General features: G+C 73.1%; 47 protein-coding genes and 1 pseudogene (2 of these 48 cut by a window edge). 32 read left to right on the plus strand and 16 right to left on the minus strand.

All coding sequences use genetic code 11. The features are described 5' to 3' along the window. Positions 1–843, plus strand: partial view of an alpha/beta hydrolase gene (locus tag AB0I16_RS22315; RefSeq protein WP_363251214.1) — the 3' portion only. Its footprint begins 3 nt before the window's first position; the window shows 843 of its 846 coding nt (coding positions 4–846); its start codon lies beyond the left edge, outside the window; it ends in the stop codon at positions 841–843. Here the strand turns inward: AB0I16_RS22315 and AB0I16_RS22320 are convergent. From AB0I16_RS22320 to AB0I16_RS22335, 4 genes are all read right to left on the minus strand, one after another. Next, complete coding sequence (locus AB0I16_RS22320; protein ID WP_363251273.1) at positions 840–1,994, minus strand: hypothetical protein; 1,155 nt, start codon at positions 1,992–1,994, stop codon at positions 840–842. The two genes, AB0I16_RS22315 and AB0I16_RS22320, sit on opposite strands and share 4 nt — an antisense overlap. Positions 1,995–2,049: 55 nt before the next feature. Further along, the gene (locus tag AB0I16_RS22325; protein WP_363251215.1) at positions 2,050–2,808 is read right to left on the minus strand and encodes an LPXTG cell wall anchor domain-containing protein; all 759 of its coding nucleotides are present in this window, start codon (positions 2,806–2,808) and stop codon (positions 2,050–2,052) included. A 208-nt stretch (positions 2,809–3,016) separates the two neighbouring features. Then, on the minus strand, positions 3,017–3,526 hold the full coding sequence (locus AB0I16_RS22330) for an ATP-binding protein (RefSeq protein WP_062778584.1): 510 nt from the start codon (positions 3,524–3,526) through the stop codon (positions 3,017–3,019). Positions 3,527–3,756: 230 nt separating this feature from the next. Beyond that, complete coding sequence (locus AB0I16_RS22335; RefSeq protein ID WP_363251216.1) at positions 3,757–4,125, minus strand: STAS domain-containing protein; 369 nt, start codon at positions 4,123–4,125, stop codon at positions 3,757–3,759. A 239-nt stretch (positions 4,126–4,364) separates the two neighbouring features. On the opposite strand from AB0I16_RS22335, the gene AB0I16_RS22340 reads away from it, so the two are divergent. Next, positions 4,365–5,306, plus strand: a complete 942-nt coding sequence (locus AB0I16_RS22340; RefSeq protein WP_363251217.1) for an RNA polymerase sigma factor SigF — start codon at positions 4,365–4,367, stop codon at positions 5,304–5,306. Between the two features lie 124 nt (positions 5,307–5,430). On the opposite strand, the gene AB0I16_RS22345 is transcribed toward AB0I16_RS22340, so the two are convergent. Continuing rightward, complete coding sequence (locus AB0I16_RS22345) at positions 5,431–6,270, minus strand: helix-turn-helix transcriptional regulator (RefSeq protein ID WP_363251218.1); 840 nt, start codon at positions 6,268–6,270, stop codon at positions 5,431–5,433. A gap of 86 nt (positions 6,271–6,356) precedes the next feature. On the opposite strand from AB0I16_RS22345, the gene AB0I16_RS22350 reads away from it, so the two are divergent. After that, positions 6,357–7,217, plus strand: coding sequence for a glucose 1-dehydrogenase (locus tag AB0I16_RS22350; protein ID WP_363251220.1), 861 nt, complete (start codon positions 6,357–6,359; stop codon positions 7,215–7,217). 19 nt (positions 7,218–7,236) lie between these two features. On the opposite strand, the gene hutI is transcribed toward AB0I16_RS22350, so the two are convergent. Genes hutI through hutU form a run of 4 tightly spaced genes read right to left on the minus strand, consistent with a single transcriptional unit; the run spans position 7,237 to position 12,701 of the window. Then, complete coding sequence (gene hutI, locus AB0I16_RS22355) at positions 7,237–8,409, minus strand: imidazolonepropionase (protein WP_363251221.1); 1,173 nt, start codon at positions 8,407–8,409, stop codon at positions 7,237–7,239. 49 nt (positions 8,410–8,458) lie between these two features. Continuing rightward, a complete protein-coding gene (locus AB0I16_RS22360) occupies positions 8,459–9,811 on the minus strand; it encodes a formimidoylglutamate deiminase (protein WP_363251274.1) in 1,353 nt (450 codons plus the stop codon). Further along, positions 9,808–11,013, minus strand: coding sequence for an allantoate amidohydrolase (locus tag AB0I16_RS22365; protein ID WP_363251275.1), 1,206 nt, complete (start codon positions 11,011–11,013; stop codon positions 9,808–9,810). Before AB0I16_RS22365 ends, AB0I16_RS22360 begins: the two co-directional genes overlap by 4 nt. Positions 11,014–11,024: 11 nt before the next feature. Continuing rightward, positions 11,025–12,701: a urocanate hydratase gene (hutU, locus tag AB0I16_RS22370; protein WP_363251222.1), complete on the minus strand. Its 1,677-nt coding sequence runs from the start codon at positions 12,699–12,701 to the stop codon at positions 11,025–11,027. A 134-nt stretch (positions 12,702–12,835) separates the two neighbouring features. On the opposite strand from hutU, the gene AB0I16_RS22375 reads away from it, so the two are divergent. The 3 genes and pseudogenes from AB0I16_RS22375 to AB0I16_RS22385 form a co-directional block, all read left to right on the plus strand. Continuing rightward, on the plus strand, positions 12,836–14,263 hold the full coding sequence (locus AB0I16_RS22375) for a diaminopimelate decarboxylase (RefSeq protein WP_363251223.1): 1,428 nt from the start codon (positions 12,836–12,838) through the stop codon (positions 14,261–14,263). Between the two features lie 173 nt (positions 14,264–14,436). After that, positions 14,437–15,750: an APC family permease gene (locus AB0I16_RS22380; RefSeq protein WP_363251276.1), complete on the plus strand. Its 1,314-nt coding sequence runs from the start codon at positions 14,437–14,439 to the stop codon at positions 15,748–15,750. Positions 15,751–15,967: 217 nt separating this feature from the next. Continuing rightward, positions 15,968–16,416 (plus strand): annotated as a pseudogene (locus AB0I16_RS22385) (hypothetical protein); the annotation flags it as partial. A 129-nt stretch (positions 16,417–16,545) separates the two neighbouring features. Here the strand turns inward: AB0I16_RS22385 and AB0I16_RS22390 are convergent. Both AB0I16_RS22390 and AB0I16_RS22395 read right to left on the minus strand, forming a co-directional pair. Beyond that, positions 16,546–17,379: a MurR/RpiR family transcriptional regulator gene (locus AB0I16_RS22390; RefSeq protein ID WP_363251224.1), complete on the minus strand. Its 834-nt coding sequence runs from the start codon at positions 17,377–17,379 to the stop codon at positions 16,546–16,548. After that, entirely contained in the window at positions 17,376–18,857 is a 1,482-nt protein-coding gene (locus AB0I16_RS22395; RefSeq protein WP_363251277.1) for an aromatic amino acid ammonia-lyase, read from the minus strand. The genes AB0I16_RS22390 and AB0I16_RS22395 overlap by 4 nt, the downstream gene beginning before the upstream one ends. Positions 18,858–19,066: 209 nt before the next feature. Here AB0I16_RS22395 and AB0I16_RS22400 point away from each other — a divergent pair, with 209 nt between their 5' ends. The 6 genes from AB0I16_RS22400 (at position 19,067) to AB0I16_RS22425 (ending at position 24,504) form a co-directional block, all read left to right on the plus strand. Beyond that, complete coding sequence (locus tag AB0I16_RS22400; protein WP_363251226.1) at positions 19,067–20,248, plus strand: ABC transporter ATP-binding protein; 1,182 nt, start codon at positions 19,067–19,069, stop codon at positions 20,246–20,248. Next, positions 20,245–20,892 (plus strand): ABC transporter permease, encoded by a 648-nt coding sequence (locus AB0I16_RS22405; protein ID WP_363251227.1) that lies wholly within the window; start codon positions 20,245–20,247, stop codon positions 20,890–20,892. The genes AB0I16_RS22400 and AB0I16_RS22405 overlap by 4 nt, the downstream gene beginning before the upstream one ends. A 1-nt stretch (position 20,893) precedes the next feature. Further along, a complete protein-coding gene (locus AB0I16_RS22410; RefSeq protein ID WP_363251228.1) occupies positions 20,894–21,565 on the plus strand; it encodes an ABC transporter permease in 672 nt (223 codons plus the stop codon). 11 nt (positions 21,566–21,576) lie between these two features. After that, positions 21,577–22,512 (plus strand): ABC transporter substrate-binding protein, encoded by a 936-nt coding sequence (locus AB0I16_RS22415; protein WP_363251229.1) that lies wholly within the window; start codon positions 21,577–21,579, stop codon positions 22,510–22,512. Between the two features lie 133 nt (positions 22,513–22,645). Then, positions 22,646–24,073 carry a cytosine permease gene (locus tag AB0I16_RS22420; protein WP_363251231.1) on the plus strand — a complete coding sequence of 476 codons (1,428 nt, stop codon included), beginning with the start codon at positions 22,646–22,648 and terminating at the stop codon, positions 24,071–24,073. Positions 24,074–24,084: 11 nt separating this feature from the next. Then, entirely contained in the window at positions 24,085–24,504 is a 420-nt protein-coding gene (locus tag AB0I16_RS22425) for a hypothetical protein (protein ID WP_363251232.1), read from the plus strand. Positions 24,505–24,552: 48 nt separating this feature from the next. Here the strand turns inward: AB0I16_RS22425 and AB0I16_RS22430 are convergent, their stop codons facing one another. After that, entirely contained in the window at positions 24,553–26,850 is a 2,298-nt protein-coding gene (locus AB0I16_RS22430) for an MMPL family transporter (protein ID WP_363251234.1), read from the minus strand. A 359-nt stretch (positions 26,851–27,209) separates the two neighbouring features. On the opposite strand from AB0I16_RS22430, the gene AB0I16_RS22435 reads away from it, so the two are divergent. From AB0I16_RS22435 to AB0I16_RS22475, 9 genes are all read left to right on the plus strand, one after another. Beyond that, a complete protein-coding gene (locus AB0I16_RS22435) occupies positions 27,210–27,818 on the plus strand; it encodes a TetR/AcrR family transcriptional regulator (RefSeq protein WP_363251236.1) in 609 nt (202 codons plus the stop codon). Positions 27,819–27,904: 86 nt separating this feature from the next. After that, positions 27,905–28,525: a hypothetical protein gene (locus AB0I16_RS22440; RefSeq protein WP_363251237.1), complete on the plus strand. Its 621-nt coding sequence runs from the start codon at positions 27,905–27,907 to the stop codon at positions 28,523–28,525. A 519-nt stretch (positions 28,526–29,044) separates the two neighbouring features. After that, positions 29,045–29,797 carry a BTAD domain-containing putative transcriptional regulator gene (locus AB0I16_RS22445; RefSeq protein WP_363251238.1) on the plus strand — a complete coding sequence of 251 codons (753 nt, stop codon included), beginning with the start codon at positions 29,045–29,047 and terminating at the stop codon, positions 29,795–29,797. Between the two features lie 284 nt (positions 29,798–30,081). Beyond that, positions 30,082–31,734 carry an aldehyde dehydrogenase family protein gene (locus tag AB0I16_RS22450; protein WP_363251240.1) on the plus strand — a complete coding sequence of 551 codons (1,653 nt, stop codon included), beginning with the start codon at positions 30,082–30,084 and terminating at the stop codon, positions 31,732–31,734. Positions 31,735–31,837: 103 nt separating this feature from the next. Then, positions 31,838–33,130, plus strand: coding sequence for an aminotransferase class III-fold pyridoxal phosphate-dependent enzyme (locus AB0I16_RS22455; protein WP_363251278.1), 1,293 nt, complete (start codon positions 31,838–31,840; stop codon positions 33,128–33,130). Positions 33,131–33,142: 12 nt separating this feature from the next. Continuing rightward, positions 33,143–33,631, plus strand: a complete 489-nt coding sequence (locus AB0I16_RS22460) for an SRPBCC family protein (RefSeq protein ID WP_363251241.1) — start codon at positions 33,143–33,145, stop codon at positions 33,629–33,631. Between the two features lie 17 nt (positions 33,632–33,648). Then, the gene (locus tag AB0I16_RS22465) at positions 33,649–34,650 is read left to right on the plus strand and encodes a beta-ketoacyl-ACP synthase III (protein WP_363251242.1); all 1,002 of its coding nucleotides are present in this window, start codon (positions 33,649–33,651) and stop codon (positions 34,648–34,650) included. A 32-nt stretch (positions 34,651–34,682) separates the two neighbouring features. Beyond that, a complete protein-coding gene (locus AB0I16_RS22470) occupies positions 34,683–34,922 on the plus strand; it encodes an acyl carrier protein (RefSeq protein ID WP_363251243.1) in 240 nt (79 codons plus the stop codon). Then, positions 34,922–36,160: a beta-ketoacyl-[acyl-carrier-protein] synthase family protein gene (locus AB0I16_RS22475; RefSeq protein ID WP_363251244.1), complete on the plus strand. Its 1,239-nt coding sequence runs from the start codon at positions 34,922–34,924 to the stop codon at positions 36,158–36,160. Before AB0I16_RS22470 ends, AB0I16_RS22475 begins: the two co-directional genes overlap by 1 nt. A 74-nt stretch (positions 36,161–36,234) precedes the next feature. On the opposite strand, the gene AB0I16_RS22480 is transcribed toward AB0I16_RS22475, so the two are convergent. The 3 genes from AB0I16_RS22480 to AB0I16_RS22490 are packed head-to-tail and all read right to left on the minus strand — an operon-like array spanning position 36,235 to position 40,539. Next, entirely contained in the window at positions 36,235–36,561 is a 327-nt protein-coding gene (locus tag AB0I16_RS22480; RefSeq protein ID WP_363251245.1) for a RedY protein, read from the minus strand. Between the two features lie 55 nt (positions 36,562–36,616). Further along, complete coding sequence (gene redW, locus AB0I16_RS22485; protein WP_363251246.1) at positions 36,617–37,795, minus strand: L-prolyl-[peptidyl-carrier protein] dehydrogenase; 1,179 nt, start codon at positions 37,793–37,795, stop codon at positions 36,617–36,619. Continuing rightward, positions 37,792–40,539, minus strand: coding sequence for a polyketide synthase (locus AB0I16_RS22490; RefSeq protein ID WP_363251247.1), 2,748 nt, complete (start codon positions 40,537–40,539; stop codon positions 37,792–37,794). The genes redW and AB0I16_RS22490 overlap by 4 nt, the downstream gene beginning before the upstream one ends. Here AB0I16_RS22490 and AB0I16_RS22495 point away from each other — a divergent pair. From AB0I16_RS22495 to AB0I16_RS22530, 8 genes are read left to right on the plus strand one after another with little or no spacing between them, the layout of a single operon-like run. Further along, on the plus strand, positions 40,538–41,062 hold the full coding sequence (locus AB0I16_RS22495; RefSeq protein WP_363251248.1) for an acyl carrier protein: 525 nt from the start codon (positions 40,538–40,540) through the stop codon (positions 41,060–41,062). The genes AB0I16_RS22490 and AB0I16_RS22495 overlap by 2 nt on opposite strands. Next, on the plus strand, positions 41,059–42,903 hold the full coding sequence (locus AB0I16_RS22500; protein WP_363251249.1) for an aminotransferase class I/II-fold pyridoxal phosphate-dependent enzyme: 1,845 nt from the start codon (positions 41,059–41,061) through the stop codon (positions 42,901–42,903). Before AB0I16_RS22495 ends, AB0I16_RS22500 begins: the two co-directional genes overlap by 4 nt. 10 nt (positions 42,904–42,913) lie before the next feature. After that, positions 42,914–44,500 (plus strand): amino acid adenylation domain-containing protein, encoded by a 1,587-nt coding sequence (locus AB0I16_RS22505; protein ID WP_363251250.1) that lies wholly within the window; start codon positions 42,914–42,916, stop codon positions 44,498–44,500. Between the two features lie 53 nt (positions 44,501–44,553). After that, positions 44,554–45,405, plus strand: coding sequence for an alpha/beta fold hydrolase (locus AB0I16_RS22510; RefSeq protein ID WP_363251251.1), 852 nt, complete (start codon positions 44,554–44,556; stop codon positions 45,403–45,405). Then, positions 45,402–46,457, plus strand: coding sequence for a class I SAM-dependent methyltransferase (locus AB0I16_RS22515; RefSeq protein WP_363251252.1), 1,056 nt, complete (start codon positions 45,402–45,404; stop codon positions 46,455–46,457). The genes AB0I16_RS22510 and AB0I16_RS22515 overlap by 4 nt, the downstream gene beginning before the upstream one ends. A 37-nt stretch (positions 46,458–46,494) precedes the next feature. Beyond that, on the plus strand, positions 46,495–49,224 hold the full coding sequence (locus AB0I16_RS22520; protein WP_363251253.1) for a PEP/pyruvate-binding domain-containing protein: 2,730 nt from the start codon (positions 46,495–46,497) through the stop codon (positions 49,222–49,224). A gap of 3 nt (positions 49,225–49,227) precedes the next feature. Next, the gene (locus tag AB0I16_RS22525; RefSeq protein ID WP_363251254.1) at positions 49,228–50,103 is read left to right on the plus strand and encodes a hypothetical protein; all 876 of its coding nucleotides are present in this window, start codon (positions 49,228–49,230) and stop codon (positions 50,101–50,103) included. Between the two features lie 8 nt (positions 50,104–50,111). Next, positions 50,112–51,329, plus strand: a complete 1,218-nt coding sequence (locus tag AB0I16_RS22530) for a RedV protein (RefSeq protein WP_363251255.1) — start codon at positions 50,112–50,114, stop codon at positions 51,327–51,329. 249 nt (positions 51,330–51,578) lie between these two features. Here AB0I16_RS22530 and AB0I16_RS22535 read toward each other — a convergent pair whose 3' ends face one another. Next, complete coding sequence (locus AB0I16_RS22535; RefSeq protein ID WP_363251256.1) at positions 51,579–52,967, minus strand: cystathionine beta-synthase; 1,389 nt, start codon at positions 52,965–52,967, stop codon at positions 51,579–51,581. 157 nt (positions 52,968–53,124) lie between these two features. On the opposite strand from AB0I16_RS22535, the gene AB0I16_RS22540 reads away from it, so the two are divergent. From AB0I16_RS22540 to AB0I16_RS22550, 3 genes are all read left to right on the plus strand, one after another. Next, positions 53,125–54,144, plus strand: coding sequence for an SGNH/GDSL hydrolase family protein (locus AB0I16_RS22540; RefSeq protein ID WP_363251257.1), 1,020 nt, complete (start codon positions 53,125–53,127; stop codon positions 54,142–54,144). Positions 54,145–54,294: 150 nt separating this feature from the next. Continuing rightward, positions 54,295–56,334, plus strand: a complete 2,040-nt coding sequence (locus AB0I16_RS22545; protein ID WP_363251258.1) for a serine/threonine-protein kinase — start codon at positions 54,295–54,297, stop codon at positions 56,332–56,334. A 440-nt stretch (positions 56,335–56,774) separates the two neighbouring features. Then, positions 56,775–57,671 carry the 5' portion of an acetyl-CoA C-acetyltransferase gene (locus AB0I16_RS22550; RefSeq protein ID WP_363251260.1) on the plus strand. The gene runs 324 nt beyond the window's last position, so only the first 897 of its 1,221 coding nucleotides appear in the window; the start codon lies at positions 56,775–56,777; the stop codon falls past the right edge of the window.

Genomic DNA, 57,671 nt, shown 5'->3' on the forward strand with positions numbered 1-57,671 from the left:
CGCCGCACCCTGCCCGTCGTCGCCCTCTGCGCGGCCCTGCTGTCCCCCGGTGTCGCCGCCGAGGCGGCCCCCGCTCCCGCCCCCGGACCGCCGTCGGGGCGCGTCTTCTCGTACGGCCCGCACGCCCGCCAGACCATCACCGTGTACGGCGGCGGGCCCGCGCGGCGCCCCGCCCTGGTGATCCTGCACGGCGGCTCGTGGGCGCGGGACACCGACTGGAGCGGCCGGGCGCGCTGGTTCGCCGCCCGGGGCTTCGCCGTCTACGACACCGACTACCGGCTGGCCTCGGACGCGGCCTGGCCCGCGCAGCGCCAGGACGTCCTCGCCGCCCTGCGGTGGGTCCGCGACAGGGAGGGCGGCGAGCGCCCCCTCGTGCTCGGCTCGTCGGCGGGCGGCCACCTGGCCGTGCAGGCGGCCACGTACGGCGCGGGCGGCTCGCGGGTCCGCGCGGTCGCCGCGCTCTCCCCCGTGGCCTCCCCGTACCGCGCGTGGCGGGACGGCGGCGCCCCCGGGGCCCCCGCGGACCGCCGGGCGCTCCGCGGGGCCGCACAGCGCCTCGCGGGCTGCCGTCCCGACCGGGCCGTCCGCCGCTGCTGGGCACGCTGGACGGACCTCGCGGCGGCGTCCCACGCCTCGCGCGGCGACGCCCCGCAGCTCCTGGTCCACTCGCGCGGTGACTTCGTGCCGCGGGCCCACTCCACCGACCTGGCCGCGGCCCTGCGCGAGGCGGGGCAACGGGACGTGCTCGTCCGCACGGTCCCTGGCTCCGCCCACGGAGGGCATCTCCTCAAGGCCCCGGGCGTGGCCAGGAACGTCCTTGAGTGGCTCCGGGGACGGGTCTAGCCCTCCCGCTCGGTCTTCCGCGGGCCGAGGAGGCCCGTCGCGCGCTCCTCCGGGTCCCTCACGGGGATCTCGGCATCCCCCGCGGAGTCCTCCGCGTCCCGTGCGGGGCCCCGCGGACCCGCGTCCGGCGTGAACCAGGGCAGGCCGGCTCGCGGGCCCCTGCCGCCGGCGCCGTGCCTGCCCCTGCTCGGCCGTGCGGCGGGCCTGCGCCGCCGCCCGGGGGAAGCCCCCCGCCGCAGGGGCCGCAGCCGGTCGACGGTCACCATGCCGACCCGGAAGACGGCCGCCGGTACGACCACGCACAGCAGCAGCCAGAAGACGGTGACGCCCCAGGGCCGGCCCACGTCCCACGGCTGCTCGGCGAGGACCTCGCCGCCGAACCGCAGCGAGACCAGGTAGTCGCCGTGCGCGCCCCCCGGGAGCTCCACCGGCAGCTCGATCCGCGCCTTCTCGCCGGGCGCCAGCGTGCCGCGCCACCGCTGCTCCTCCCACCGCGGGGCGTAGACGCCGTGGGAGGCGCCGACCCGGAAGACGGGGTCCTGGACGGGCGCCGGGCCGACGTTGCCGACCGTGAGCACGAGCGTGCGCTGCGGCGGGGCCCCGAACCAGGTCAGGAGCCCGCTCGCCCCTTCGAGGCGGGTGCCGGAGAGGACCGAGAGCCGGTCGCCCGTGGCCCCCTTCGCCAGCGGCTTCACCGGGTGGCCCGCCACCGTGAACGCGGCGTCGGCCCGCGCCTTCGCCCCCGTCACCGTGGCGACGTGGACGACGCAGGGGCAGGGCACGGGCGGCTCGGCCACCGGGAGCCTCTTGCGGAAGGCGCCGTCCTCGCCGGTGGTGACGGCGCGCCCTTCCTCGTTGGCGCAGGAGTCGGTGCCGCCGACCACGCCCCTGCCGGGCTCCGACTGCCCGCAGACCAGCATCGTCAGGAGGGCGCCGGGCCGCCACCCGGTGCCCTTGACGGTGATCGAGCCGCCCTTGCCCGCCTGCGCCGCCGAGAGCCGCACGGTCGGCCCGTCGGCCGCCGCGGCGGCGGAGCCCGGCAGCAGCGCGCAGCCGAGGCCGAGCAGCGCGAGGACGACGAGGGGCGCCACGGTGCGCGACGCGGCCCGCGCGAGGGACGGCGTGGACGGCTTCGGCGGCATCGGCGGCATCGGCGGCATCGGCGGCTCCTGGTCGGCTCGCGCGGTCCTTGCGGTGTGCGCCGGGCTACCGCGAGCGCGCCGCCTGGTTCCTGCGGGTCAGCCAGAGCGCGCCGGCCGCGCCCGCGAGCAGCACGGTGCCGCCGAGGGTGCCGAGCGCGACGGCGGAGTCCGCGGGCCCGGTCCGCGGCAGCTCCGCGTCGCCGGAGGGGGCGCTCCCGGAGCCGCTGGAGGCGTCGCTGCCGCCGGTCGCACCGGTGTCGGAGCCCGTGCCGGAGCCCGTGTCGGAGCCGGGGTCGGCGCCGTCGGAGCCGCCGCCGGCCTTCACGGTGAGTTCGAGGGACGGCTTCGGGCTGTTGGACGGCGTGCACGTGGTCGTCGTACCGAGGGCCTTGATCGTGAGGACCCCGGCCGTGAAGGTGACCTTGCCGCTCTTCTTCGGCGTGTAGGTGCCCGACAGGTCGCTGATCTTGATCGGTGTGTTCGCGGGGACCGCCTCGGCGTTCGTCGGCCCCGACACCTTCACCGTGCCGCTCTCCGCGCCGCCGAGCTCGATCACCGCACTCGGCCGCATCGCGCCCTTGCCCAGCTCGACGGGGCTGGAGGAGACGCCCTTCCGGAAGGTCATCGTGAGCTTGTAGCCGCTGCCGCTCCTGACGCTCCTGATGTCGATCGGCGACACGGCGCTCTTGTCGCCGATCGGCGTCTTGCACTGGTAGTCGACGTCCCTCACGGTGGCCTGCGCGGCGGGGGCGGCCACCAGCACCGCTGAGCCGCCGGCCAGGGCGGTGGCGAGCGCGAGCGCGGCCGTTTTCTTGTACGACACCTCGAATACCCCTCATGCCGGTCGTCGGGCGTGCCGCGGTGCGGAGTGACGCCGCATTGCTGACGGCACATCAGATTGGGCGCTCAAGGTACGCCGGTGACCTTGCCGAGGGAAGACGAAGGACGCGCCGGATCCGTGTGATCCGGCGCGCGAACGAACCGTGGGTAACAGCCGTGGCCCCGGGGCCACGGCCTCTCCGGGCGCGGGCTCAGGCGGGGGCGCCCATCTCCGCCCAGACCTTCTTGCCCGACGCCCCGGGCGTACGGACCACGCCCCAGTCGAGGCAGAGCCGCTGGACGATGAACATGCCGTGTCCGCCGGGCCGCCCCGCGCGGTGCGGGGTGCGGGGCGCGGGCTGCCCCGTGCCGCGGTCGGAGACCTCGATGCGCAGCACTTTGCCGTCGGTGGAGAGCCAGAGCTCGTCGGGCCCCTCGGCGTGCAGGCAGGCGTTGGTGACCAGCTCGGAGACGACGAGGAGCACGTCCTCCGCCGCGGCGCGCCGCTCGGCGCTCTCCGCGGGCAGCCAGCCCCAGGCGTGCAGCGCCTCGCGGGTGTAGTCACGGGCCAGCGGGACGATGCCGCTCGCCCCGTTCAGACTCAAACTGCGGACCTGGCGAGCGCCGGGCTCCCCGGAGGCACGGTCCGCGGAAGCGTCCGCGACAGCGGCCTCGGACTCCGGGCCACGGTCGCCCGGCGAGTAAGGCCGGGTGGTGCTCATCAGCGCTTCACCTCACCGACAAGAGGACTGAGGACTCTGGCCACGCAGAGGACTCGGAACGAGTAGGGACATCGGCTGCTCGCCGTTCTTACAGATGACGGATTCAGGTCTCTCCTGCCCGGCCGGACCGTGAGAACACCCACTTATTCCAGACGGTCCGTGTGACACCTATAACGCGTTGATCACACAGGGGCAACTGGTGCGTAACTTTCACGCGGGACCCGGCGGACTCAGTCCGCCAGCGCCTCGTCGAGCGTTTCGTGGACCGTGAAGACGGCCTCCGCTCCGGTGATCTCGAAGACCCGCGCCACCACCGGCAGCATCCCCGCCAGGTGGATTCCACCGCCCGCGGCCTCGGCCTTGAGGCGGGCCCCGAGCAGGACGTTGAGCCCGGTGGAGTCGCAGAACTCCAGACGCGAGCAGTCCACCACGAGCTTGGTGACGCCGTCGTCGAGGCAGCTCTCCAGAGGCTCCCGCAGGACATCGGCGGTGTGGTGATCCAGTTCGCCCGCCGGCGTCACGACGGCACTCGTCCCCGTCTTCTTCACTTCGACCAGAAGCCGGCCCATGTGCGCACTGCCGACCGTGCCGCGGTCCATCCGAAACTCTCTTCCGCCCCGTCGTACCTGGTTGATGACGTCCCCGAACATTACGCCCTCGCCGCGCTTTGGGGTACCCGAACATCCTCCAGAATTCCGACATTTCACCTCAGAACGCACTTGCGACCGGAGAGTGGATGCGGGTAGGGGTAGAAGAGACATCAATCGACACGGACGGCTTTGGAGGCGCCGCACACCGCAGTGCACGTATTGGCATCGGCAGCCATATGCCGAGAACGATGGAGGACACCATGTCACCCCGGCTCGACGAATCGCATACTGACCAAGCGACGTCGACAACCCTGCCGCACCACTCCGCCACCGTGATCCCGGGCCCCGCCCCCGAGTCCGCCCAGGCTCAGGACGCCCTCGGAGGTCTGCGCGACCTCCCCGAGATCCCGCCGTACGACGAAGTGGCGCCGCTGGACGCGAGGGCCCTGTCCAAGACCCTCTTCGAGCGTCTGGAGACGCTTGAGGAAGGCACGCACGAACACGCTTATGTCCGCAACACCCTGGTCGAACTCAACCTCGCCCTGGTGAAGTTCGCGGCCTCCCGGTTCCGCTCCCGCAGCGAGCCGATGGAGGACATCATCCAGGTCGGCACGATCGGCCTCATCAAGGCCATCGACCGCTTCGAGCTCAGCCGTGGTGTGGAGTTCCCCACGTTCGCGATGCCGACGATCGTCGGTGAGGTCAAGCGCTTCTTCCGTGACACCAGCTGGTCGGTACGCGTCCCGCGCCGCCTGCAGGAGCTCCGGCTCGACCTGGCCAAGGCGGGCGACGAACTCGCCCAGCAGCTCGACCGCGCCCCCACGGTGAGCGAACTCGCCACCCGCCTCGGCATCACCAATGACGAGGTCATCGAGGGCATGGCCGCGTCCAACGCCTACACGGCGAGCTCCCTGGACGCCCAGCCGGAGGAGGACGACTCCGAGGGCGCGCTCACGGACCGCATCGGCTACGAGGACCACGGCCTCGAAGGCATCGAGTACATCGAGTCGCTGAAGCCGCTGATCGCCGAGCTGCCGCCGCGCGAGCGCAAGATCCTCTCCCTCCGCTTCGTCGCCAACATGACGCAGTCGGAGATCGGCGAGGAGCTCGGCATATCGCAGATGCACGTCTCGCGCCTGCTCTCGCGCACGCTCGTCAAGCTCCGCAAGGGCCTGACGGTGGAGGAGTAGGCCGCACTCCCCTCGGCTCCGCTCCGAAGGGCCCGCCCGTGATCGACCACTGACACGGGCGGGCCCTTCGACGACGGCAGCCACGGCTGACGGCTCCCCCTCTCGGAGCCCTCCCCTCAGCCCCTCAGCCAGGGACGTCCATCCGTTGGGTGCCGATCACCGACAGGAGGCGCAGCGCCTCCGCCGCGGGGGTGCCGGGGGTGGCCGTGTAGAGGAAGACCCGCTGGTCGCTGTCCTTGATGTCCAGGACGTCGCAGTGGACCGCTATCGGGCCCACCTGCGGGTGGTCGAACGTGCGGCAGAGGACGGGGCGGGCGGCCACCTCGTGGGCGGCCCAGAGGCAGGCGAACTCCTCGCTGCCGGCCAGCAGGTCGGCCACCAGCGAGGTCACCTCCGGATCGGCGGGGTAGCGGGCCGCCACGGCGCGCAGGTGCTGGGCCGCGTTGCGGGCGAACGTGTCCGCGTCCGACGCCCCGTACAGCGGGGAGCCGGCCAGGAAGTGGCGCCGGACGAGGTTCCTGTCGCGGCGCGGGAGGGCGGAGAAGTCCTCCAGGAGGGCGGCGGCCAGCGGATTCCAGGCGATGACCTCGTACGTCGCCGACACCACCACCGCCGCCGCGTCGGGCAGGCGGTTCAGGAGGTCGACGATGCTCTGCCTGACCTCGCGCGACGGTCCGGGCGGCGGCGCGGGCGGCGTACCGGCGAGGTGGTGCAGGTGGTCGCGCTCGGCGTCCGACAGGCGCAGGGCGCGCGCCAGCTGGGCCAGCACCTCGCGGGAGGGGTGCGGCGCGCGGGCCTGTTCGAGGCGCGTGTAGTACTCCGTCGAGATGAAGGCCAGCTGCGCCACCTCCTCGCGGCGCAGGCCCGGCGTGCGGCGGCGCGGGCCCGCGGGCAGGCCCACGTCGGCGGGGCGGATGCGCTCGCGTCTGCCGCGGAGGAAGCCGGCCAGCTCTTGTCGGTTCACCCGTCCAGTGTGCGGGGCGGTCCTGCGCCCAGCCAGGTACCGGTGGTGCCTGGCTGGGCCTGCGGGGCGGGCGCAGGCTCTTCGGCATGGATCTCAGCAACGCCGACAACACCGACAACGACGGCAACGACAGCCACAACAGCCATGACAGGAATGGCAGCAACGACGGCAGCGCCGGTGGCACCGGCCCCGGCCTCCTCGCCGGCAAGGTCGCCTTCGTCTCCGGGGCCGGGCGCGGCATCGGGGCCGCGGCGGCACGGCTGTTCGCCCGGGAGGGGGCCCGCGTCCTGCTCGCGGCGCGGACGGAGGAGCAGTTGAAGGCCGTGGCCGAGGGGATTCGCGCGGACGGGGGCGTCGCGGAGTACGCCGTGTGCGACCTCGGTGACGGCGACAGCGTCCGGCGGGCCGTCGGGCGGGCCGTGGAGACGTACGGGCGGCTCGACGTCGCCTTCAACAACGGCGCTACGGGGCAGCCGCCGGGGCCGATGGACGAGCTGTCCGAGGCCGACTTCGAACGCCTCTGCGCCGTGAACCTCAAGGGGCCGTGGCTGGCCATGAACGCCCAGGTCGCCGCGTTCCGCGCCACGGCGGGGCGGGGCGCCATCGTCAACACCTCCAGCGTCGGCGGCCTCGTCGCCAACCCCGCGCTGCCCGTCTACGGGGCCACGAAGCGGGCGGTCGACAGCCTCACCGCGTCCGCCGCCGCCACGTACGGCCCCGAGGGCATCCGCGTCAACGCCGTCGCGCCCGGCACCACGCTCACCGAGATGCTGAAGGAGTGGGACGCCGAGTCGCCCGGGACCATCGACCACCTCAACTCCCAGACGCCGCTGGGGCGCGCCGCCGACCCGGACGAGATCGCGCAGGCCGCCGCGTGGCTGCTGAGTGACCGTGCCTCGTACGTCACGGGCACGGTCCTCCGCGTCGACGGCGGCATGTGGGCCTGAGAGCCCGTGTGGCCGCCCGTCAGTTCACGCGTGCGCCCCGGCGCCAGACCTCGGCGATCAGCGGGACGCCCGGGCGGTAGGCCAGGTGGACGTGGCTGGGGGCGTCGAGGAGTGCCAGGTCGGCGCGGGCGCCCTCGCGCAGGACGCCGATGTCCGTGCGGCGCAGCGCCGACGCGCCGCCCGCCGTGGCCGACCAGACCGCCTCGTCGGGGGTCATGCCCATGTCCCGTACGGCGAGCGCGATGCAGAAGGGGACGGACGACGTGAACGACGAGCCCGGGTTGCAGTCCGTGGAGAGCGCCACCGTGGCGCCCGCGTCGAGGAGGCGGCGGGCGTCCGGCCACTCCGCCCGCGTCGAGAACTCCGCGCCGGGGAGCAGCGTCGCCACCGTGCCGCCCTGGGCCAGGGCGTCCACGTCCGCGTCCGTCAGGTGCGTGCAGTGGTCGGCACTCGCCGCGTCCAGCTCGACGGCGAGCTGGACCCCGGGACCGTACGAGAGCTGGTTCGCGTGGATGCGGGGGTGCAGTCCCTTCGCCCTGCCCGCCGTCAGGATGGCGCGGGCCTGGTCGCCGTCGAAGGCGCCCTTCTCGCAGAAGACGTCGATCCAGCGGGCGTGCGGGGCGCAGGCGTCCAGCATCTCGCCGGTGACCAGGTCCACGTAGGCGGCGGGGTCGTCGGCGCAGTCGGGCGGGACGATGTGGGCGCCGAGGAACGTGACCTCGTCCGTGTGCCGCGCCGCGATGCGGAGAGCCCTGGCCTCGTCCTCCGTCGTCAGGCCGTAGCCCGACTTCGTCTCGAACGTGGTGGTGCCCTGGCGGAGGGCTTCGGCGAGGTAGTGCGCGACGTTCGCCTCCAGCTCGGCGTCCGTGGCCGCGCGGGTCGCCGCCACCGTGGTGCGGATGCCGCCCGCCGAGTACGGGCGGCCCGACATGCGGGCGTTGAACTCCTGGGTGCGGTCGCCCGCGAAGACCAGGTGCGAGTGGGAGTCCACGAAGCCGGGGATGGCGGCGCGGTTCTCCGCGTCGTGCCTCGTGTCCGCCGCCGGGGCCTCGGCCGCCGGGCCCACCCAGGCGACGGTCTCGCCGTCGAGGACGACGGCGGCGTCCGTCAGGAGGCCCAGGGGGCCTCCGTCGCCCTGGGCGGGGTCGTTGGTGACGAGGCCGGCGATGTTCGTGATCAGTGTGGTCGTCATGGTTGCTCCGGGTGGGGGCGAGGGGGCGGGCGGCGCCGGGCGGGTGCGGTCAGTCTCGTAGCGCCGCGATCGCCTCCGCCAGGGCCGACGCGACGTCCGGGACCAGGGTGTGGACGCCGTCCCGTACGATCTGGCGGCCGCCGGTGACGACGTGCCTGACGTCCGCCGCCGTGGCCGCGAAGACCGCCGTCTCGGCCGCCAGGCGGGGGACGGGGCCCGCCGTGCGGACCGAGTCGAGGGCGATCGTGGTGAGGTCGGCCCGGGCGCCCGGCTCGATGGCGCCCGCGTCCGGCCAGCCCAGCGCCGCGTGGCCGTCGGCCGTCGCCGCGCGCAGCAGCGCCGCCGCCGTCCAGTGGCCCCGCGTATGCGAGCGGAGGCGTTCGTTCAGCTCCATGGCCCGCGCCTCCTCCAGGAGGTCGATGACCGCGTGGCTGTCGCTGCCCAGGGAGAGCGGGCTGCCCTCGCGCTGGAGGGCGAGGGCGGGGCCGATGCCGTCCGCCAGGTCGCGTTCCGTCGTCGGGCACATGCACGTGCCCGTCGTGGAGCCGCCGAGCAGGCCGATGTCCTCCGGCGTGAGGTGGGTGTTGTGGACGCCCGTCGTGCGCGGACCGAGGACGCCGTGGTCGGCGAGCAGCTGTGTCGGCGTGCAGCCGTGCACCGCGAGGCACGCCTCGTTCTCGGCCTTCTGCTCCGAGAGGTGGACGTGGAGCGGGGCCCCGCGGTCCGCGGCCCAGCGCGCCACCGTGGCCAGCTGGGCCGCGGGGACCGCGCGGACCGAGTGGACGGCCGCGCCGATCCGGGCGTGGTCGCGGTCCTTCAGCGCCGACACCCGCTCCGCCCACGCCTGGGCCGTACCGTCGGAGAAGCGGAGCTGGTGGCGGTCGGGTGCCTTGCCCCGTTCCGCGCTGAGCAGGCCCGACGCCACGTACGCCGTGTCCAGGAGCGTGATGCGCACGCCCGCGTCGGCCGCGGCCTGGATCAGGGCCTCGCCCATCGCGTTCGGGTCGGCGTACGGGGTGCCGCCGGGGGCGTGGTGGAGGTAGTGGAACTCGCCCACCGCCGTGACGCCGGCCAGCGCCATCTCCGCGTACACCGCGCGGGCCAGCGCGTGGTAGGTCTCCGGGGTCAGGCGGTCCGCCACCCCGTACATGACCTCCCGCCAGGTCCAGAACGTGCCCGAACCGACCTGGACGGTGCCGCGCAGGGCGCGGTGGAACGCGTGGCTGTGCGCGTTCGCGAGGCCGGGCAGGGTCAGGCCGCGCAGGACCGTCACGCCGGGCGGGGGCGCGCCGGTGTCCGCGCGGACCGCCGTGATCCTGCCGTCCGCCACGTCCACCGCCACGCCCGGCTCCACATGCGTGCCGAGCCAGGCGTGTTCCAGCCAGTACGTGTCCGTCGTCACCTGCACGCCAGCCCTTCCAGTACGTCGGCGAGTGCGGTCACCCCGGCCACGCAGTCGTCCTCGGCGGCGAACTCCGCCGGGGAGTGCGAGACGCCCGTGGGGTTCCGTACGAACAGCATGGCGGTGGGGATGGAGGCGGACAAAATGCCCGCGTCGTGTCCCGCGCCCGTGCCGAGGACCGGGACCGGCCGGTCGTGGCGGTCCCCGCCGAGGATCGCGGCCAGCTCGCCGCGCAGCGCGTGGCCGAACTCCACGACCGGCGTGAAGGACTCGCGCACGACGTCCAGGTCGACGCCGTGGCGGTCCGCGTACTCGCGTGCCGCCTTCTCGATGCCGGTGATCACCGCGTCCAGCGTCTCCTGGTCGGCCGCGCGGGAGTCCAGCCAGCCGCGCACGAGCGACGGGATGGCGTTGACGCCGTTCGGTTCGACGGACACCTTGCCGAAGGTGGCCAGCGCGCCCGTCAGCTCGGCCTCGCGGCGGGCGGCGACGACCGTCTCCGCGTACGTCAGCATCGGGTCCCTGCGGTCGGCCAGACGGGTCGTGCCCGCGTGGTTGGCCTCGCCCCGGAAGTCGTAGCGCCAGCGGCCGTGGGGCCAGATGGCGGAGGCGATGCCGACCGGGTCGCCGGTCAGGTCGAGGGCCCTGCCCTGCTCGACGTGGAGTTCCACGAAGGCGCCGATGCGGGAGAGGCGCTCCGGGTCGGGGCCGATGCCGTCCGGGTCGTGGCCCGCCGCCTCCATGGCCCGCGGGAGCGTGACGCCCTCGCCGTCCGTCAGCTTGTGCGCGGCCTCGACGGTGAGCTGTCCGGCCGTCAGCCGTGAGCCGACGCAGGCGAGGCCGAAGCGGGCGCCCTCCTCGTCGGCGAAGTTGACGATCGCGAGGGGCCTGGTGGGCTCCGCCCCGCGGGCGCGCAGCTCGTCCAGGGCCGCGAAGGAGGAGACGACGCCGAGGGGCCCGTCGTACGCGCCGCCGTCGGGGACGGAGTCCAGGTGGGAGCCGGTGACCACCGCGTCGCCCGCCGCCGGGTCGCCGAGCCAGGCCCACTGGTTGCCGTTGCGGTCGAGTTCGTGGGTCAGGCCGCGGGACTCGGCCTGCTGCTCGAACCAGGCCCGGCAGTCGGTGTCCGCCGGGGTCCAGGCGTAGCGGCGGTAGCCGCCCGAGGCGGCGTCCCTGCCCAGCGGGGCGAGGTCCCGCCACATCTGGTGGAACGTCACGCGTCGCCCTCCCGCATGGGGACGCGTACGCCGCGCTCGTCGGCGACCGTCTCCGCGATGTCGTACCCCGCGTCGACGTGCCGGATCACGCCCATGCCGGGGTCGTTGGTCAGGACCCGGCGGATCTTCTCGCCCGCGAGCTTCGTGCCGTCGGCCACGGAGACCTGGCCCGCGTGGATCGAGCGGCCCATGCCGACGCCGCCGCCGTGGTGCAGGGAGACCCAGCTCGCGCCGGACGCGACGTTCACCATGGCGTTCAGGAGGGGCCAGTCGGCGATGGCGTCGGAGCCGTCGAGCATGGCCTCCGTCTCGCGGTACGGGGAGGCCACCGAGCCGCAGTCCAGGTGGTCGCGGCCGATCGCGAGGGGGGCCTGGAGCTCGCCGGAGGCCACCATGTCGTTGAAGCGCTCGCCGGCGCGCTCGCGCTCGCCGTAGCCGAGCCAGCAGATGCGGGCGGGCAGGCCCTGGAAGTGGACCCGCTCCCCGGCCATCTTGATCCAGCGGTGGAGGGACGCGTTGTGGGCGGAGTCGGCCTCCGGGAAGAGGTCGAGGATCGCCTTGTCGGTCTTGTGGATGTCCGAGGCCTCGCCGGACAGCGCCGCCCAGCGGAAGGGGCCCTTGCCCTCGCAGAAGAGCGGGCGGATGTAGGCGGGGACGAAGCCGGGGAAGTCGAAGGCGCGGCCGTAGCCCGCCAGTTGTGCCTCGCCGCGGATCGAGTTGCCGTAGTCGAAGACCTCGGCGCCCGCGTCCATGAAGCCGACCATGGCCTCCACGTGCTGGGCCATGGACGCGCGGGCGCGGGCCGTGAACCCTGCCGGGTCCTTCGCCGCGTACGCCGCCATGTCGTCGAAGTCGACGCCCGTCGGCAGGTACGCGAGGGGGTCGTGGGCGGAGGTCTGGTCCGTCACGATGTCGATCGGCGCGCCCTCGGCGAGCATCCGCGGGAGCAGGTCCGCCGCGTTGCCGAGGAGGCCGATGGAGAGGGGGCGGCGGGCGTCGCGGGCCTCGGTGGCGAGCTGGAGCGCGTGCTCCGGGGAGTCCGCCCGCACGTCCAGGTACTTGTGCTCGATGCGGCGCTCGATGGCGCGCGGGTCGCAGTCGACGCAGATCGCCACGCCGTCGTTCATGGTGACGGCGAGCGGCTGGGCGCCGCCCATGCCGCCGAGCCCCGCGGTGAGGGTGATGGTGCCGGCCAGCGTGCCGCCGAACTTCTTCGCGGCGACCGCGGCGAACGTCTCGTAGGTGCCCTGGAGGATGCCCTGCGTGCCGATGTAGATCCAGGAGCCCGCGGTCATCTGGCCGTACATCGTGAGGCCGAGCTGTTCGAGGCGGCGGAACTCCTCCCAGTTCGCCCAGTCGCCGACCAGGTTGGAGTTGGCGATCAGGACGCGCGGCGCCCACTCGTGGGTCTGCATGACGCCGACGGGGCGGCCCGACTGGACGAGCATCGTCTCGTCCTGCTTCAGGGTCCTCAGCGTGCGCACCATCGCGTCGAAGGAGCGCCAGTCGCGGGCCGCCTTGCCGGTGCCGCCGTAGACGACGAGCTTGTCGGGGTGTTCGGCGACCTCGGGGTCGAGGTTGTTCTGCAGCATCCGGAGGGCGGCTTCCTGCTGCCATCCCAGGGCGCTCAGTTCCGTGCCGCGCGGTGCCCGTACGGGGCGGGGTCCTGACATGGGCGGTGCCTCCTCGCGTCATCCCTCTGCAATCTTGTTATTCACATCCTGATGTGCTGAATAGAGCTAGTCAATAGCGAACGAATGCACGAGTACGGCAGCGGGGCCGCGGCCCGGGTGATTGGCTGGATCGCATGGATCGCAGGGATCACGTGGAACAGCGGGAGCGGGAGCACGGGGCCGGCGAGGGGCGGGACCGGGCCGACGACGAGACGCGGGACCTCCGTTCGGGAGCCGCCGCCGCGGCCCGGCGCGACCTCGCCGTCCGCGCCGCCGTCGACCGGGGCATCGTCTCGCCCGCCGCCCCCGTCGCGGGCCTCCTCGACATCGCCGGCATCCGCGCGAGCGCCGCGGCCCTGCGCTCCGCCTTCGAGGCGGTCACCCCGCGCGGGACGCCCGTCCTGCACGCCTTCGCCGTCAAGGCCACGCCGCTCGTGCCGGTCCTGCGGCTGCTGCGCGCGGCGGGGATCGGCGCCGAGGTGGCGAGCCCCGGCGAACTGGCGCTCGCGCGGGCCGCGGGCGTCGCGCCCGCCGACACCGTGCTCGACTCGCCCGCCAAGACCCCGGCCGAGCTGCGCCAGGCCCTCGCGCTCGGCATCGCCGTCAACGCCGACAACCCCCAGGAACTGGCCCGCGTCGACGCCCTGATCCAGTCGGCGCCCACCTCCTCCCCCATCGGCCTGCGCGTCAACTCCCAGATCGGCGGCGGCTCGATCGGGGCCCTGTCGACGGCGACGGCGACCTCCAAGTTCGGTGTGCCGCTGCGGGACGAGGGTGCCAGGGAGTGGGTGGTCCAGGCGTATCTGGACCGCCCGTGGCTGACCCGGCTGCACGCCCACTCCGGCTCCCAGGGCATGCCCCTGGAGATGATGGTGCGCGGGGTCGCGGCCACGTACGAACTGGCCGAGGAGATCAACGCGCGCGTCGGGCGCCGGCAGATCGACACCATCGACATCGGCGGCGGCCTCGCCGTCAACTTCGGCTCCGACGAGGAGACCCCGACCCACGCGCAGTACGCGCGCCGCCTCAAGGCCCGGGTGCCGGGACTGCTCGACGGGCGGTACGGCCTGGTCACCGAGTTCGGCAGGTCGCTGCTCGCCAAGCACGGCACGCTCCTCGCCCGCGTCGAGTACACGAAGGAGGCGGGCGGCAGGCCCATCGCGGTGACGCACGCGGGCGTGCAGGTGGCGACACGGACGGTGTACGCGCCCGCGTCGTGGCCGCTGCGGATCGCCGCGTACGACGGCGAGGGGCACCCCAAGAGGGGCGCGACCGTCGGCCAGGACGTCGCGGGCCCCGCCTGCTTCGCGGGCGACCTGCTCGCCGAGAACCGGCCGCTGCCGCCGCTCGCGCCGGGCGACCACGTCGCCGCCCTCGACACCGGCGCCTACTACTTCGCCCAGCACTACTCCTACAACAGCCTCAACAGGCCCGGCGTGCACGGCTTCACCACGTACGACGGCAAGGTCCGCTTCGCCACCGCGCGCGCGCCGCAGACGCTCGACGAGATCGTGGCGGAGGCGGGCGGGGGGCCGGAGCGCGACGCCCTGCGGCACCTCTGAGCCGGTGACCGCGCGGAGCCGCCCGCGAAGGCTCTGGGCTTGCTCAACTCGCGCATAGTGACGTGCGTCACGGGCATTCCTTCCCCGACGTGTTCTCGGGCTCGGGGGAGGCTCCTGTGACGGCATCCGGCACACCCACCACCACACCGGCACCCGCCGACGACGGTGGTGCGCTGCACCGCGCGATCGGCCCCAAACTGCTGATCCTCTTCGTGATCGGCGACATCCTCGGCACCGGCATCTACGCGACCACGGGCAAGGTCGCGGGGAAGGTCGGCGGCGCGCTCTGGCTGCCGTTCGCGATCGGCTTCGTCGTGGCGATCCTGACGGCCGCGAGCTACGTCGAACTGGTCGGCAAGTACCCGAAGGCGGCCGGCGCCGCGCTCTACACCCAGAAGGCGTTCAAGACGCCGTTCCTCACCTTCATCATCGCCTTCATGGTGATGTGCTCGGGCCTGGCGTCGGCGAGCGCCGCGGCCCGCGCGTTCAGCGGCGACTACCTCGGCGAGCTGACGGGGGACGCGCTGCCGCCGACCCTCGTCGCGATCGTCTTCGTCGTCCTGCTCGCCGCGCTCAACATGCGGGGCGTGTCGGAGTCGGTGAAGACCAACGTGGTCCTCACGCTCGTCGAGCTGACCGGGCTCGCGGTCATCCTCGCGATCGGGGCGTACGCGGTGCTCAGCGGCGACGGCGAACCCTCGCGCCTCACCGAGTTCGACACCGGGGGAGGCACCGGGTACGCCCTGCTGACCGGGGTGCTCGGCGCCACCGCCCTCGGCTTCTTCGCCTTCGTCGGCTTCGAGGACTCGGTGAACATGGCCGAGGAGACCAAGGACCCCGTCCGCACCTTCCCGCGCGCGATCTTCATCGGGGTGGCCGTGACGGGCACCATCTACGTCCTGGTCGCCCTCGTGTCGTCCCTGCTCGTCGACCACAGGACGCTCGAAGGGTCGAGCGGGCCGCTGCTGGAGGTCGTCAAGGCGGGCGGCATCGACTTCCCGCACAAACTCTTCGCGCTGATCGCGCTGTTCGCGGTCACCAACTCCGCGCTCATCAACATCATGATGGCCTCGCGGCTCTGCTACGGCATGGCCAACGAACGCATCCTGCCGCGCGCCATGGGCCGGGTCCTCGCCAAGCGGCGCACGCCCGTCACCGGCATCGTCTTCGTCTCGCTGCTCGCCGTCGGCCTGGTCTCGACGGGCGAGATCGAGGGGCTCGGGGACACCACGGCGTTCCTGCTGCTCTGCGTCTTCGCGGTGGTCAACGTGGCCGTGCTCGTGCTGCGCAGGGACCGCGTCGAGCACCGGCACTTCCGGACGCCGACCGCCCTGCCGGTCCTGGGCGCCGTCACCGCCCTGGTCCTCGCGAGCCCGCTGGCGGACCGGCCCGCCGAGGTCTACATCCGCGCCGGGGTGCTGATCGCCATCGGCATCGCCCTCTGGGCCGTCAACAAGGTGGTGCTCAGGGCGCGCGCCGAGGAGTGAACGGCGGTCAACCGTGGCCCCCGATCGGTCAGTTGTGCGCCGAAGGGGGCGCTCAGGCATCGCGAACCCGTCATGGCTCGGGCATGTTCCCCTGGAAAGTGCCCATCGCCGTGGACTCTCCACGGTTCCTGCGTACCTTCCTCCCACCGGGCGGCGGTCGGCGCCCGGTCGGGTGGCCGGGGGACCACCCGGTTCCGCCCTGGGGAGGGGAGGCCGCGTGCCCGGAATCGACGAGTGTCTGTCCGAAGCCATGGCACTGCCCGGTGCGCGCGGCGCGGCGATCGTCGACTGGACCAGCGGGCTCGCCCTCGGTTCGGTCGGCGATTCCCCGAACGGCGACCACGAGGCGACCGCCGCGGAGACCGCCGAGGTGGCGCGGTTGGCGGCCGAGTACGGAGCGTTCGCCCCCGCGGCGCCCGTGTCCCCCGGGTCCGTGTCCCCCGGGCCCGCCCTGCCCGCGTCGCCCTGCCCGCGTCCGTCGCTCCGGCGCCGAGGGCGGTCCGCGAGGAGCTGCCCGTCGAGGACCTGATGGTCACCACGCGCGCCGGGTTCCACCTGATCCGCTTCGTCGGGACGACCTTCGACAGCAGCGTGTTCCTCTACCTCTGGCTCGACCGGCGCACCGGCAACCTCGCGCTCGCCCGCATGCGCCTGCGCGACCTCTCCGGGCGGCGGCGCCCGCCACCCGTGCGCGCCAAGCTGCGCACGAAGGACCGCGCCAACCTGGCCATGGCCCGCCACCAGCTCCGGCGCATCGAGGCGGCCCTGGAGGTCTGAGCCCCGCCCCCCGTCCCGCTACTCCACGAACAGGCCCCGCTCCGCCGCCCGTACGTCGAACTCCTCCAGGCGGGCCTGGGCGTCCGGGAGGCCGTCGCACATGGCCTCAAGGAGGACGCGGCCCAGCAGCATCGGGGCGCAGGCCGTGTCGAAGGCGAGGCCGGTGCCGACCGCCGCGGGCAGGAGCAGGTCGGAGTGGGCGGCCACGGGGGCGAACGCCGAGTCGGCGACCGTCACCACGGTGAGGCCCGCCGAGCGCGCGTGGGCGAGGGTGTCGACGACCTCGCGGGGGTGGCGGGGCAGGGCGAAGCAGAGGAGCGCGGTGGCGCCCGCGCGGACCGCGGCGTCGACTCGGTCGGCGAGCATCGTGCCGCCCTCGTCGAGGAGCCGGACGTCGGGGTGGACCTTGGCGGCGAAGTAGGAGAAGCCGTACGCCTGGGAGGCCGCCGCCCGCAGCCCGAGCACCGGCAGCGGCCGCGAGGCGGCGAGGAGCCGTCCCGCGCGCTCGACGGGGGCGGGGTCGGCGAGGAGCCCGGCGAGGTGCCGGAGGTTCTCGATCTCCGCCTCGACCGCCTGCTGGTACTCGTTCGCCAGGGCCTTGGCCGAGGACTCGGCGGGCGCCACGTCCCGCAGGTGCCTGCGCAGCGCCGGGTAGCCGTCGAAGCCGAGCGCCACGGCGAAACGGGTGACGGAGGGCTGGCTCACCCCCGCGAGCTCGGCCAGTTCGACGCTGGAGAGGAAGGGCGCGTCGGCGGCCCTGCGCACCATGCAGTGGGCGATGCGCCGCTGGGTCGGTGTGAGCCGGTGGCCCTCGAAGAGCACTTGCAGTCGCGCGGCAGGGCTGTCGCTCATGCCGTCCCCCTCACCATGTCTGTTCCCGCACTCGTGCCGGCGCCGGACTCCGCCCGGAGCCGGGTGAAGCGGTCGAGCAGCCCGGCCGCCGCCGTCACATCATCCGTCAGCGGCCGGTCGGCGCACTCCGCCTCCAGCGCGGAGTCGGCGAGCGCGAAGGCCGCCGCGAGCGGCGTCCCGGGGTCGAGCCGTATGCCGCGCTGCCTCAACGCCCGTGTGGCGGCGACCAGTTCGCAGCCGACGACCATGCGGTACGCCTCGCAGGCGCGCAGCGTCTGGCGGGCGGCGAGCGAGGCGAAGCTGGCCTGCTCCTCGACGCCGCGGGAGAGCACCGCGTGGCCGAGGGAGGCGGGGGCTGAGAAGGCGCGCAGGTCGCCGAGGGCGGCTCCGGCCGCGTATTCGAGGATCATCACGCCCGACGAGGCGGGCTCGCCGTCGGCGAGGAAGGGCCGCAGGCGGGTGAAGGCCGGTTCGTTGAGGGTGGAGAGGCGGGAGGTGGAGAGCCGGGCCGCCTGGGTCACCGCCAGCCGGAAGTGGTCGAGGGCCAGGGCGAGCTGGGCGAGGTAGAAGCCGCCGTGGTGGTAGGCCGCCATGTCCTCGGGTGAGATCAGCGGGTTCTCGGCCGCCGCGTTGATCTCGACGGTGAGGACGTCCTCCAGGGCGTTCGCCGCGTCGTGGGCGGGGCCGTGGATCTGCGGCACGCAGCGGAAGCCGTAGGGGTCCTGGATGCGGCCGAGCGGCGGGGTGGGGCGGTCGGCGGCGCCGAGGAGCCGGCGCATACGCTCGGCGACCGCGTAGGAGCCGGGGTGGCGGCGCGCCTCGTGGACGGGGAGCGCGTACGCCTCGTAGGAGCCGTCGACGGCCATCAGGGAGAGCGCGGCGACCACCTGGGTGGCACCGATCAGGCCCCGCAGTTCGTGCAGGGCGAGCGCGGACTGGCCGAGGGTGAGGGCGTTGCTGCTGATCAGGGCGAGGGCGTCGTTGTTGTCCAGGGGCTGCGGCTCGGGGGCGGCGCCCGGCCCCCGCCAGGGGTGTTCGCCGGCGAGGGCGAGCCCCATCTGCGCGAGGGCGGCGATGTCGCCGGTGCCGACCGAGCCGAACTCGTTGACCCTCGGGTACGCGCCGGTCTCCAGGGCCCGGCACAGCGCGGTGACGACGCCGGGGCGCAGCCCGGCACCGCCCGCGAGGAGCTGGTTGGCGCGGACGGCGAGCATGGCACGGACCTGCCGGGCGGGCAGCTCGGCGCCGATGGCCCCGGCGTGCGAGCGCAGCAGCCGCAGGCCGTGGTCGGCGGCGGCCCCGGTGGGCACGTCCTCGTTCCGGTTGGCGCCGACACCGGTGGAGCGGCCGTAGACGCGGCCCGAGGCGGCGATCTCGCGGGCGGCGTTCCAGGACTCCTCCGCGCGCTTCATGCCGTCGGTGGCCGGCACGGGCCGCGCGTCGGATTCGGCCAGGCGTACGACGTCTGCGACCATCATTCCCCGGCTGTCGAGGACGACGACCGCTCCGCTGTCGTCGCTCGCCGTGTCCGCGATACGAGACGACTTCACTCGTATTCCCTCCTCAATCGGACGCCGCGTCTTGCTCAGCGACCACTTGCTGCCAGCGATGTGCGCCGAACCATTGACAACTTATTCAGACAGCGAGAACTCTGCATGACGATATACAGCCGGGCAAGGGACTCCTCATGATCCAGTTCGACACGGTCCACAAACGCTTCCCGAACGGCACGACAGCGGTCCACGACCTCACGCTCGACATGCCGGAAGGCGGTGTGACCGTCCTGGTCGGATCTTCCGGTTGCGGCAAGACGACGACCCTCCGCATGATCAACCGCATGGTCGACCCGACCTCGGGCACCATCCGGGTCGGCGGCCGTGACGTCCTCGAACAGGACGCGGCCGACCTGCGCCGCTCCATCGGCTACGTCATCCAGCAGTCCGGGCTCTTCCCCCACCGCACCGTCCTCGACAACATCGCCACCGTGCCGCTGCTGCTCGGCTGGGGCCGCAGGAGGGCGAGAGCGCGGGCGGCGGAACTCCTGGAGACCGTCGGCCTCGGCGCCGACACCGGGAAGCGCTACCCGCACCAGCTCTCCGGCGGCCAGCAGCAGCGCGTCGGCGTGGCGCGGGCCCTCGCGGCGGACCCGCCGGTGCTGCTCATGGACGAGCCGTTCGGCGCGGTGGACCCCGTGGTCCGCACCCAGCTCCAGGACGAACTGCTCCGCCTCCAGCGGGAGCTGTCCAAGACCATCGTTTTCGTCACGCACGACATCGACGAGGCCGTCCGCCTCGGCGACCGCATAGCCGTCTTCCGCACCGGCGGCCACCTCGTGCAGTGCGCCGCGCCCGCCGAACTGCTCGCCCGCCCCGCCGACGACTTCGTCGCGGACTTCCTCGGCGCCGAACGCGGCCTCAAGCTGCTCTCCCTCGTCCCCCTGGCCGAGGTCCCCCAGGGCCCGGCCCCGCAGGGCGGCGACTGGACGCTGCGGCTGGACGCGGCGGGGGCGCCGCTGTCCTGGCGGCACAAGGACGGTGACGCGGCGGACGTCCCCGTACGACCGCTGCGGGACGGCGACTCGCTCCTCGCCGCCCTCGACGAGTCCCTGTCGTCCCCGACGGGGCTCGTGGCCCGCGTGGACGCGGAGGGGCGCCTGACGGGAGTGTCGTCGCGGGACGACATCCACGGGGGCGCGGGCGCGGCCCACCGGAGGAACCGCGGGCCGGTGGGGGTTGACCGCGCAGTTCCCCGCGCCCCTGACGGGGCCGGCTCGACGCCGGATGACGACGCTTCCGCAGGGGCGCGGGGAACTGCGCGAGCAACCCAAGACGGCCCGCACCCGCCGACGGACGTCGAGGGGCAGGTATGAGCGTCGACTGGTCGTGGATCGGCGACCACACCGACGAGCTCACCACCCTGACCCTCTCCCACCTCCAGGCCGCCCTCTCCGCCGTACTGCTCGGCCTGGTGATCTCCCTGCCGCTGGCCGTCCTCGCGCACCGCGTGCGCCCGCTGCGCGGACTGCTGCTCGGCCTGGCGAACATCCTCTTCACCGTCCCCTCCATCGCCGTCTTCGTGCTGCTCCTGCCGGTCAGCGGGCTCACCAGGACCACCACCGTCACCGGCCTGACGATCTACACCCTCGTCGTGCTGCTCCGGAACACCGTCGACGGCCTGGACTCCGTCCCCGCCAGGACGAAGGAAGCCGCCGAGGCCATGGGCACACGCCCCCTGCGGACGCTGCTCACCGTCGAGCTCCCGCTCGCCCTTCCGGTGATCATGGCGGGCGTACGGATCGCGACGGTCATGTCGATCTCCCTCGTCTCCGTCGCGACGTACATCGGCGACGGCGGCCTCGGCCAGCTGTTCACCGACGGGTTCCAGCGCAACTTCCCCACCCCCGTGATCGTCGGCGTCGTCCTCACCCTGCTCCTGGCACTCGTCGCGGACGCGCTGCTCGTCGCCGTGCAGTACGTCCTGACGCCCTGGACCCGCCGCCAGAGGAGCACGTGACATGTACGAACTCTTCAAGGACCTCGGCGCCTGGCTGGTCGGCGGCGAGCAGTGGACCGGGCCCGACGGCATCGGTCACCGCCTCGCCGAGCACCTCCAGTACTCGCTGCTCGCCACGCTCGTCGCGGCGGCCATCGCGCTGCCGCTCGGCCTGCTCATCGGCCACACGGGACGCGGCGCCTTCGTCGCGATCAACCTCGCGTCCTTCGGCCGGGCGCTGCCCACCGTCGGCCTCGTCGTGCTCGTCTTCCTGGTGAGCGGCCTGTCCATGTGGCCCGTCTACATCGCGCTCGTCGCGCTCGCCGTCCCCTCCATCGTCACCAACACCTACGCCGGCATGACCGCCGTCGACCGCGACGTGAAGGACGCGGCGCGCGGCCAGGGCATGCGGGCCCACCAGGTCCTCTTCCGGGTGGAACTGCCGCTCGCGCTGCCGCTGGTCATGACCGGGCTGCGGCTCGCCCTGATCCAGGTCGTCGCGACGGCGACCATCTCCGCGTACGTCTCCTTCGGCGGGCTCGGCCGGTACGTCTTCGACGGCCTCGCCCAGCGCGACCTGGTCCAGGTGCTCGGCGGTGCCGTGCTCGTGGCGGTCGTCGCCGTCGTACTCGACCTGGCGCTCGCTGGACTCCAGCGCGCCCTCTTCCGCCACCGTCCGGCCCAGCGGGCCTAGGAGCGATCACCATGAACCGCAGAACCCTCCTCGGCGGACTCCTCGCCACGGCCTCCGTCCCCGCGCTCGCCGCGTGCAGCGGCGGCATCACCTCCCTGGACGGCGGCGGCACCGGCGGCGGTGGCGGCGGCTCCAGCAAGGGCGGCGTCACCATCGGCACCGCCAACTTCACCGAGAACCAGGTGCTCGGGTACCTCTACGCCGCCGCCCTGGAGGCCGCGGGCGTGAAGACGGACGTCCGCCCCAACCTCGGCACGCGGGAGATCCTCATCCCCGCGCTCAAGGGCGGCGACATCGACCTGCTGCCCGAGTACCAGGGCGCCCTCCTGCACTACCTCGACCCCGAGGCGGAGGCCACCGAGGAGGGCGAGATGCAGAACGCCCTCGCCATGGCCCTGCCGCGCGGCCTGCAGATCCTCCCCTACGGGCGGGCCGAGGACTCCGACGCGTTCGTCGTCACGCGCGACACCGCGAAGGAGTACGGGCTCACGTCCCTCGCCGACCTGGCGAAGCACAACGGCGAGCTGGTCATCGGCGCCGCCCCCGAGGTGAAGAAGCGCACGGTGGGCGTGGTCGGCCTCAAGGACGTGTACGGCGTCACGTTCAAGGAGTTCAAGTCCCTGGACTCCTCCGGGCCGCTGGTGAAGGGCGCCCTGCGCAAGGGCGACGTCGACGTGGCGAACCTCTTCACCACCGACACCGACATCGCCGCCGAAGGCTGGGTCGTCCTCACCGACCCCAAGAACCTCGTCCCCGGCCAGCACGTCGTGCCGCTCATCGCCGACCGCAAGGCCGACTCGACGGTGCGCAAGGCGCTCGCCCGGCTCGGCGCGCTCCTGACCACCGGGCAGCTCACCGAGCTGAACCGCCTGGTGGACAAGGACAAGAAGGACCCGAAGGACGTCGCCGACGACTGGGCGGGGCGGCACGGGCTGACGGAGAAGTAGGCGGCCGGCACCCAGGGGCAGCACGAAGAGGGAGCACAACAGGCAGCACGACAGGCAGGACGTACAGGCAGTACGTACAGGCAGTACGTACAGGCAGTACGTACAGGCAGTGCGACAAGGGGAGTTGATCGGCATGGCAGCCGAAGAGCTGGTGGAGCGGCGCTCCATCGACGTCGTCCCCGACGACGAACGGCACGGCACCGCGTTCAGCCAGTTCACGCTCTGGCTCGGCGCCAACCTCCAGATCACCGCGGTCGTCACGGGCGCGCTCGCCGTCGTCTTCGGCGGCGACGTGGTGTGGTCGCTGGCCGGCCTGGTGCTCGGCAACCTCCTCGGCGGCGCGGTGATGGCACTGCACTCGGCGCAGGGACCGAGGCTCGGCCTGCCGCAGATGATCCAGTCGCGGGCCCAGTTCGGCGTGAAGGGCGCGGTCGTCCCGCTGCTCCTCGTCATCCTGATGTACGTCGGGTTCTTCGCGAGCGGCAGCGTCCTCGCCGGACAGGCCACGGCCGAGCTGACGCACACCGACGACACCACCGGCATCGTGCTCTTCGCCGTGGTCACGGCGGTCATGGCGGCGGTCGGCTACCGCGTCATCCACGCGCTCGGCCGGGTCGCGAGCGTCGTCTGCGCGGCGGCCTTCGGCTACCTGGGGGTGCGGCTCCTGGACCGCGTGGACCTCTCCGCGCTGCTCGGCGACGCCCACTTCGACCTGCCGGTGTTCCTGCTCGCCGTGTCGCTCTCGGCGTCCTGGCAGCTCGCCTTCGGCCCCTACGTGGCGGACTACTCGCGCTACCTGCCGCGCACGACGTCGGCGAAGGCCACCTTCTGGTGGACCCTCTCGGGCTCGGTGATCGGCTCGCAGTGGTCGATGACGTTCGGGGTGCTCGTGGCGGCGAGCGCGGGCGACGCCTTCCTGGCCCACCAGGTCGGCTACGTCGTGGGCCTCGGCGGCACCGGCCTGATCGCCTCGTTCCTGTACTTCGTGATCGCGCTGGGCAAGCTGACCATCAACGTGCTCAACACCTACGGCGGCTTCATGTCGATGGTCACGAGCGTCAGCGGCTTCCGCGGCCAGAAGGTCCTGACCCGGCGCGGCAGGGCCGCGTACATCGCGCTGATCATGGTCGCGGGCACGGCGGTGGCACTGCTCGGCAAAAACAGCTTCCTGACGTCGTTCAAGGACTTCCTGCTGTTCCTGCTGACCTTCTTCACGCCCTGGTCGGCGATCAACCTCGTCGACTACTACCTGATCTCACGCGAGCGGTACGACATCCCCGCCCTCTTCGACCCGCACGGCCGCTACGGCACCTGGCGCTGGGACGCACTCGTCGTCTACGCCGTCGGGGTCCTCGCCCAGCTGCCGTTCCTCGCCACGCACTTCTACACGGGCCCGCTCGTCGGACCGCTGGGCGGCGCCGACATCTCGTGGATCGTGGGCCTCGCGGTGCCCGCGGTGCTGTACTGGGCGACGGCCCGGCGGAACCCGGCCGTCCCTGGGGATGGGCCCCGGTCGGAGAGGGGGGTTAGCCCCACCGCGGGCACGGCCCCCGCACCGTAACGTGAAGCGGTATGGAAGCCCGTGACGCCGAACTCAAGAAGGAACTCGACGCCACTCTGCACGCCCGCAGAGAACTCGGCGAAGAGTACGACTCCGCCCTGGTCGACTCCTTCCTCGGGAAGGTCGAGCAGCGCCTGGACGGCACGATCGACCGCCGGCTCCGCCGTCACATGGCCGAGCAGCAGATGGTCGTCGCCCGCGGGGCCCGCTCGCCGAGCCCGGTGACCGACTCCTGGGGCGACCGCTTCGGCTTCGGCGTGATCTCGCTGATCCTGGCGGTGCCGCTCTCCGCGATCGGGGTGGTCAACGCCGGAATGCCCGGCCTGCTCACCACGTGGGCGGGCATCGTCGCCGTCAACATCGCGCAGGCGGCCCGCGGGGCGGTCTTCGGGGAGCGCCGCAAGGAGCGCGGCCCGGAGTGGGACGACTGAGTCCGTCGCGCCGCCGCACCCGGTGAGGCGGGTGCGGCGGCGCGGGGTTCACCTGGCCGCCCCGGTGTGTCCCGGGACGCCTTCCTCCGCGGCCTGCGCCGGTACGGCCGCGGGGCCGCCGGCCGCGGGCGCGGCGGGGACCTCGTGGTGGAAGCCGTACCTCTGGTGGAAGCGGCGCAGCGGTCCCGGCGCCCACCAGTTGGCCCGGCCCGCGAGCCGCATGAACGCGGGCACGAGCAGACCGCGGATGATCAGCGCGTCCATGACGATCGCGAGCGCCGTGCCGAGGCCGAGGATCTTCACCGGCGTGAAGCTGGTGAAGACGAGCGCGACGAAGAAGATCGCCATGAGCCCGGCCGCGGCGGTGATCAGCCGTCCCGTGCTCTGGATGCCGTGGGCCACCGCCAGGGTGTTGTCGCCCGTGCGGTCGTACTCCTCCTTGATCCGGGAGAGCAGGAACACCTCGTAGTCCATCGAGAGCCCGAAGATCACGCAGAACATGAGGATCGGCATGGTGACGTCGATCTGCCCCGTCACCGTGAAGTCACCGGCGAGGAACGTGAGATGGCCCTCCTGGAAGATGAAGACCATCGCGCCGAAGGTGGCGGTCAGGCTCAGCAGGTTCATGATGATCGCCTTCGCCGGCACGAGCAGGCTGCCGGTGAAGAGGAAGAGCAGCACGAAGGTGAGCACGGCGATGATCAGCACGGCGTAGGGCAGCGCGTCCCAGAGGCCGTCGAGGGTGTCGGTGTAGGCAGCGGCCATGCCGCCGACCTTGGACTCGGTGCCGTCCGGCGGGGAGACCCCGCGCACGTCGGCCACCATGTCCTGGCCGTCGTCGGAGTACGCCTCGGTGACGCTCTGCAGGGACAGCCAGGTCGCGTCGTCGGCGTCGAAGACGTCCGCGGCGCCGGGCGGGGCGCCGGCGACGCGCTCGCCGTCCTGGAAGACGCCCGCCGAGGAGTCGACCCGCTCGATGCCGTCGACCCGTGACACCTCGGCGGCGTACGCGGCCAGTTCACCGGACGGCGGCTTGGCGCCGTCGAGCACGATCTGGAGCCCCTGCCCGGCCAGCGCGGGGAAGTCCTCGCGCAGGGCGTCGCCGACCTGCGCGGCCTCGGCGTCCTTGGAGAGCGAGCGGTCGTCGGGCAGCCCGTACGAGGCGCTGCCGAACGGCGCCACGATGACGGCGAGGCCGATGAGCACCACGGTGAGCACCGGGACGGGCCTGCGCATCACGAAGGTGGCGAGCCGGTACCAGAAGCCGTCCGAGCGCGGCCCCTCCGTCCGCGGCCGGCCCCGGCGGACCAGGGCGAGCAGGTCGTACTTGTCGATGCGGGGGCCGAGCAGGGACAGCAGCGCCGGCAGCACCACCAGCGAGCCGAGCATCGCGAAGATGACGACGCCGATGCCCGCGTAGGCGAACGAGGTCAGGTAGAAGAGCGGGAAGACGAGCAGCGCGCAGAGCGAGAGCAGCACCGTGAGCGAGGAGAAGAAGACGGTGCGGCCCGCGGTGTTCAGCGAGCGGCGCAGCGCCTCCTCCAGGTCGCAGCCCTTGGCGAGTTCCTCGCGGTAGCGGCTGACGATGAAGAGGGAGTAGTCGATGGCCAGGCCGAGGCCGAGCGCGGTGGTGAGGTTGGTGGCGAAGACCGACACCGAGGTGAACTGGGCGATCACCACCAGGGCGGCCAGCGAGCCCACGACCGACACCCCGGCGACCGCGAGCGGGAGCAGCGCGGCGGCGCCCGAGCGGAAGACCAGGATGAGCAGGAGCAAAGTGATCGGGACGGCGATCGACTCGGCGAGCAGGAGGTCCTTCTCGACCTTCTCGTTGGCCTGCCGGTTGAACTCCGCGTAGCCGCCGGACTTCACGGCGAGGCTGCCCTGGTCGCCCGTGACCTCGGGCACGATCTCCTCGGCCGTCTCCGCCTGTTCGTCGTCGTCGCCGACGAGCCGGGCCACGATCAGGGCCTGGTCGCCCTTCTCCGAGACCAGCTCCTCCGCGGGCTGACCGCCCCGTCCCGCGAAGTAGGAGTCGACGGACTCGACACCGTCCTGAGCGGCGAGCTTCCTGGTGAGCCGCTCACCGTCCCGGCGGGTCTGCGGGTCGTCGAGCGCCTTGTCGGGCTCGACGAGGAGGATGAAGTTGGCGTCGCCCGCGTCGAAGCGGTCCTCAAGGATGTCGGAGGCGGCGGCCGATTCGGAATCCGGGTCGTCGAAACCGCCCGCGGACAGCGAGGTCATCACCGGCCCGGAGACGACGGCGATCAGCACGAATCCCAGGGCGGACAGGATGAGCACAAGACGGCGCCGGTGGACTGCCAGCGACGCCAGTCGCGAAAGCATAGGGGAACTCCGTTTGTTTGCGGGAGCGGGGCGGGGGCGAAGAGACGTCGATTCGCCGCGGAATGCCGTCGACAGGCACAGAGATGACGGAGATGGCCGTCCGGGAGCTGCATGTAATAGCCGACCGGTGGCGAGTGTCAAGGCGGTTCGGGGGAATTCACGGTGATTTCCCCGGTCAGAGCGGGGGAGAAAGTTTCACCGCTTTCGCCGGCACCCCCGCGGATACCGGCCGGGGGCGGGCCGCGGGCGGCCCGGGGCGGCGACGGGCGCGGCCGCCGGGGTCGTCGCGGGCTCGACCGCCCCGACCTGGGGCGATGGGTGAAGGTGACAAACCGGCGGCGTGACGATAGGTTGCTCACATGACTAATTTAGTCGATCGGCCAACTTCGCCGCGAGGGCAGCGTCGACGTGATCAGCTGGTCGACGCCGGCGTGGAACTGCTCGCGGAGAGCGGGTGGCCCGGCGTCACCACCCGGTCCGTCGCCGAGCGCGCCAACGCCAACCTCGGTCTGATCCACTACTACTGGGGCGGCCTGCCCAACCTGAAGATCGCCATCGCCCGCCGGGTCGGCGCGGAGGTCTTCGACCCGGTGACCCTGGCGCTCAGCAGCACCACGACGGTCGAGCAGGCGCACGCCAGGCTGATCGAGCTGCTCGCCGCCCCGCACGACAGCAGGACCGCCCGGCTCACCGTGGAGGTCATCGCGGGCGCGGCCCGCGAGCCGCTGCTCGGCGAGGCGCTCCGTGAGGCGCTCACGGAGACGAGGGCCGGGCTGCGCACCTGGATCAAGAAGGTGCACCCCTCCGCGCCCGACGGCAGCGAGACCGTGCTGATCGCCCTGCTCGACGGCATGCTGCTGCACCGGATGCTCGACCCGGACCTCGACAACGGCGAGGCGCTCTCGGCGCTCTCGCAGTTCCTGCCGGGCGGCCCGGCTCCCGGCCCCACGGGGGAAGCGTCCCCCTGACCGCGCAGTCTCGGCGGCCCGGACCACCCCCGGCCGGGTCGCCGTCTCCTCCGTACGTTCCCCCTGCCCGCCAGGAAGGATGCACAGTGGAAGCGGCCAAGACGAGTTGGGCCTTCGGCGCCGGCGCGACGCGCGGCGAGAAGGGACTCGCCTACGCGGTCTCGGTCTTCGGCATCGGCGCGCTCCTCGTCGGAGGCCACGGCCTCGGCTGGACCTGGTGGCAGTGGCTCATCGGCATCCTGCTCGTCCACGACCTGGCCGGCGGTGTCGTCGCCAACGGCCTGGACACCGCCAAGCTCTTCTACCACTCCCCCCTCACCTACACCGACTCGGCGTTCGCCCACTTCGTCCACCATCCGGTGGGCTTCACCGCGGCCCACTTCCAGCCGGTGCTCATCGCCCTGGTGATACCGGGCGGCACCTGGTGGTGGGGGCTGCTCTGGTACGCGTGGGCGCTGACCGGCGCGGTCGCCGTCGACCGGGCGGACGAGCGCCTGAAGCGGCCGATCGCCCTCGGCGTCGTGGTCGCCGGGATCATGGTGGCGCCCTACGTCGAGGCGCCCCCCGGACTCGACTGGCTGCCGGCGGTCCTGCTCCTGAAGCTGGTCCTCGCCCACGGCGTGCCGGAGCGCCTCGGCCGGCCCGTCCAGTCCTACGACTCCTACGACCGGGCCGTCGACAGGAGCGGTGACCGGGCCGACGAGTGAGATAAACAGAATGCCCATGCACGGAAGCGGAACTTCCCGTTTTCCCGGAACGATATGCCGGGAACGCCCGACCCGCGAGGGCCGGTCAATTCGCCGTGGATTGCCGGCGATCAGGGCCTCGGCGATGGTTCATAAATCAACTTGAGCGACCGGAGTAATCCAGCCCCCACGGGGCATATGGCCACTGGATTCAGCCATCAGTCCGTGTTTTAATACGAGTTCCAACCAATTCGCGAATGCGCGTACGCGTACCTCTCGGTAACGCGAACGCGACCATTGTCGCGGGCACGCACAAGCGCGGCGCCCGTGTGCGCCGCAAGGCGGCCGGACGCTGTACGGACATTCATTCACTCACGGGGCGGCACCTGGTCACAGCTTTTTCCACGGGGGCCACCGACACCTGTTTCCTTCACCCCCAGACAGGCCGTCGGTCGGGCGGGCGACCCCACAGAACGCCCAGCAGAGCACGGCAATTTCGAGCAGACGGGGAACGGAATGCTGATCGAAGTTTTGGGACCGATGCGTGTCACCCACGAGGGGACCGGGATAGAGATACCGGGCGCGAAGCCAAGGACCATCATCGCCAGTCTCGCCCTGCATCCGGGCGAGGTCATCTCCTCGGCCGACCTCCTGGACGAGCTGTGGGGCGACAATCCGCCGCGCTCGGCGGGCAACTCACTCCAGGGCCACGTCGCCAGGCTGCGCCGCTCCCTCGCGGAGCAGACCGACAGCACTCGCGCCCGCGACCTGCTGCGCACCTCCGGTTCGGGCTATCTGCTCGACGTCGACGCCGACGACGTGGACGCCCTGCGGTTCACCCGGATCGTGCAGCAGGTGGGCAGCCGCACCCTCCACGAGGACCCCGAGCGGGCGATCACCGTGCTCAACGACGCGCTGCGGCTGTGGCGCGGTCCCGCACTCGCCGACACCGGTCAGGGCATCAGCTGCCAGACGGCCTGCGCGCATCTCAACGAGACCAAGCTGATGGCCAAGGACCTGCTGATCGAGGCGCAGCTCGCCCTCGGCCTGCACCGTGAAGTCGTGCCGCAGCTCAAGCAGTTGCTCACCCGCCACCCCTTGCGGGAGCGCTTCTGCGAGCAGCTGATGCTGGCCCTCTACCGCTCCGGCCGGCAGGCGGACGCCATCAACGTCTACTACCGGGTCCGCGAGCACCTCAGCAACGACCTCGGCCTCGAACCGGGGCCCGGCATGCGCAGCAGGCTCGCGGAGATCCTCAAACAGGAACCGAGCCTGATCCTCGCCGGTCGCTGACGCCTCGCTCACACCACCCCCGACCCCTCGGGCGTCCCCTCCTATTAGTCACCTGACTAACCATAGTGGGGACGTCCCTCTCTGTCACCCCTCGAAACCGGCCGTAACGCCTCACCCGGTGATATCCGGACAGGCGACGGCCGGTTGTTCGGCGTGCGTTCCTCCCGGAAAAACACCGCTTCAGTCAGGTTTCAGTGCATTCTCAGGAAGCCCTGGAAAGGTCTTGTATGCATCCCTTCCACAGACTCGACTCGCTCGATGTCCGCAGACGAAATGGAGTCAGTGTGGGCACTGGTCAGCTGTCCCGTTCGATCCCCCATCAGGACCTGCGCACCTACTACTCCTACGTGAACGGCGAGCGGAGAGAGAGCGGTGAGTGGGTCTACGTGGTGGACTCCAACGCCCTGCTCGACGACGTATTCGCCACTCTCCGCCTCAAGCGCCGCCTGGAGCAGGGGCGGCCGGAAGACACCCCCGGCGAGCTTCCGGACACCGTGGTGGGCCGGGTCGCCAAGGCCGACAGGGACACCGTCGAACTGGCGGTGAAGGCCGCCGCGTCGGCGGCGCCCGAGTGGGGCGCGGTACCGCTCCGGACACGCGTCGACCGCTTCGCCGAGCTGCTGCACGGGCGGATCGCCGAGAACGCCGAGCAGATAGCCGACGTCCTGGTCGCCGAGGGGCACCCGCTGCCGCTGGCCCGCTGGCAGGTCTCCGGGATGCTGGAGATCTTCGGGCCGCGGTCCACCGCGTTCTACCGCTCGCAGATGCTCCAGGAGTTCCGGCACGGCGAGCGGCGCCTCCAGGTCCGCCGCAGGCCGGACGGCGTGGTCTGCCTGAACCCGCCGCAGAACGCCCCGCTGTCCAGCGCGATGCTGGGCGCCACCTCGATCATGGCGGGCAACGCGCTCGTCGTCCGCGCGCCCCGCAGCGGCCCCCTCGGCGTGATGTACGTCCTCCAGGAGATCGTCGCGCCCGTCCTCGACGAGCTCGGCGCCCCCGGCGGTGTGCTCAACGCCGTCTGCGGCGATCCGGCACCGATGCTCTCCGTCTGGCTGGACAGCCCCGAGGTCGACGACATCATCTACTTCGGCAGCAGCGAGAACGGCGTCCGCTTCGAGCAGCGCTGCGTCGCCGCCGGCAAGAAGCCGATCCTGGAGCTCGCCGGCAACGACGTCGTGACGGTCTGGAAGGACGCCGACGTCGAACTGGCCGCCGAGGCGCTGACCGAGAGCTTCTACGGCTCGGGCCAGCTCTGCATGATCCCCAACCAGGTCGTCGTCCACCCGGACGTCGCCGACCGCCTCACCGGGGAACTGGTGCGGCGCGTACGGGAGATCCGCCCCGGCCGGCCGCAGGACCCCGAGGTGCTCCTCACCCCCGTCCTGCGCAACGAGAAGTTCTTCACCTGCCTGGAGCAGGCGCTGGACAATGGCGCCGAACTCCTCACCGGCGGCCACGCGATGCGGCTCGACGGCACCCGCGACCCGCACGGCATCTTCCTGGAGCCGACGGTCCTGCTCGTCCGCGGCCTCGCGCACGCCAGGGAGCTCGACGCCGTGCGCCACGAGACGTTCTTCCCGCTCCTGCCGGTCGTCGTCGCCGAACCCGCCGACGACGAGACCCTGCTCGACCGCTTCGTCGCCTTCGTGGAGAGCAACGACTACGGGCTGCGGAACTCCCTCTGGGCGCGGGACGAACGGGTCGTCACCCACTTCACCGACCGCGTCACCGGCGGCGGCCTCCTCAAGGTCAACGACTCGCACATCGGCTTCCTGCCCTGCCTGCCCACCCACGGCGGCACCGGCCTGACCGGCGGTGTCTTCGGCGAGGCCAACTACCCGATCCTGCGCACCTCGCACGTCCAGGGCGTCAGCTTCAGCGAGGGATCACGGCCCCGCGAGGCGGTCTTCGGCGCCTGGCGTGAGCTGTTCGGCTGACGTGTCCGGCGGGCACCTGCCCCAGCTGTTCGCCGCGACCCTCCAGACGGCCCTGCGGGACATCCGCCACAACCTGCCCTTCCGCGCGACCACCGAGGGAACCATGACCACAGTCGAAACACCGGGCGCGGCCGTCGAGGCCACCGACGCGGACACCCTGATCGAGCTCTACCGGACGCGGATGAACAAGGGCCGCGCCACGCTCGGCGAACTCTTCGGCCGCCACGTCGAACTGGCCTCGGAGGGCGCCTGGGTCACCGGCGAGGACGACCGCCGGTTCCTCAACTGCGGCGGCTACGGCGTCTTCATCACCGGCGCCCGGCACCCGGCCGTCCTCGCCCGCGTCACCGAGCAGCTCGGCCGCCACCCCGTCGCCACCCGCCTCTTCCTCGAACCGCAGGCCGCCTACGCCGCGGACGCCCTCGTCGACTTCGCCCCGCCCGGCCTGGAACGCGTGCACTTCGCCAACAGCGGCGCCGAGGCCGTGGAAGCCGCGGTCAAGGTCGCCCGCGCCCAGGGCCGCACCCGTCTCGTGGCCACCGGGGGCGGCTACCACGGCAAGACCATGGGCGCGCTCAGCCTCACCGGCAAGGACACCTTCCAGGACCCCTTCCGTCCGCTCCTGCCGGGCGTCGACCACGTCCCCTACGGCGACGCCGCGGCCCTCGACCGGCTGCTGGCGACCATGCCGGGCGAGGCGTGCGTGGTCATCGAGCCGGTCCAGGGCGAGGCCGGGGTGATCATCCCGCCGGAGGGCTACCTGCGCGAGGTGCGCCGGGCCTGCGACACCCATGGCGCACTGCTTGTCCTCGACGAGATCCAGACCGGCCTCGGCCGCCTGGGCGCCTGGTGGGGCGCCGACCTGGCGGGCGTCGTCCCCGACATCCTGCTCACCGGCAAGGCGCTCGGCGGCGGCGTCATGCCCGTCTCCGCGCTGGTCGCCACGCCCGAGGTGTTCTCCGTCCTCGACAAGGACCCCTACCTGCACACCTCCACCTTCTCCGGCTCGCCGCTCGCGATGGCCGCGGTGCGCGGAGCCCTTGAGGCCATCGAGGACGACGGCCTGGTCGACCGGGCCCGGGTGCTCGGCACCCAGCTGCTCACCGAGCTGCGCGCCATCGCCGAACGCCACTTCGGCCCCGCGGTCCGCGAGGTGCGCGGGCAGGGGCTGCTCATCGGCGTGGAGTTCACCGAACCGGGCCTCGCCGGCGAGCTGCTGATCGAACTGCTCGAACAGGGCGTCATCGCCAACCACTCGCTCAACTCCCACATGGTGCTGCGCTTCACTCCCCCGGCCGTGCTCACGCCCTCCGACGTCGCGTTCCTCTGCGAGGCGTTCGACCGGGCGTGCCGTGCGCAGGCGGCGCAGTACCTCCCTTCCACACCGACTCACTAGGCGGCAGAACCCATGCGTAGCGTGCAGCTTGCGATCGACCTGCCCGGCAGCGACCCCGGCACCGTGTTCACCGCGGTCCGCGACTTCGGCCGGTTCCCCGACCTGGCGCCCGCGGTGCGCTCGGTCGAGCCGCACGAGGGCGGCAGCGACTGGGAGGTCTACTTCCGCAACGGAGTCCTCCGCTGGACGGAGACCGACCGGGCCGACGAGGAGGCCCGCACCATCGACTTCGCGCAGACCGACGGGGACTTCGAGTCCTTCTCCGGCCGGTGGCGCGTCGTGGCGACGGACGAGGGCGCCCGGCTCGACTTCACCACCGACTTCGACTTCGGCATCCCCAGCCTGACCGGCATCCTCGACCCGGTCGCCGAGCGGGTCGTCAAGGAGACCATCGGCCTGATCGTCCTCGGCCTCTTCCCGGACGCCGAGGTCGTCGGCGACAGCCGGCTCGCCGGCCGGCTGGCCTCGCTCGCCGGGCCCGCGCCCGCGGGCGCGGCCTGACCGCGGGGACGGCGGCGATGGTCCGGACCTCGGTCGTCGCCGGTCTGGGCACCTGGCTGCCCGCCGGGGTCGTCACCAACGACGACCTCGGCAGGGAGCTGGACACCACCGACGACTGGATACGCAGCAGAACCGGCATCGGACGGCGCCACATCGCCGAACCCGGTGTCGCCACCTCCGACATGGCCGTCGAGGCGGGCGGGCGGGCGCTGAAGTCCGCCGGTGTGGCGCACGCGGACGCGGTGGTGCTCGCCACCACCACGCCCGACCGGCTCTGCCCGGCCACCGCGCCCCTGGTCGCCGCCCGGCTCGGCCTCGGCCCCGTGCCCGCCTTCGACGTCTCCGCGGTGTGCACCGGCTTCCTGTACGCGCTGGCCACCGCCCGCGGTCTCATCGCGGCGGGCACGGCCGACCGCGTCCTGGTGATCGGGGCGGACACCTACTCCAGCATCCTCGACCCCGGCGACCGGTCGGCCCGCGCCATCTTCGGCGACGGGGCGGGCGCGGTGCTGCTCCGCCCCGGCGGGCCGGACGAGCCGGGTGCGCTCGGGCCCGTGCTGCTCGCCAGCGACGGTTCGGGCGAGGAGCTGATCTCGGTGCGCTCCGGCGGGTCGCGGGAGCCGTTCCGCCGGGAGACCGCCGCCGACGCCGACCCGTACTTCCGGATGAACGGCAAGGCCGTCTTCCGCGGCGCGGTGGAGCGGATGTCGCAGAGCTCCCGGCAGGTCGCCGAGGAGTCGGGCTGGACGGCGGACTCCATCGACCGGCTCGTCGCGCACCAGGCCAACCTCCGCATCCTGTACGCGGTCGCCGACCGGCTCGGGCTGCCGCGCGAGCGCTGCCCCGTCCACCTGGACCGGGTCGGCAACACGGCCGCCGCCTCCCTGCCGCTCGCGCTCGCCGACGCGGTGGCCGCGCGACGGCTGCTGCCCGGCCACCGGACCGTACTGACCGCCTTCGGCGGCGGGCTCACCTGGGGCGCGACCGCCCTGACCTGGCCCGACGTACAACCTGCCTGACGCAAGAACCCACTTACCCTACGGAGAACCCCATGAGTGACGTGTACGCACGCTTCGTCGACCTCTTGGTGACGGGCTTCGGCGCCGAGGCCGGCGAAGTCTCCGAGAGCACCACCTTCATGGACCTGGAGCTGGACTCGCTCGCCCTGGTCGAGCTGACGATGGCGGCCCAGCAGGAGTTCGGCGTGCCGATCGGCGACGACGAGCTGCGTGCCGAGGACTCGATGGCGCACGTCGCCAAGGTCATCGAGGCCAAGCTGGTGGAGGTCTGATGGCGGCCGGTGAGGGCCGCTTCGACGCCGCCGTCACCGGCCTGGGGATGGTGACGCCCGCCGGCATCGGAGCCTCACCCACCTGGGAGCGGCTCTGTGCCGCCGAGGCCACCTGCGCGGGCCCCGTGGCCGCGCTGGAGGGCGGCGAGGTCGGGTTCGGCGCGCGGGTGCCGGACTTCGACCCGGTGGCGGCCATCGGGCGCCGCAAGGCGTGGCGGCTCGACCGGCACAACCAGCTCGCGCTCGCAGCCGCCGCGGAGGCGCTGGCCGACTCCGGGCTCGACCCCGCCACGTGGGACGGGGCCCGGGTCGGTGTGGTGCTCGGGGTCGGCCTGGGCGGCGCGGCCACCTGGGAGACCCAGCACCGCAAGCTCCTCGAACACGGCCCCGAGAGCGTCTCGCCGATGCTGATCCCCATGCTGGTCTGCAACATGTCGGCGGGGCACATCGCCATGGAGTACGGGGCGATGGGCCCGAACCTCGTCACGGCGACGGCCTGCGCCTCGGGGACCACCGCCATCGGCACCGCCCGCGACCTGCTCCGCAGCGGCGCCTGCGACGTGGTGCTCACCGGCGGCACGGAGGCGTGCGTGGTGCCTTCCATCGCCGGCGGGTTCGCGAGGATGGGGGCGCTGTCCCGGCACTCCGCCGACCCGGCGGTCGCCTCCCGGCCGTTCGACGTCCACCGGGACGGCTTCGTCCTCGCGGAGGGCGCGGCCGTGCTCGTCCTGGAGCGCCCCGGGGACGCGAGGGCCCGCGGGGCCCGTGTGCGGGCCCTGGTGAGCGGTTACGGGGCGTCGGCCGACGCGCACAACCCGACGGCGCCCGACCCCGAGGGCAGGGGCGCGGAGCTGGCGGTGCGCGCGGCGCTGCGCGACGCCGGGGTGGCGCCGCGGGAGGTCGCCCACGTCAACGCCCACGGCACCTCCACGCCGCTGAACGACGCGGCGGAGGCCAGGCTGATCCGCCGGGTCTTCCCGCACCAGCCGCCGGTGACGTCGGTCAAGGGCGTGCTCGGGCACACGCTGGGCGCGGCCGGGGCCATCGAGGCGGCGGCGGCCGCGCTGTCCCTTGAGCACTCCTTCGTACCGCCGACGGCGAACCTGGAGAGCCAGGACCCGGAGATCGACCTGGACGTCGTACGCAAGGAGGGCCGCGAGGGTCCGCTGTCCACGGTGGTCAGCAACTCCTTCGGGTTCGGCGGGCAGAACGCGGTGCTGCTCCTGAGCAGGGCCTGACGGCGGGGAGGGAACACGGAGGGGCCCCGGCCGCGATCTCGCGGCCGGGGCCCCTCCGTGCGGTGTGCCGGGACCTACCAGGAGGACCGCCGGGAGTAGCCGGAACCGACGCGCGTCCCCGCGATCTCGTCGACGACGACGGCCATGGTGCCGAAGACCTCCTCCAGGCCGTGGAAGGCGTCCAGCTTAATGTCCCGTGCGAAGGCGTCGCGGTCGTGCACGCCGATGATCTCGAAGTAATGGAAGGGCGCTTCGGGGTCGGTCGAGGCGCGCTGGACGCTGAACGTGCCGACGCTCGGCAGCTCGGCGCAGGTGGCGTAGTCGACGTCGCGGACCCAGCTCTCGAAGCGCTGCGGGTCGACGCCGGGGCGGAGCTTGATGCGGTGCACGATGTACTCCACGGGTCCTCCGGATGCGGGCGGTACGGGTACGGGTTGGCGGGTACGGGCGGCGGGGTCAGCGGGAGGCGCGCCGGCGGTGCGGCGCGCGGCCGAGGCCCATCGCGCGGGCGATGTTGTTCTTCTGGATCTCGTTGGTGCCGGAGAAGATCCGGGACGGCAGCGCGTCGCGCAGGAACGTCTCCGCCTCGCCGTCGACGATCCCGAGGCCGCCGCGCAGCTGCACGGCGTCGAGGCCGAGCTGCACGGCCGCCTCGCTCACGGCGAGCTTGGCGAGCGCGGGGCCCACCTCGTCGTGGCTGCCCTCGTCGAGGCCGACGGCGGCGCGGAAGAGCATCAGGCGCGCCGACTCGTAGCGCAGGGTCATGTCGACGATGCGGTGGCTGACCGCCTGGAACGAGCCGATGGGCGTCCCGAACTGCTCGCGCTCCCTGACGTACTCCACGGTGGAGTCGAGGAGGCGCTTCATGGCGCCGAGGTAGGCGGCGAACAGGCAGGTGCGCTCCCAGCGCATCGAGGACGTGAAGACGGCCGCGCCGCCGCCCTCGGCGCCGAGGACCTGGTCGGCCGGTACGAACACCCCGTCCAGGTGCACGTCGGCCATCGGTGAGCCGCGCAGCCCCACCTTGTCGTACGGGCGGCCGACGGTGAGGCCGGGTGCTCCGGCCTCCACCAGGAAGGAGGTGACGCCGAAGTAGCCGCCGGCGGGGTCGGTGACCGCCTGGACGAGGAAGACGTCGGCGACCGGTGCGTTGGTGGTGAAGCACTTGGCGCCGGTGAGGACGTAGCCGTCGCCGTCGCGGACGGCCCGCGTGCGCAGGCTGAGCGCGTCGGAGCCGGCGTCCGGCTCGGTGATGCCGTGGGCGGCGATCCGCTCACCGGAGGCGAGCGCGGGCAGCCACCGCTTCTTCTGCTCGGTCGTGCCGAACTCGACGACGGGCATCAGGCAGGCGTAGAGGTGGGCGGCGACGGAGAAGGCGAAGCCGGTGTCGCGGCAGCCCCTGCCGAGCGCCTCCATCAGCGCGGTGGCGGTGACCGCGTCGAGGCCCGAGCCGCCGAACTCGTCGGGCACGCAGGTGCCGGTCACGCCCTGCCGCCCGGCCAGCAGCCAGCGGCGGCGGAAGTCCGCGGCGTCGAACCGCTCCGGCGCCCCGAGCCGCTGCTCGGCGAAGTCCGTGAGCGTCGCGCACATCTCCTCGGTGTCCCGGTCGAAGGTGAAGCTGATCAGCGGGTTCATCGGGGGTGGTCCTCCTCGACCAGCAGGTGGTAGTTGATGCCGCCGGTGCCGAACGAGCTGACCGCGGCCCGGCGCGGGGCACCGGGAGCGGCGGGCCACGGCCGCGGGCGGGTGCCGATCACGGCGGGCAGGTCGTCGAGGCCGAGCGCCGGGTCGAGCCGCTCCAGGTGGGTGTGGGGCGGCAGTGTCCGGGCGCGCAGGGCGAGCAGCGTGCGCAGCAGCCCCGCGCCGCCCGCGGCGGCGAAGGTGTGGCCGACGAAGCCCTTGGCGGAGCCGATCTCCAGCGGCCTCGGGCGGGCGGTGCCGCCGTAGACCCGTCCGGTGGCGGTGATCTCCACGCGGTCGCCGACCCTGGTGCCGGTGCCGTGTGCCTCCAGGTAGTCCACGTCGGCCGGTCCGTGGGCGACCTGGGTGAACGCCTGGCGCATGGCCCTGACCTGGCCGTCGGCGTCGGGGGCGATCAGTGACTTGGCGTCGTTGGAGGCGCCGGAGCCGGTGAGCAGGGCGACGATGTCGTCGCCGTCCCGCACGGCGTCCGAGCGCCGCTTGAGCAGGAACAGCGCGCAGCCGTCGCCGGGCGTGAAGCCGTCGGCCCCGGCGCCGAAGGGCGTGATGCGGCTGTGCGAGAGCAGCCCGAGGGCCGAGCACAGCACCATGTCCCGCGCGGAGCAGGGCAGTTCGACGCCGCCGGCCAGGGCGTAGTCGACGGTGCCCGCGCGCAGCGCGGTCAGCGCCGTGTCCAGGGCCGCCAGCGAGGACGCGCAGGCCGCCTCCACCGCGAACGGCACGGCGTCGAGGCCGTACGCCCCGGCGATGAGCGCCGCCGTACCGCTGGCCAGGGCTCCGTCGAGGGTGTCCGCGGTCGGCTCGGCCGGGGGCCCGTACGCCTGGCGCGCGGTGCCGATGAGCCCTTCGACCTCGGCCGCGGAGAGCCCCTTGAGCGCGGTCAGATCGCGTACGGCGTCCTCCAGTTCGCCGAGGCTCCGGTCCACGTGGGCGCGGCGGTCGTTGGCCAGGCCGAGGTTCCCGGCGACGGCGAGCATCCCGCGTCCGGTGAGCGGGCGCCCGCCGTACCGGCCGAAGACCTCGTCGGCGACGGCCAGGGCCATGCGCTGGGCGGCGTCGAGCGCGGCGTACCGCTCGGGTGGTATGTCCGCGCCGGGCGGCGGGGACTGCGGGACGTCGGCCCAGCCGCCGAGGTCGGTGTAGCTGCGGTTGAGGCTCAGGGCGCCCGGGGCGTGGTGGAGTTCGCGGTCGAGGCGGTCGGCGGGGACGGGGCGCAGCCGGTCCTCGCCGCTCAGCATCAGCCGCCAGTAGGCGTCGGCGTCCTCGGCGTCGGCGAAGCGCCCGCCGTAGGCCACCACGGCGACGGGTTCCGGGAGCCGGGCGGCGCGCGGCACGGCCGCGGGTGCCGGCTCCGGGGCGGGCGCGGCTTCGGGCCGGTGTTCTTCGAGGATCAGGTGGCCGAGCGTGCCGGTGAGCGAGGCCCCGCTGACCGCGGCCCTGCGGGGCGTGCCGTCGGCGGGTGCCGTCCAGGGGGCCGCGGGGGCGGTTCCCGCCGCCGTGCGGTGCGCGGGCAGCGTGCGGTGGTGCAGCGCGAGCGCCGCCGTGGTGAGGGCGGCGATGCCCGCGTGGGCGAAGGTGTGCCCGGTCCGGTCGCGGGCGGCGCCGATCACCGGCGGCTCGGCGCCGGCCGACTCGGCGGCGAGCGCCGCGAGTTCCGCGCTCTCGGCCTCGGCCCCGGCGGCGGTCCCGGTGCGCTCGACGTAGCGCACGCCGCCCGGCTTCGCTCCGACGGCGCGGTGGGCGGCGCGGACGAGGTCGCGGCGGCGCTCGACGGAGGTCTCGTGGCGGAAGCGGCCCGGCGTGCCGTGGTGCCGGACGCGGCAGTCGGCGATCGTGGCGTAGATCCGGTCGCCGTCCCGCTCGGCGGCGGCGAGCGGCTTGAGCAGCACCGCGCCGACGCCTTCGACCGGTTCGCCCCGGTCCGCGGGTCCCGGCGACGGCAGCAGGCCCTTGGCCCGCAGCAGCGAGGTCAGCACCTCGCTCTCGTGCAGCTGTCCGGTGAGGACGAGGGCGCGCTCGGCGAGTCCGGCGCGCAGCGGGCCGAGCGCCTGGGCGAGGGCGACGAACGCGGTGGCGTCGGCCGCCTCGACGGCGAGCGTGCGTCCGCGCAGGCCGAACGCCGAGGCGATCCGGGCCGGGATGGTGCTGGCCATCTCGCCGACCCGGTCGTGCGGGGACGCGCCGAGGGTGCGCTGGAGCAGGCCGCGCAGCTCCTCGGCGGCCTGGCCCGCGTTCTCCACGGCCTCGGGCAGGCCGGTGGCGAGGGCGGCGCGCTCCACCTCGCGGGCGTAGGCGCTGCCCGCGATCCGCAGGGCGTTGGCGTACTGCCGGTCGAGGCCGAAGCAGGTGCCCACGACGACGTCGGTGCGGTCGTCGGGGCCGCCGGACCCCGCGCCCGCGTCCCGCAGACACTGGTCGGCGGCCTCCAGCATCAGCGGCTGCAACCGGGCCATGGACCGCGCCTGCACCGGCGGGATGCCGAAGCGGGCCACGTCGACCGCCGGCTCGTCCGGCGCCCAGCGGGCCGGGGACCGCGGGGCCCCGGATGCGTTCCTCACGTATTCCCAATAGGCATCGACTCCCATGACCCGAGGAGTGAGCGCGGCGATTCCGATGATCGCCGTACGCTCGTTCCCGATGTTCTCCCGCTGATCGCAGGTTGCGTCTTCGGAGTGCATGACAGGCAACTCCACATTCCGTCGTAACGGCAGGATGGCGAAATTCCGTGGAAACTTACCACAGAATTCCACGCCTTTGTCCCTGGCATTGTTTCCGGCCTGCCCGGCTCGGCGGGCCCGACCAGCGACAATCTCGAAGACCGGCCTGACCAGCAACGACACCTGCGCCAGCGGTTTCACATCCGGATCTCAGCAGGATGCAAGTCGCATCTGCGACAGTTGTCCCGGCTCGGCATTCTGCCGAAAACAAGTTAAGGCGGCCATGATTACTGAGCAGTCGATCATCGATTACATTGCGACGGCCTGGCTTGACGGTGACACCGAAGGGCTGGACAGCGAGACACCTCTCACCGAATTGAGCATCATCGACTCCGCCGGGATATTCGACCTGGTGCATTTCCTCCAGAGCGAATTCCGTATCACGGTGCCGCTGCACGAGGTCGCGCCCGGGAACTTCCAGACGGTCGGCGCCATCGCCGCGCTGGTCGACCGCATCCAGAACGAGAAGGAGGGTGCCCGATGAACGAGCCGGCCCAGACGTCCGAGGACCCCTCGCCCATCCACCGCCAGGTCGTCGAGATCGTGGCGTCCCGCACGCTGTACGACACCGCGCGGCTGCGGCCGGAGAGCGACCTGGAGGGCGAACTCGGCATCGACTCCGTCGTCCTGGAGTCGATCCTGGTGGCCCTGACCGAGCACTTCGGGCTCCCCCGCGAGCTGGACTCCGCGCCGGAGACCCTGCGCGACCTCGTGGCGGACGTGACGGCGGCGCTCGACGCGGCCCCCGGGCCCGCCGACGGCACGCCGGAGCTGCTGGAGACCCTCGTCGGCACGGCCATGCGGCACACCCACTACCAGCGCCACCAACTGGGCCTCGACGCCGACTTCGAGAGCGAGCTCGGCATCGACTCCGTCGTCCTGACGTCGATCATCGCGGACACCGCGGATGCCGTCGGCATCCCGCAGGACGCGACCGACGGCGTCCAGGCGACCACCTTGCGCAAGCTGCACGCCGAACTCGCGGCGCTCCGGCCGCTGGACGGCGGCGCCGTCCCCGCGCCGGCCGCGGACCGGGCGGCGGCGGGCACGGGCGCCGACGACTGGGACAGCCGCTCCATGAAGGACTTCATGGAGGAGCGCGACACCGACCTGTTCGCCAAGGCCCGGTCCTTCCGCGCCTACCGCGCCCGACGCGAGCAGGACAGGCTCTACTGGTACGGGATGCCGCACCGCGCGAGGAGCGGCAGCCGCGCGGTCATGTACGACGACCTGGAGGGCCGGGAGCGCGAGTTCCTGATGTTCGCCTCCAACGACTACCTCGGTCTCGCCGGGCACCCGAAGGTCGTCGAGGCGGTCTGCGACGCCACCCGCACCTTCGGCGCCACCCACACCGGCTCCCGCATCATCGGCGGCACCAACGAGCTCCACCGCGAGCTGGAGCGCCGCCTCGCCCGCCTCAAGGGCAGGGAGGCGTGCGCGGTCTTCCCCGGCGGCTACTCGGCCAACCTCGGCGTCATCTCCGGCCTGGTGAAGAGCTACGACGCGGCCATCGTCGACCGGCTCAACCACATGAGCATCGTCGACGGCTGCAAGCTCTCCGGCGCCGTCCGCAAGATCTACCGGCACAACGACATGGCCGACCTGGAGCGGGTGCTCCAGCGCTGCCGCGGCGAGGTCATGGGCAAGCTCATCGTGGCCGACGGCGTGTTCAGCATGCACGGCGACATCTGCGACCTGCCCGAGATCGTCCGCCTCGCCCGCGAGTACGACGCCCGGGTGCTGATCGACGACGCGCACGCCACGGGCGTCCTCGGCGAGCACGGCACCGGCACCGCCGAGCACTTCGGGCTCAAGGGCCAGGTCGACCTGGAGCTCGGCACGATGAGCAAGGCCCTCGCCGGCCTGGGCGGCTTCGTCGTCGGCGACCAGGACGTCATCGACTACCTGCGCTTCTACGCCAACTCCTACGTCTTCGCGGCGAACATCCCGCCCGGCACCGCGGCCGGCCTGATCGCCTCCATCGACGTCATGGAGTCCGAGCCGCAGCGGCTCACCCGCCTCTGGGACAACATCCGCACCCTGCGGTCCGCGCTCCTCGACGCCGGCTTCGACCTGGAGCGGTCCGAGAGCGCCATCCTGCCGATCGTCATCGGCGACGAGCGCACCGCGATGGAGATGGGCCGCGCCGTACGGGCCCGCGGCCTGTTCTGCCAGACCGTGGTCTTCCCCGGCGTACCGCTGGGCGACGCGCGGCTGCGGATCAGCGTCACCAGCGAGCACACGGCGGCCGACCTCCAGGAGGCGGCCGGGATCTTCGCCGAGGCCGGCCGGGAGACCGGGGTGCTGCCCCGGTCCGAGCGGTGAGGGGGCGGCCGTGAGGAAGGGGGACATCTCCGTGATCCGGCTGCCGCGCGGCCTGACCGGTGCCGAACTCGCCCGCACCGCGCTCACCGGCGACGACCCCGTCCCGTACGCGGAGCTGACGCGTCGCGTGGACGCCCTCGCCGGGCGGCTCGGCCAGGTGACCGCGGGGCCGGGCGAACGCGTCGCCGTCTGGCTCGGCAAGGGCACGCGCTACGTGACGGCGGTCCTCGCCGCCCTGGAGGCCGGATGCGTGTACGTGCCGCTGGACGGCGCCCAGCCCGCGGGCCGGGTGACGACGATCCTCGGTGACGCCGCGCCGACCGTGCTCTTCACCGACCACGGGCGGCTCGGGCGACTGGCCGGCGCGGAGCTGCCCGCCTCGCTGCGCACCGTCGTCCTCACCGACCCGGCGGACGGCCCCGGCGACCCCGTACGAGTACCGGCGACGGTGGCCGTCCACTCCTGGTCCGCGTTCACCGCCGACGCCCCGGACCGGCCCGCGGGCCGCGGACGGACGCCGGACGACCTGGCCGCCCTCCTCTACACCTCGGGCTCCACCGGGACGCCCAAGGGCGTGAAGATCTCCCACCGCAACCTCGCCAACTTCGTGGGCTGGGCCCTTGAGGAGTTCGAGGTGGGCCCCGACGACGTCTTCGCCAACCACGCCTCGTTCAACTTCGACCTCAGCACCTTCGACCTCTTCACCGCCCTCGCCGCGCGGGCCACGCTCTGGGTCGTCCCCGACGCCGCGGCCAAGGACGTCTCCGCGCTCGCCGCCGGCATCCGCGGCCACGGCGTCACGGTCTGGTACTCGGTGCCCTCGATCCTGCACCTGCTCACCGCGTCCGGGGCGCTGACCCCGGCGGAGACCCGCTCACTGCGGTACGTGCTCTTCGCCGGTGAGGTCTTCCCCATCGGGCAACTGCGCGCCCTGCGCGGCGTCCTGCCGCCGGACACCGCGCTGTACAACCTCTACGGGCCCACCGAGACCAACGTCTGCACCTACCACCGTGCCACCCCCGCCGACCTGGAGCGCGAGCACCCGCTGCCGATCGGCACCCCGATCAAGGGCGCCCACGTCCGGGTGGAGGACGAGCACGGCGACGCCGTCGACGCCCCGGGCGACCCCGGCGAACTCGTCGTCAGCGGCGAGTGCGTGACCCCCGGCTACTGGGGCCGCGAGCACGAGCCGGCCGCCGCCGACCACCGCTCGGGCCGCCACCGCACCGGCGACCTGGTGACGGTGGAGGAGGGGCGCCTGGTCTACCGGGGCCGCAAGGACCGCATGGTCAAGCTCTCCGGCTACCGCGTCGAACTGGGCGAGGTCGAGGCGGCCGTCCTGCGCCACCCGGCCGTCGCGGACGCCGCGGTGATCACCGCCGAGACCGGCGGCAGGACCGGGATCGCCGTGTACTACGTCCCGCGCGAGGGAGCGAAGCCGCCGAACCTGCTCCAGCTCAAGCAGCACTGCAAGGCGCTCCTGCCGCCGTACATGCTGCCGCACTCCGCGACCCGCCTCGCCCGGCTGCCGCGCAACGCCAACGGCAAGACCGACTACCGCGCGCTCGCCCTGGGCGCGGCGGAACCGCCGTCCTGACCACCGCCGCCCAGCCCGGGTTCCCGCCGGACCGCACACCCACCGAGGACGCCGTGCCACTGCCCGAACCGCCCCTTTGCACCCCACCGGACGCCCGTGCCGCCGGGCCCTGGTTCCCGCCGGGGACCGACCCGGCCCCCGCACCGGCCGCCCTCACACTGGTGTGCTTCCCCTACGCGGGCGGCACGCCCTCCCTCCACCGGCGCTGGAGCGGCCGGCTCGGCGACGGCGTCCGCGTGGCGCCGCTGCTCCTGCCCGGCCGGGGGCTGCGCCTGGCCGAGGAGCCGTTCACCGCGATGGGCCCGCTGGCCGACGCGGTCACCGACGCCCTGGCCGGCCGGCCGGACGACGGGGCTCTCGCGTTCTTCGGCCACAGCATGGGCGCCCTGCTCGCCTACGAGGTGGCCTGCACCCTGCGGGAACGCGGCCTGCCGGGGCCGCTCGGCCTCTTCCTCTCCGGCAGCAGGGCCCCGCACCAGTACGGCGACCGCGAGGACAGCACCCTGCCCGAGGAGGAACTGCTGGCGCTCCTCGGCGGCCTCGGCGGTCTCGGCGCCGGGCGGGCGGGGGTGCGCCGGGCGTTCTGGCACCGCAGGCTGCCCGCGCTCCGCGCCGACCTGCGGGCCTGCGACGACTACCGGTGGCGGCCCAGGGAGCCGCTGGACGTGCCGCTGACCGTGCTGGCCGGACGCGACGACCCGCTGGCCCGCCCCGCCCAGGCCGATTCCTGGCGCACGTACACCACCGGCGGCTTCGTCCGCCGCGAGGCGCCCGGCGGCCACTTCTACCTGCTCGACGACCCGGCTCAGGAGCTTCTCCTGCGCGAGCTGCGCGACTGGTGCGCGGGGCTCACCCGCGCCCACGCCCGCACCGGCCAGGACCGCACACCACCGAGGGACTCATGACTTCGAACGGACACCGTCGCACCGCCTCGCCCCTGACGACCGCGGCGACCGTCGTGCGGCTGCTGCGCTCCCCGCAGATCAGGCTGCTCCTCTCGCTCTCCGGCAAGCTCGTCACCCCCGTCTACCGGGCCGCCTTCCTGACCGGCGCCGCGAGCAGCGGCGTCCTGCGCGGGCTCGCCGAAGGCCCCGCCGACGTGCACACCCTGGCCGCCTCCCTCGGCGCCAAGGACGACACGCGCCGGCTCGCGCGCTGGCTCGACGCCGGGGTGAAACTCGGCCAGCTCCAGCGCAGGAACGGCACGTACGCCCTGCGGAGCCGGTCGGCCAAGCGGCTCGCCCGGGTCGAGAACGACGCCGCCGCCGGCGCGCTCGAAGAGGTCGTCCGCTTCCACCTGCCGGTGCTGCTCGACGCCCCGCGGATGGTGCGCGAGGGCCGCTCGTTCGGCCTCGGCGACCAGGACGGTTCGGTGATCGCCCGCTCCTCGCTGGTGGTGCAGCCCTTCATCGAGGAGGCCGTCTCCCGCGTCCTCGACCGCGAGAGTCCCGTCCGGCTCCTGGAGATCGGCTGCGGCAGCGGCGTGTACGTGCGGCACGCCGCCGCCCTCAACCCGCGGCTCACCGCCCTCGCCGTCGACCTCCAGCCCGAGGTCGCCGACGAGGCCGCGCGGAACATGGACCGCTGGGGCCTCACGGAGCGGGTCACCACCCGCCAGGGCGACCTGCGCACCCTCGCCCTCGACGAGCGCTACGACCTGGTGACCCTGCACAACAACATCTACTACTTCCCCGAGGCCGACCGGGTGGAGATCCTCGCCCGCGCCCGCGAGGCCCTGGCCCCCGGCGGCCGGCTGCTCCTGACCACCTCGTGCCAGGGCGGCGGCCCGAGCCTCGAAGTCCTCGGTCTGTGGTTCGAGTTCGCCGACTTCGGCGGGCCGCTGCCGGTGGCGGACGAACTCGTGCAGCAGCTGGTCAAGGCCGGGTTCACCGATGTGGAGGCGCACCGCATCGTCCCCGGCGAGCAGTTCCGCGCCTTCGTCGGCACCAACGCCTGACCACGCCACCCGTACCGGCCCCTTCAGGAGGACCCGTATGACCGCAACCGACGGCACACCGACCACGGAGAGCCCCGGACGGGACGACCGCTACGTCGTCACCCTCGGCTCGGGCGCCCCGGTCGCCGCCGAGCAGCTGGGCGGCAAGGCCGCGCGGCTCGGCGAGATGATCGACGCGGGCGTGCCGGTCCCGCCCGCCTTCTGCCTCACCACCGACCTCTTCCGGCGCTTCCTCGACGAGACCGGGCTCGCCGAGGAGCTGCGCACCGGCGACACCCCGATACGCAAGGAGATCGCCGCCCGAGAGCTGCCGGAGCCGATCGCCCGGCTGATCCTTGACGCGTACGCGGCACTCGGCAGGCCCCGTGTCGCCGTGCGGTCGTCGGCGAGCAAGGAGGACTCGGCGGCCCAGTCGTTCGCGGGCCAGCACGACACGGTCCTCGACGTCGGCGGCGACGAGGCGGTGCTGCACGCGGTGAAGGAGTGCTGGGCCTCCCTGTGGTCGGACCGCGCCACCGTCTACCGGGACGACCCCGCCTCCGTCGGCTCGATGGCCGTCGTCGTGCAGGAGATGGTCCACGCGGACGTCAGCGGCGTGCTGTTCACCATCGACCCGATGGGCGGCCGGCCGCACCGCATGGTCGTGGAGTCCTGCTGGGGCCTCGGCGAGGGCCTGGTCTCCGGCAAGGTCTCCAGCGACCTGTTCGTGGTGGACGACCGCACCCTGGAGGTCGTCGAGAAGCGCGTGCGGTACAAGGTCACCCAGTGCGCCGCCGTGGAGCCTGGCCGGGTCGCCCTGGTCAAGGTGGACCCGGCCCGCCGCGACCGGGCCAGCCTCACCAGCGAGCAGCTCGGCGAACTCGCCCGCCTCGCCGTGCAGGTGCGCGACAGCTACGGGGCCGAGCAGGACATCGAGTGGGTGCTCAAGGACGGCCGCGTCTCACTGCTCCAGACCCGGCCGATCACGACCAGGCCGCAGCCGGACACCCGGCACAGCCCGTACATCAAGGACGTGCCCGACCACGTCAGGCAGAACACCATGTGGTCCCGCATGGACATCGGCGAGATCTTCGTCGGGGCGATGACACCGCTCGGGCTGAGCTTCGCCCGCTACTACCAGCAGCACATCCACGGCGGCTGCGTCCGGTCCATCGGCACCCGCGACCACGGGGACATGGACCTGCACATGGGCTACCTCCAGGGCCACGTGTACCTGAACGTCTCCTACACCGCGCACGTCCTCACCCAGAGCCCGCCGACCAAGGACGCCGCCGTCTTCACCGAGCGCTTCGCCAGCGAGGAGGTGGACATGCCCTCCTACCGGTCGCCGTTCGGGCAGTTCACCAGCGGCGCGCGGAGCGTGGCCGCCGCCGGGCACTGGGCCCGCAGCTTCGCCGGGGAACTGGCCCGGATGCGCCGGCGCGCCCAGCGGATGGCCGCGTCCCGGCACCGCGCGTACGACCGGGCGCGCGCCATCGACCTGAGCACGCTCAGCCGCGCGGAGCTGGGCACGGAGTTCCGCAGGTACCTGGCGTACTGCGAGGCGATGAACGTCGGCTACATGCCGTACTACATCAACGCGTTCGCCTTCTACAGCGCCTTCTCCGACCTGTGCGCCCAGTGGCTCGGCGACAAGGGCACCAACCTGCAGAACCGCATCAAGACGGACATGTCCAACCTGCGGACCGTCGAGTCCGCCCGCGAGCTGTGGGAGCTGGCGCAGGCCGCACGGCGCCGCCCCGAGGTGCTGCGGACCATCATGGAGACGCCGCCGGCGGAGATCGAGCCGGCGCTGCGCGCCACCGACGAGGGCCGCGCCTTCTGGGACTCCCACGTCGCGCGGTTCATGCGCACCAACGGCACGCGTGGCCGCCAGGAGATGGAGCTGACCAACCCGCGCTGGGTGGACGACCCCTCGTACGTCTTCCAGATGGTCCGCCGCTACGCGCAGGACGAGCGCTTCTCCATCGACGGCCTGCTGCGCGGCGACGACTCCGCCGCCCGCGAGGCCGAGGCCGTGCTGCGCGAGCTGCCCGCCGTGAAGCGGGCCGTCCTGCGGAAGATCATGTCGCTCTTCGCCACCTGCAGCGAGCTGCGGGAGATCACCCGGATGGCGATGGTCACCTCGGTCTGGCTGGTGCGCACCGCCGTCTACGAGGTGGGCCGCAGGCTGGTCGACGAGGGCGTCCTGCGCTCCCTCGACGAGGTCGCCTACCTCGACTTCGAGGACATCCGCACCTACCTCGCGGGCGACCGCCCGGCCGCCGACGTCTTCCCGCAGGCCAAGCTGGTGGAGCGCAGGCGCACGCACGAGTACCACAACCGGCTGCCCGAGCCGCCGCTGACGTTCGTCGGCGAGTACGACGTGACGCAGACGCTGCGCGCGCCGGACGACGGCGCCCGCCTCGAAGGGCTCGGCTCCAGCCCGGGGCGGATCGTCGGGCGGGCCAGGATCATCGAGGACCTGGCCTGGCAGGCCGACGAGTTCCAGCCCGGCGAGATCCTGGTGGCCCGCTTCACCGACGCGTCCTGGACGCCGCTGTTCGCGATCGCGGGCGGCGTGGTCACCGACATCGGGTCGATGCTGTCGCACAGTTCGATCGTGTCCCGCGAGTTCGGGCTGCCGTCGGTGGTGAACTGCAAGTACGCCACCCAGCGCGTCAACACCGGCGACATGGTCGTCGTCGACGGCGACGCCGGTCTCGTCGAGGTCGTCCGGCCCGCCGAAGCCCCCGGCGCGGCGCCGGACACGGAAGCCGGGAACTGAGCGGTGCCCGCCCTCCCGACGGCCCCGCCGGACCCCTCCCGGCCGGCACCGCGGGCGCGCGTCGGCGGCCCGCGCCCGCCGGCCGCGCCCGGCGGGCGCCACGCGCTCCTCACCGGTCTCGAACACCGGCTGCGCCTCACGCCCCAACGCCCCCTGCTCGTCCACCGCACCCCGGGCCCGCTCACCTTCGCCGTGGTCTCCATCGCCTGGCTGCGGAGCCTCGGGGCACCGGCGCGGGACCACCTCGCCGAGACCCGGCTGCACCCGGACGAACTCGCGAGGCTGCGCGGGTTCGCCCTGCCGAAGCGGCGGACGGAGTGGCTCGCGGGGCGGCTCGCCGTGAAGCACGCGGTCACGGCACAGCTGCTCGGCGGCGGGCCCGGCGCCCCGGACGCGGGCGCCGGCGGGCCCGACCCGCGGGACATCGTCGTCCACGCGGTGCCCGAGGGTCCGCGCGCCGGGAAGCCCTACGTCCGCGAACCCGTGCACATCGGGCTCTCCCACTCCCTCGACTTCGCGATCGCCGTCAGCGGCGCCCAGCCGCTCGGCATCGACCTGGAGGGGCGCCCCGTCGGACCGCACCTGGCCCGGCTCCTCGACGTGCCCGCCACCGGCCGCGCCCCGGCCGGACTGCGCCGGGTGGCCGCGATGCCGCTGCCGCTGCGCTGGGCCTGCCGGGAGGCGGTGGTCAAGTGCACCGGCGTCGCGGGGCCGGGCGCGCTGCACCAGACCCGGATCACCGACTGGCGGCCCGACGGCACCTTCCACTGGACCCCCGGCGCGGCGCTCCTCCGCCACGCCCCCGGGGCCGACGCCCTGCCGGCCCACGGCTGGGCGCGGCAGCTGGGCACCTACGCACTGGCCGTCACCTGGAGATAGGACTCCCCGTGGTCCCCGCAGAACCCATCCCGTCCCGCACCCTGGTCACCTGCAGCGATTTCGGCCGCGCCCTGCGGACCGCCGCCGGGACCGCGCGGCTCGCCCCGTCCTCGCACAACTGCCAGCCCTGGGCGCTGCTCAGGCTGAGCGGCGCGGACGCCCGCGCGAGCGCCGTCCGGCTGCTGCGCCGACCGGACGGCGGTCCCGCGCGCGCGGACAGCGAGTACGTCGCCGTCGTCCTCGACCGCGGCAGGCAGCTCGACTCGCTGGCCGCGCACGAACTGGAGATGCAGCTGAGCTGCGGCGCCTTCACCCAGCTCCTGACCCGGTCCCTGGCCTGCCAGGGGTGGTGGCTGGAACGCGCGGCGCTCACCGACGAGCCCGGCGGCTGGGCCCACCGCAGCGTCCCCGCCCCGGTGCGCGCGCTGCGCGACGCGGGCTGGCGCCCCGACTGGTCCCTCCTCGCCGTCCTGGAACTCCGCTACGCGGGCATGCCCGAGGGCAGCCTGACGGAGTACCAGCAGCTCACCGCGGTCCGCAGGACCAACCGCGGGCCCTACCAGGACCGTGCCGTGCCGGCCGACGTCCTCGAACAGCTGCTCAAGCCGGCGCCGGGGCTCGCCGCCGAGGCCGACGTCGACATCAGGCACCTCACCGCGCGGTCCGACCTCGACCGCTTCGTGTCCTTCGTCGCGCGGCACGCGGGCCGGGACTTCGGCCACCCCGCGGCCTGGCGCGAGACGCACGCGTACATCCGCCCCACCCGCGCCGAGGCCGAGCGGCGCGGCGACGGCTTCGCCCTGAGCCAGTTGTTCGGGCCCCTGCACCCGCTGCGGGCCGCGGCCCTGCGCGCCGCGCTGCGCCCCGCCACCATGCGGGTCCTCCGGCACGTGGGCTATCCGCGGGTCCTGGCCTCCCGGATGGCCGCGGCGATCCGGCCCACTCCCGCCGTGGTCGCCATGGGCCTGGCGTCGGCCTCGCCGGGAGCCGCGGACGTCCTGCGCGCCGGCGCACGGCTCGCCGACTACTGGCTGACGGCCACGCGGCACGGCCTCGCGCTGCACCCCATCAGCATCGTCCTCCAGCACGAGGACCTGCGCGAGCGGCTCCAGTCCTGCCTGGGGCTGCCGGGACGCACCGTCTTCGTCAGCCGGCTGGGCCACGCCGAGACCGGCTTCCCGCCGGCGCCGCGCCGGGCGGCGGACACGTTCACGCACACCCTGTAGAGCCGTCCGCGGGGACCGCCGCACCCCCGGGTGGACCAGGGGGCGGGACGACGGCGGTCCCCGCGGGGGGCGCGCGCCGGGTCAGGCCGGGCCGCGCCCCGGCGTCCGTGGAGGTCCGGGAGCCGCTCCGGAGTTCCTGACGCCGACCTCCACCAATATGCCGGAGCCGTGTTAAGCGGGTGCTGCGTCCACATGACGTGCTCGTACCGCTTCCGCGAAGTCCGGTGTCCGGCCCCCGGCCCGGGGCCGCTACTTCTGCTGCTCCGCGAGGAAGGCGAGCAGGTCCTGGCGGCTGACGACGCCGGTCGGCTTGCCCTCGACCAGGACGATCGCCGCGTCCGCGCCGCCGAGCACCGACATCAGGTCGGCCACGGGCTCACCGGAGCCGACCTGCGGCAGCGGGTCCGACATGTGCTTCTCCAGCGGGTCGGAGAGCGAGGCGCGCTGCGCGAACAGGGCGTCGAGCAGCTCCCGCTCCACGACCGAGCCGATGACCTCCGCGGCCATCACGTCGGGGTGGCCGGCGCCGGGCTTCACGATCGGCATCTGGGAGACGCCGTACTCGCGCAGCACGTCGATGGCCTCGCCGACCGTCTCCTCGGGGTGCATGTGCACCAGCGACGGCAGCGCGCCGCCCTCCTTGCGGCGCAGCACGTCACCGACGCGGGGCGCGTCGCCGGCCTGCTCAAGGAAGCCGTAGTCGTTCATCCACTCGTCGCTGAAGATCTTGCTCATGTAGCCGCGCCCGGAGTCCGGGAGCAGCACGACCACGACGTCGTCGGGGCCGAGCCGCTCCGCGACCCGCAGTGCCGCCACGACCGCCATGCCGCAGGAGCCGCCGACGAGCAGCCCCTCCTCCTTGGCCAGGCGCCGCGTCATCTGGAAGGAGTCCTTGTCGGACACCGCGATGATCTCGTCGGTGACATCGCGGTCGTACGCCGTCGGCCAGAAGTCCTCGCCGACGCCCTCGACGAGGTAGGGCCGCCCGGAGCCGCCGGAGTACACGGACCCCTCGGGGTCGGCGCCGACGACGGTGACCGCGCCCTCGGAGACCTTCTTCAGGTAGCCGCCGGTACCGGAGATGGTGCCGCCGGTGCCGATGCCCGCCACGAAGTGGGTGATCCTCCCGTCCGTCTGCTCCCAGAGCTCGGGGCCCGTGGAGTGGTAGTGGGAGAGCGGGTTGTTCGGGTTGCTGTACTGGTCGGGCTTCCAGGCGCCCGGCGTCTCGCGCACGAGGCGGTCGGAGACGTTGTAGTACGAGTCCGGGTGCTCGGGGTCGACGGCGGTGGGGCAGACGACGACGTCGGCGCCGTACGCGCGCAGCACGTTGATCTTGTCGAGCGACACCTTGTCCGGGCAGACGAAGATGCACTTGTAACCCTTCTGCTGGGCCACGATGGCGAGGCCGACCCCGGTGTTGCCGGACGTCGGCTCGACGATGGTGCCGCCGGGCCTCAGCTCCCCGCTCTGCTCGGCCGCCTCGATCATGCGCAGCGCGATGCGGTCCTTCACGGAGCCGCCGGGGTTGAAGTACTCGACCTTGGCCAGGACAGTCGCCTGGATGCCCGCGGTCACGTTGTTGAGCTTCACCAGCGGGGTGTTGCCGACGAGGCTGATCATCGAATCGTGGAATTGCACCGTTGTCTCCGGGCTGCGATGTAGTGCGACGGGTTTGGTGCCGTCAGCCTAAGGGTCCGCCTCATCCGTTCACCTCCGCTCGCGATTGGCCGACCGTGCTTACGGGGCAATGAGTGGATGTACGGGCGAATCGGCGACGAGGAGGTGGCTGCGGGGCATGTCGAGGGCGAGGGTGGCACGACGGATCGCGGCGGGCGCGGCCTACGGCGGCGGGGGCATCGGGCTGCTCGGCGCCGCCGCGGTGGGCGTGGTGTTCGCCGAGGTGCAGCTCGCGAAGCGGTACGTGGGAGGCGGGGCGCACGCCGATCCACCGCGGGCGGACGGCCGCTACGGCCGGGCGTTCCCCGACGACACGGAGCGTCCCCCCAGCTCGGAGCCGCTGCGGTTCGCCATGCTCGGTGACTCCACGGCCGCGGGGCAGGGTGTGCACCGGGCCAGGCAGACCCCCGCGGCGCTGCTCGCCTCCGGGCTCGCGGCGGTCGCCGAGCGGCCCGTCGACCTGCGGAACGTGGCGCTGCCCGGCGCCCAGTCCGACGACCTGGACCGGCAGGTGACGCTGATCCTCTCGGACCCGTCCTGGGTGCCGGACGTCTGCGTGATCATGATCGGTGCCAACGACGTGACGCACCGGATGCCGGCGACCCGCTCCGTGCGGTACCTCGCCGCGGCCGTGCGGCGGCTGCGGACCGCCGGGGCGGAGGTCGTGGTGGGTACGTGCCCCGACCTCAGTACCGTCGAGAACGTCTACCAGCCCCTACGGTGGCTGGCCCGCCGGGTCTCGCGGCAGCTGGCCGCGGCGCAGACGATCGGCGTGGTCGAGCAGGGCGGGCGGACCGTCTCCCTCGGTGATCTGCTCGGCCCCGAGTTCGCGGCGAACCCCCGGGAACTGTTCGGTCCCGACAACTACCACCCCTCGGCCGAGGGGTACGCGACCGCGGCCATGGCGGTCCTTCCCACGCTCTGCGCGGCGCTCGGGGTGTGGCCGGAGGAGGAGCACCCGGACGTCTCGCGGGACGAGGGCTTCCTGCCGGTGGCCCGCGCGGCGGCGCAGGCCGCCGCGGAGGGTGGCACGGAGGTCACGGCGGCTATGCCGTCCGGCCCCCGGGGGCCGTGGGCCCTGCTCAAGCGCCGTCGCCGCCGCCGCATCCAGGCCCCGGAGCCCTCACCGGCCCACTGACCGGGACGACGCCCCAACGAGCCGCGGACGTCGGGCCCTTGGGGCTCGTCACGCGGGGGCGCACTGTTCGCCACCGCCACATCTCCATGCTCTGCGCGCGCTGCGGACCGAGCATCTACTGTGGTCTGCATCCAGTTGCGAGGGGGGCGCATGCAAGGGGAAGACAGGGCCGGGTCCGGAGGTGGCTCCGGCGGGCCGTGGACGGGCAGCACGCCGCGCCAGGCGGGCTCCGGGGCGGCTCAGCACTGGCCCACGGCACCGTCCCAGGAGACCCCGTCGGCGCCCGCGCGCCCGCACGCGGTGATCGAGGACCGCTACGAACTGGTGGAGCCGATCGGCAGCGGCGGCATGGGCGAGGTGTGGAAGGCATACGACCGGCGGCTGCGCCGGTTCGTCGCCGTCAAGGGCCTGCTCGACCGGAACGCCGTGGCCGCAGGCTCCCAGGCCTCGGCGATGCAGCGGGCGCGCCGGGAGGCGGAGGCCATAGCCAAGATCGAGCATCCGAACGTGGTGACGGTCCACGACCAGATCGAGACCGACACCCAGGTCTGGATCGTGATGAAGCTGCTCGACGCCGCGTCGTTGGCGGACCTGCTGTACGAGCAGAGGGTGCTCGCCGTGCCGAGGGCGGCGGACATCGGCCACCAGATCCTCCAGGGGCTGCGGGCGGTGCACGCGGCGTCGGTCCTCCACCGCGACGTGAAGCCGGGCAACGTGCTGGTCCGGGACGACGGGCAGGTGATCCTGGTGGACTTCGGGATCGCGACGTTCGAGGGGGCCACCCCGCTGACCCGGTCGGGCAGCGTCATCGGCACGCCCCCGTACCAGGCGCCCGAACTGTTCTTCAGCGGCCCCAGCCCCGCCTCGGACCTGTGGGCCCTGGGGGTCACGCTGTACGAGATGGTCGAGGGCGGCCTTCCCTTCGGCGGCAGGGAGCCCTGGGAGGTCCAGGCGAGCATCGAGCGGTCGCCGCACCCCGTCCTGCGGTACGCGGGCCCCCTCGCCCCGGTGATCCGGGGGCTGCTGCGCACGGACCCCGCCGAGCGCCTGGACACGCCCACGGCGGACGGCATGCTGCGCGAGGTGCTGGGCGCCCCGTCGAACGCCGCCCCGGCCGGGACAGCGCCGCGGACCCCGGAGCCCGTACGCACACCCGCGCCCGCGCCCGAGCCCGCGCCCGCACCCGCACCCGCACCCGAGCCCGTGCTCACCCCGGAGAAGGCCCCGCGGCCCGGCTCCCGCAGGGGCACGAAGCGGGCCGTGGCGGCGGCTCTGGCCGTGGTGCTGCTGTCCGCCGCGGGCTGGCTGGTGGCGGAAGGATTCGGCTCGGGAGGCAAGGCCGATGACAAGGCCGGCGGTGCCGTCGGCCCGGACGGCCGGGACGGCGCGGCCGGGGCACAGGCGTGGCGGGACTGGAAGCAGGCCCACCCCCAGTTGAAGATCGGCGTCAAGGCCGACCAGCGGGGGCTGAGCCTGCGCAAGGGCAAGGACAGCGAGGGGAACCACACGTACGCGGGCCTCGACATCGACATGGCCCACAAGGTGGCCCGGGACCTCGGGTACGAGGCCGACGACGTCGAGTTCGTCGAGGTCACGTCCGGGAACCGGGACAGCCACCTGAAGAGGAAGGCGGTGGATCTCGTCATCGCCTCGTACACCATGCGGAAGAGCGCCGAGATCGACTTCGTCGGCCCGTACTACGAGGCGGGCCGCGGGTTCCTGGTGCGCAAGGACTCGGTGCGGCACGGGGAGATCAAGGACTCCAGCTATCTGAAGGCCGAGAAGGTGGAGGTGTGCACCGCCAAGGGCTCGACCTACGCGAAGGACCTTCCCCCGCTCGGCTTCACGCTGATGGAGTCGCTGCCTGCGACCTACCAGTACTGCCTGGAGCAGCTGCTGAGCGGGGAGACGAACGTCTACGCGGTGGCCTCGGACGACGCGGTCCTCGCGGGCTACGCCCAGTCCGACGAGGTCACGATGCTGGACCCCATCGAAGGCACGGAGAGGTACGGCGTGGCGATGCGTTCCGATACACCGGCCCTGAAGAGGAAGGTGTGCTCGGCGGTGGCGGCGGTCCTTGAGGACCGGCAGGGGTGGAACGCCATGTACCGGAGGAATCTGGCCCCTCTGCTCAAGAAGCCCACGCTGGGCGTCCCTGACCTGGACCCGAAGGCGTGCCCGGACAGCTGAGAGCCTGTGTCATGACCCCGGCCGGGCGTGCGACGCCTGGCACGCACTCCCCCACGCCTGAAGGGCGCGGGGGGACCCCCATCGAGGACGCTCCGGCGCCTTGCGATCGCACGCACCGGACGCCGCACGCTGATCCGACCGGGGTGATGACACAGACTCTGAGCGGACAGCGGGCGACGGCCCAGGACGAGGGGCGCGGGGAATCGCGCGGCCGGCCCGGGGCGGCCCACGGAGGCCATGGCCCGAAGCCGCCGGGCAGCGGCGGCACGGCCCCGCCGCGGGGGCGCCGGCCGGGGCCCGGCGGCCTGAGCGCCCGCTTAGAAATGCGTCCCGCATCACAGCCCCGCCCCCGTGACGGTCACCACTACGTGCAGGTAACTTCCCAGGGAGTCCAGCCGAAGCCCCACCGTCAGGGGCGCCCCGCCAGAGGAGAGCCCGAGATGCCCGAAGCCGTGATCGTCTCTGCCGCCCGCACCCCGATCGGCCGCGCCTTCAAGGGCTCGCTGAAGGACCTGCGCCCGGACGACCTGACCGCCACGATCATCGAGGCCGCCCTCGCCAAGGTCCCGGAGCTGGACCCGAAGGACATCGACGACCTGATGCTCGGCTGCGGCCTGCCCGGCGGTGAGCAGGGGCACAACCTCGGCCGCATCGTCGCCGTGCAGATGGGCATGGACCACCTGCCCGGCTGCACGATCACCCGCTACTGCTCCTCCTCCCTCCAGACCAGCCGCATGGCCCTGCACGCCATCAAGGCGGGCGAGGGCGACGTCTTCATCTCCGCCGGCGTGGAGATGGTGTCCCGCAGCGTGAAGGGCACCAGCGACGGCCTGCCGGACACCCACAACCCGCTCTTCGCCGACGCCGAGGCCCGTACCGCGGCCGTCGCCCAGACCGAGGGCTCCACCTGGCACGACCCGCGCGAGGACGGCCTGATCCCGGACGCCTACATCGCGATGGGCCAGACCGCGGAGAACCTCGCCCGCAGCAAGGGCGTCACCCGCCAGGACATGGACGAGTTCGGCGTCCGCTCGCAGAACCTCGCCGAGGAAGCCATCAAGAACGGCTTCTGGGAGCGCGAGATCACCCCGGTGACCACCCCCGACGGCACGGTCGTCAGCAAGGACGACGGCCCCCGCGCGGGCGTCACCATGGAGGGCGTCCAGGGCCTGAAGCCCGTCTTCCGCCCCGACGGCCTGGTCACCGCGGGCAACTGCTGCCCGCTGAACGACGGCGCCGCCGCCCTCGTGATCATGAGCGACACCAAGGCCCGCGAGCTCGGCCTGACCCCGCTCGCCCGCATCGTCTCCACCGGCGTCACCGGCCTCTCCCCCGAG

The organism is Streptomyces sp. NPDC050703 (genome assembly GCF_040654435.1).
In the GTDB taxonomy this organism is placed as follows: Bacteria; Actinomycetota; Actinomycetes; order Streptomycetales; family Streptomycetaceae; genus Streptomyces.

Coding starts and splice junctions, on each gene's coding strand:
- AB0I16_RS22320 (WP_363251273.1), bottom strand. CDS start 1,994: ATGCCGCCGATGCCGCCGAAGCCGTCCACGCCGTCCCTCGCGCGGGCC.
- AB0I16_RS22330 (WP_062778584.1), bottom strand. CDS start 3,526: ATGAGCACCACCCGGCCTTACTCGCCGGGCGACCGTGGCCCGGAGTCC.
- AB0I16_RS22335 (WP_363251216.1), bottom strand. CDS start 4,125: ATGGACCGCGGCACGGTCGGCAGTGCGCACATGGGCCGGCTTCTGGTC.
- AB0I16_RS22340 (WP_363251217.1), top strand. CDS start 4,365: ATGGAGGACACCATGTCACCCCGGCTCGACGAATCGCATACTGACCAA.
- AB0I16_RS22350 (WP_363251220.1), top strand. CDS start 6,357: ATGGATCTCAGCAACGCCGACAACACCGACAACGACGGCAACGACAGC.
- hutI (WP_363251221.1), bottom strand. CDS start 8,409: ATGACGACCACACTGATCACGAACATCGCCGGCCTCGTCACCAACGAC.
- AB0I16_RS22365 (WP_363251275.1), bottom strand. CDS start 11,013: ATGTGGCGGGACCTCGCCCCGCTGGGCAGGGACGCCGCCTCGGGCGGC.
- hutU (WP_363251222.1), bottom strand. CDS start 12,701: ATGTCAGGACCCCGCCCCGTACGGGCACCGCGCGGCACGGAACTGAGC.
- AB0I16_RS22375 (WP_363251223.1), top strand. CDS start 12,836: ATGGATCGCAGGGATCACGTGGAACAGCGGGAGCGGGAGCACGGGGCC.
- AB0I16_RS22390 (WP_363251224.1), bottom strand. CDS start 17,379: ATGAGCGACAGCCCTGCCGCGCGACTGCAAGTGCTCTTCGAGGGCCAC.
- AB0I16_RS22395 (WP_363251277.1), bottom strand. CDS start 18,857: ATGATGGTCGCAGACGTCGTACGCCTGGCCGAATCCGACGCGCGGCCC.
- AB0I16_RS22400 (WP_363251226.1), top strand. CDS start 19,067: ATGATCCAGTTCGACACGGTCCACAAACGCTTCCCGAACGGCACGACA.
- AB0I16_RS22405 (WP_363251227.1), top strand. CDS start 20,245: ATGAGCGTCGACTGGTCGTGGATCGGCGACCACACCGACGAGCTCACC.
- AB0I16_RS22410 (WP_363251228.1), top strand. CDS start 20,894: ATGTACGAACTCTTCAAGGACCTCGGCGCCTGGCTGGTCGGCGGCGAG.
- AB0I16_RS22415 (WP_363251229.1), top strand. CDS start 21,577: ATGAACCGCAGAACCCTCCTCGGCGGACTCCTCGCCACGGCCTCCGTC.
- AB0I16_RS22420 (WP_363251231.1), top strand. CDS start 22,646: ATGGCAGCCGAAGAGCTGGTGGAGCGGCGCTCCATCGACGTCGTCCCC.
- AB0I16_RS22425 (WP_363251232.1), top strand. CDS start 24,085: ATGGAAGCCCGTGACGCCGAACTCAAGAAGGAACTCGACGCCACTCTG.
- AB0I16_RS22430 (WP_363251234.1), bottom strand. CDS start 26,850: ATGCTTTCGCGACTGGCGTCGCTGGCAGTCCACCGGCGCCGTCTTGTG.
- AB0I16_RS22435 (WP_363251236.1), top strand. CDS start 27,210: ATGACTAATTTAGTCGATCGGCCAACTTCGCCGCGAGGGCAGCGTCGA.
- AB0I16_RS22445 (WP_363251238.1), top strand. CDS start 29,045: ATGCGTGTCACCCACGAGGGGACCGGGATAGAGATACCGGGCGCGAAG.
- AB0I16_RS22455 (WP_363251278.1), top strand. CDS start 31,838: ATGACCACAGTCGAAACACCGGGCGCGGCCGTCGAGGCCACCGACGCG.
- AB0I16_RS22460 (WP_363251241.1), top strand. CDS start 33,143: ATGCGTAGCGTGCAGCTTGCGATCGACCTGCCCGGCAGCGACCCCGGC.
- AB0I16_RS22465 (WP_363251242.1), top strand. CDS start 33,649: ATGGTCCGGACCTCGGTCGTCGCCGGTCTGGGCACCTGGCTGCCCGCC.
- AB0I16_RS22470 (WP_363251243.1), top strand. CDS start 34,683: ATGAGTGACGTGTACGCACGCTTCGTCGACCTCTTGGTGACGGGCTTC.
- AB0I16_RS22475 (WP_363251244.1), top strand. CDS start 34,922: ATGGCGGCCGGTGAGGGCCGCTTCGACGCCGCCGTCACCGGCCTGGGG.
- redW (WP_363251246.1), bottom strand. CDS start 37,795: ATGAACCCGCTGATCAGCTTCACCTTCGACCGGGACACCGAGGAGATG.
- AB0I16_RS22495 (WP_363251248.1), top strand. CDS start 40,538: ATGACAGGCAACTCCACATTCCGTCGTAACGGCAGGATGGCGAAATTC.
- AB0I16_RS22490 (WP_363251247.1), bottom strand. CDS start 40,539: ATGCACTCCGAAGACGCAACCTGCGATCAGCGGGAGAACATCGGGAAC.
- AB0I16_RS22500 (WP_363251249.1), top strand. CDS start 41,059: ATGAACGAGCCGGCCCAGACGTCCGAGGACCCCTCGCCCATCCACCGC.
- AB0I16_RS22515 (WP_363251252.1), top strand. CDS start 45,402: ATGACTTCGAACGGACACCGTCGCACCGCCTCGCCCCTGACGACCGCG.
- AB0I16_RS22520 (WP_363251253.1), top strand. CDS start 46,495: ATGACCGCAACCGACGGCACACCGACCACGGAGAGCCCCGGACGGGAC.
- AB0I16_RS22540 (WP_363251257.1), top strand. CDS start 53,125: ATGTCGAGGGCGAGGGTGGCACGACGGATCGCGGCGGGCGCGGCCTAC.
- AB0I16_RS22545 (WP_363251258.1), top strand. CDS start 54,295: ATGCAAGGGGAAGACAGGGCCGGGTCCGGAGGTGGCTCCGGCGGGCCG.